Raw genomic sequence first — 57,671 nt, forward strand, 5'->3', positions numbered from 1 at the left:
TGGAAACAGGTAGGCGCACTCCGCCCGTCCGGTCATAACCGCCTTCTTTGCCTCTTCCTCCGTCCCGCACGGATAAAAGAAAAATGAACTGCTCTCTTCCGATTCCAGTCTTTCTTCAAGCGCCTGATTCCATGCATCCGTTCCCGGACAGAGCGCCACCGCGATCCGCCCGGAATCCCGTTTTTCCACCTGATGGAGCACGCCCATTCCCAATGGAAAGATAAGAAGAAACAGGAGGAACACCGGGCGGTAAAGAGCCCGCCGCAGCGTCATTCCAAACATACAGAACCACCACGCCAGCTTCCGCATCCGTCAATCCCTCCTTTTTCCGGCGGCAAGCGCCAGTGCAAAGCATGCCAATGCCGCCGCAGCCAGTTTCCACAGCACCGGAACCGCCCCTGCCTCCCCGCCCGAAGCAATAAAGCGGATTCCATCCATCCAGAGCGCCGTCACCGTCATATTTCCGACTTTCTGAACCAGCTCCGGCAGAAAGACGGACGGGATGATGCCGCCCGCCAGAAAGAGAAATACCACATTGACCGCAAACAACGTCAAAATCGCCGCTGCCGAACTTCTGCACACCTCATAAAACAGCAGAATCCACGCCGAAACTGCCGCGCAGGTCAGCCCCCACGCCGCCAGTTCTTCCCGCCCCGCCAGCGCATATCCCTTCTGCACCGCCCAGCCATAGCCGCCCGCCGTGACTGCCATCAGAAGAAGCGTCATGCACAAGCATTTGCAGAAAAGCGGATACCACCGCCGGATCCCGATTCGCCGAAGCCCCTGTTCCAGCGCCTCCGTCTGGGGAGCCAGAAACGGCGCTGCCGGGATTCCGGTAAGAATCATCAGAAATACAATCCCCGAAATTCCATAAAAGACCGCCGTCGATACATTCCCTGCAGCGCTGACCGTTTTCTTCCGGAAAAGTGCCTCGCGGTTCATCGCATATTTTAAAAAGATACGGTTCAAATCCTGTTCAGACACCGAAATCTGTTCCGGCACTCCCTGGATATTTAAACATTCATTTGCCGCGTAGATCGCCGCCTGCGAAGTGCCAAGCATCGAACTGCCCGACTCTGCCAGTTCCCGGAAAACAGCGCCTTCCAGCCCTCTCTCATCCGGAAACCAGATCGTGGCTGGCTGGTTCGTACCGTCCAAAATGCCGCGCGCCATGCCGGACGGCACCTCGAAAACCGCTTGAAGCTCCCCGCTTTTCATCTTTTGAAACGCTTCATCGTGTTCCAGATACGAAAAGTCGCAGAGACTTTCCACGCTGTCCAGCGAGGCAATCATTTTGGTTATCTTTTCCGAAAGCGCATCGTCCTCCGGAAGCACCACACCCACCTCGATTTTCTTTAAAGATGTTTCCCCATATAAAACCTTAGATGCCGAAAACGCCGCCATGCCGATGAGCAGCACCATCACTGCCAGCCCTGCCAGAAAATACGGCAGCTGGCGGAGCAGGCGCTTTCCGGTCAGCAGCAGATATATCATATATGTTCGCATTTTCCGCCGCCTATGACATGACTTTCAGTAGAATTGCGAACAGGTTGCCTGTTATCTCCGTTGTGACCTGGTTATAATCCTCCTCGGAGGAAGCCAGCACATCAAATGGAACGCCGTCCGGCTGCACGATCTCATCCTCCAGCGGGTTGACATAATAGGAACCGGCAAATTCAACATAAGAACTGCTTCCATTTAACAATGTAGTTTCCAGACGCAGGGAATCCATATCGATATGGACGCTCTCGCCCTTCGAAAGGTCGCTGACCGCGCCATTCGCCGTGAGCGACGCCTGAGACGCACCGTTACTCTGCAGATCCAGCTTTACCTCATAGCTTCCGTCCGCGATCTGATAGTCGCCATCCAGGATAAACTGGTATTTCTCTTCGTCGCCTTGCAGGGTCGCAATTACCTGACCACTCCAGCTCTTTCCAGCCTCGTAAGCGCTTGTTTTATCCAGGGAAACCGTGATAATCTGACCGTCCGAATCCTCAATATTTAACGCCCCATTCACATTCGATAGCATGTTGTAACCGCCGCCAAAGGAAACATCGCCGTAAAAACGGACATTTTCTTCCTCAACCGTTGCATCCGTCTCATAGGAAAATCCAGCCATTTTGCCGTCTTTTCTCACATAGACATCCATCGTCACATCCCCGATGGTATTTTCCATTTCCTCTACCAGATTGTCCAGCACCGCTTCCGCCTGGGTCCAGAGTTCCTTCTGCTGTTCCTCCGGATCCACGCTCTCTCCGTCCCCGTCCGCTGCATAGATGCCGCTTGCGCCGCCTGCCAGTTCCAGATAGCGCACCACATCCTGCTTGAGCGTCTCATCGTTCAGGAAAAATTCTCTCGTCGTCTTTGCAAAGCTGATCAGCGCATCCTTCGGCAGAGTCACATGGTAACCGCGGCAGTTCTCGCTCTGTCCGTCGATCGTAAACTCTTTTTTGTCATTCTTAGTGACGGTCATAGCCGCTTTGAGGTCATCAATCGCCTTGCTTCCCTCTTTGTAGCGGTTCCAGAGTGCTTTCAGATCCAGCATCGGCTCCTCGTCCGAAAGCGCTTCCTTGTACTGTCCCAGATAATTTGCCAGCCCCTCAATATCAATCCCCTGCTCTTCGAGCTTCTGCGCCGCATACGGAGAATTAATGAGCTGTCCTTCCAGATCATTGGCATAGTCAAGGGTAAACATACGGCTGGAAAGTACCGGAATCGCCGCCATGATCTGTGTATCATCCATGTAAAGCTGTGCGTCCGCCAATTCTCCTCCGCCATACTGCAAGGAAAGATTTAGCAGCTGCCGTCCGCTGTCCACATCGCGCTTCACATCCAGACCGATGCCCGCACCGCTCATCTGGTTCAGGGATTCATCGGAAATACCTGTCATACTTAACTCCATCCCCGTCTGCGCGGATCCCTTCTGTAAAAGGTCTTCCAGCTCTTTCGTCCCAAAGATCTCCTCAGACGGATTTAACTGCCCTTCCGCCGTGATGCTCTTGAACGCATCGATCACTGTGTCCTTCGGATCTGCCTGATGGCTGAGCATCACACCGCCGCCGATCACGGCCACCGCTGCGGCTGCTCCGGCTGGAATGAGCCATTTCTTCCTGCTGGAACCATTTCCGCCCGTTCTGCCACCTGCAGCATTTCCACCGATTTCAGCGCCAGCTGTTCCGCCTGCACCGGTTCCATCCGCTGTGTTAGATGCGGCCGTAAGCGCCTGCGCCGCTGCCTCTGCCGGGTTTAGTGGGGTTGAATTGTTTGACATGTTTGTATTGTTTGCATTGTTTGTGTTGTTTGTGTTGTTTCCCTCTTTCACCTTGTACCTCCTCCTGTTTTCTCACTCTTAAAACGTTACTGTTCACGCATACGTGCCCAGTAACCTTAAAACCTCTGTATCAGCTCCCGCGCCGAAAGCCCTGCCTCCGTCGGAACCAGCACACCGTCCTTTAATACATAAAGGGTTGTACACGCCCCTATCTCTCCCATCTCATGGGATGTTAAAAGAACTGTCCCCCCTGCTTTCACATAGCTCCTGATATAAGTCAGGATCTGCTCCTTTGCCTCCAGGTCAAGCGCTGCCCCCGGTTCATCGAGAATCAGGATATCCTCGCGCCCGGAGAGTGCTGCCGCGATGCTCAGCCTCTTTTTCTCTCCGCCTGAAAGCCGTCCCGCCTGCGTTTTCAAGAATCGGTCCACGCCCAGCACACGACCGACGCCACATTCCAGATCCCGCTCCATCTCCCGCCGTTTTCCCCGGAACCAGAGACGGTAATTATCAAATGCCGTCAGCTCCGGGATCAATGGGTTTTCCTGAGGCACATAGGCGATTTTTTCTTCTAATAGACGATGTCTTCCAAGCGCCTCCTGCCCGTCAATCCGAATACTCCCCCGATCCGGCTTGCGGATCCCCGCGAGGATCGAGAGCAGCGTTGTCTTGCCGCATCCATTTCCGCCGACAATCCCGATGCATGCCCCTGGATTTGCCCGAAAAGAGACATTTTTTAGGATCGTCCTTCCGCGGTACCGTTTTTCTATCCCTGTTACCTCTAACATATTTTTCCTCTTTGTAAAGTAAAAAGGAACACCGCAAAGCAGAAGCGAACCGCTTCTCTGCCTTGCAGCATTCCTTACTTTATCTGGTCTGCGCCGCAGTGATGCAGGCACATTGATTTTATGATGGATGATTGCAGCACATCGTGTGCATTTGCAATCTATTTATTATTTATTTTCAGCCAGATCGCCTGGTTTCATGCTCAGGTTGATACGCCCCATCTTATCGACCTCGATTACCTTTACAGTAACTTCATCGCCGATGTTGACAACATCCTCTACCTTCGCTACGCGCTTGTCCGAAAGCTTGGAAATATGAACCATACCATCCTTGTTCGGAGCCAGCTCTACGAATGCACCAAAATTCATGATACGGACAACGGTACCTGTCAGAATCTGACCCGGCTCGATGTCGGTCACGATGCCCTTGATGATGGAAACTGCCTTGTCGATCATTGCCTGATCGGTGCCGCATACAGATACGCTGCCATCGTCCTCGATATCGATCTTAACGCCGGTCTGCTCGATGATCTTGTTGATTACCTTGCCCTGTTTGCCGACTACATCGCCGATCTTCTGCGGATCGATGGAGATCTGAACGATCTTCGGAGCATACTGGCTGACGGTCTTTCTCGGCTCGGAGATAACCGGAGCCATAACTTCATCCAGAATGTAGAGTCTTGCCTCTCTCGTCTTAGCGATTGCCTCCTCGATGATCGGGCGGGTCAGACCGTGGATCTTGATATCCATCTGGATGGAAGTAATACCCTTGTGAGTGCCGCCTACCTTGAAGTCCATATCGCCGAAGAAGTCTTCCAGACCCTGGATATCGGTCAGAACGATGTAATCATCATCGGTGTCGCCTGTTACCAGACCGCAGGAAATACCAGCTACCGGAGCTTTGATCGGTACACCTGCTGCCATCAGGGACAGAGTGGATGCACAGATACTTGCCTGGGAGGTAGAACCATTGGATTCCATCGTCTCAGATACGGTACGGATTGCATACGGGAACTCTTCCGCAGTCGGAAGTACCGGCACAAGCGCACGCTCCGCCAACGCACCATGACCGATCTCACGGCGTCCCGGTCCTCTGGACGGTTTGGTTTCGCCTACGGAGTAGGACGGGAAGTTGTAATGGTGCATATATCTCTTGGATGTCTCGTTCTCATCCAGTCCGTCGATCTTCTGTGCCTCGGACAGCGGAGCCAGTGTACAGATATTTAAAATCTGTGTCTGTCCACGGGTGAACATACCGGAACCGTGTACACGCGGCAGAATGTCGATCTCTGCTGCCAGCGGACGGATCTCGGTAATACCGCGGCCATCCGGACGCTTGTGATCTTTGAGGATCATCTTGCGGACAGTCTTCTTCTGGTACTGATATACAGCCTCACCCAGAACAGCCAGCCACTCCTCGTTATCAGCGAATGCCTCTTCCAGGCGCTCAGTGATTGCGCGGATATTCTCTTCTCTCTTCTGTTTCTCGTCTGTAAATACAGCCTCTTCCATCTCTTCCTGCGGAACCAGCTCACGAATCGCTGCAAACAGCTCTTCCGGAACTGCACAGCTCTCGTAGGAATGTTTCGGCTTGCCGCACTCTGCTACGATGGTGTCGATGAATTTGATGATCTCCTGGTTTACTTCGTGTGCCTTGAAGATCGCATCGATCATGATGTTCTCCGGAACTTCCTTTGCGCCAGCCTCGATCATGATAACCTTCTCGCGGGTGGAAGCAACGGTCAGAGCCATATCAGATACTTTCTTCTGTGCGTTAGTCGGGTTTACGATAAACTCGCCGTCGATCATGCCGATCTGGGTGGTCGCACACGGACCATCAAACGGGATATCGGAAATGCAGGTTGCGATTGCAGAACCTAACATCGCGGTATACTCCGGGCTGCAGTCCTGGTCAACGGATAATACGAGGTTATTTAAGGTAACATCGTTGCGGTAATCCTTCGGGAACAGCGGACGCATCGGACGGTCGATAACACGTGCCGTCAGAACTGCGTTCTCAGATGCCTTTCCCTCTCTCTTGTTAAATCCGCCCGGAATCTTTCCGACCGAATACATCTTCTCCTCAAACTCAACGCTTAACGGGAAGAAATCAATACCGTCACGCGGCTTGTCAGAAGCTGTCGCGGTTGATAATACGGTTGTATCTCCATAATGCATAAATGCAGCACCATTTGCCTGAGCTGCTACACGGCCAACATCCACTGTTAAAGTTCTGCCAGCCAGTTCCATCGAAAAACTCTTGTACATCTCATATCTCCTTTCATCTTGTTTTGCAGAAGAACCTTCACATTCTCATACGCCGCTTTCGGTTCCAAAAGTGCCTTTCTGTGAAAAGTAATACCGAAACTACTGCTCTGCCCGCAAATATGTTTTTCTGCTTTACGGGTACAGCAGCGGTCTCGGACTTTTCTTCTACATAAACAACTAGGGTGGATTGCTCCACCCTATACGTTTTAATCTTAATTACTTTCTGATGCCTAACTTCTCGATCAGTGCACGGTATCCTTCCAGATCGGATTTCTTTAAGTAATCCAGAAGACCACGTCTCTGTCCTACCATCTTCAGAAGTCCGCGGCGGGAATGATGATCCTTCTGATTGGATTTTAAATGCTCTGTAAGCTCAGCGATTCTAGCGGTCAGAATTGCGATCTGAACCTCCGGTGAACCTGTATCGCCTGCTTTTCTTCCGTACTGTTCGATAATAGCTGCTTTCTTTTCCTTTGAAATCATTGTGATTTCCTCCTTAAAATAATTATTCTTACCGTATGCTAAGTTTATGTCGGAGTCGTCAAAAAACTGAGCACCGGCGGACTCATACCTAGTTAGTATAACACAATATGTTTTCGGTGTAAATCATTTTATGCAGGTTTTTTTTCGATTTTATTCCCGTTTCTTCCTATGCTCCTGGTCCCACTGCAATATTTCCACCATTATCCCCCGAAGGACCTCCCGGTCCTGCCTGGGTCGGTGCCGCAGTCTCCGGCGCTTTCGTCTCCGCCTGCGTCGGCGCTGTGGTCGGTGCCGGACCCGGTGCCTGTGTTTCTGCCGGTGCTGGCGCCTGCGTCTCTGGCGGAGCTGCTGTTTCTGCTGGCGCCTGCGTCTCTGCCGGCTTCGTCTCCGCCGGTTTTGCCGTACCGCTCGTCGTACTCTTCTCCGTACCAGGCAGATTGTAGCAGATCACCGGAGTTCCTGCCGAAATATTGTCAAAGATCGTCTTTGCAACACTCGGCGGCAGGTTGATACAGCCGTGGGAACCGCCCGTCTTGTAAATCGTACCGCCAAAACTGCTTCTCCACTTCGCATCATGCATACCGATACCATTATTGAACGGCATCCAGTAATTAACCGGCGTCCGGTAATTTTCACCCTTCAGGACCGCATTTTTCTGCTTATATGCCAGCGGATACGAGCCTGCCGGGGTTCCCCAGCCTTTCGCCAGGTTTCCAGATACGAAATCCGACTCTACCACCAGCTTTCCTTCTTTATAGAAGAAAAGGTGCTGTCCGGTCAGGTTGATCTCCACGTAAGTATCGCCGTAGTCATTTGCCCCATGGCTCGCCGCCTTCTGGGAATACTCCGGCTCACGCGTCGTACTCTCGCCGGAGGCAATGATCGCTGCCAGCGCTTCCGTCTCTGCCGCCTGGTTGATCTTCCAGCCATACGTTCCGCCGCTTACCTGAATCGTGGAACCATACGATGTTTTCAATGTTTTCGCTTTGTTTGAAGTATTGTGTGCTTTCGCCATCTCAGACACGTACTCCGACACCTTGGAGGAATCTACCGAAACACTTCCGTCTGCATTGGCAATCAGCCACGCATGAATCTGATCTCCATTTAAGGTCTCCGTCGAATCGCCAAACTGGTATGTCACGCTCATTTTCGCGTATTTATTCATCTTATTCAGCTGTTCTGCCAGAGATGCATCGTCTTTCAATACCGTCGGCTTCTTATAGACATCTGCTTCCTCCAGCGATAAATGATCCTGCAGATTCTCGATCGCACCCGTTACCGCCTGTGTCAGCTTCTCCGCCTCGACTGCCGTTCCTTCCTGTTCGGGCTCAATCGAATATCCCTGTCCGGACACATACTCAGAAATCTTTGCATTGACCGGTTCTACCGCTTTCTCCGGGTCTAAACACGATAAATTCCGGATCTGACTTTCCAGCGCCGCATCGTCATACGCCACCATCGTTCCGATCGTATATTCTTCCTGTTTCATATGCCACAGCCATGCGAACGGGTTCTGCGCCGCTACCATCTTTTCCAGGCTGCCGTCAAACTCCGCATGCAGCTTGATATCGGTTCCGGCGATGGTTTCTGTCTGATTATTTCTCTCATCGATCGTCAGTGTATAACCATTCACACCTTCCGCAATCAGTTCCTGCACCTCTGCCGCTGTCTTTCCGGACGCGTCCACACCGTTGATCTGCGTATTCGGAAAGAACCGGGTCTTATATTTCTGGGACATTCCCACATAGACGCCTCCGGCTGCCACGAGCAGAATGCCCGCCGTACAGGCAGCGATCCACGCCGCCTTTTTACCGTTTTTTCTATGCTCAGCTTTCAGAGCTGCCTTTTCCGGGGTGGCTTCCGTCCAGGATGCCGTCTTTCCGGAATCCTGTCCCCGCTGCGGCGCCGCATGGGCTGCCTCCCGCCCTGTACCCGCGCTCTGATTTCCACGGGCGCGGCTGCGCTTTCGACTGGCTGTCTCCTCCGGCTCTTTCTCCGGCAGGCGTTCCGGCTCTTCCCACCGGTTCTGATCCTGACGCTCTGGCTGGTGTATGTTTTCCATGTCCAGCTCTGCTTCCCTTAGGATCCGTTCTTCCATATCCCGGTCGAAATAATCATCATCCAAATAGCCCTCATCCGGCTCATCCAGATAATCTTCATCTTCCAGCATAATCTCCCGGCTGTTCATCGCCGTATTTCGTCTCACCGGCTCCCGCCCATCTTCGCGGCTGCCGGAACGTGAATTTTTATTCAAATTCCCGTTTCTATCTGTCATCTTCCTATTCTCCCTTTAAAAATCCAATACGGGTTCCTATTCCCGGAAGGACCTGCCATTCAAGTAATGATTTTATCATTTGGCATATTTTTCTGACAAAAATCCATGCTATCTGTGTTGCTGGTCCTCCATCGTCCTATTGTATATAAGTTTTAAACGGAAGTCAACTTACAAAACTCTGTCATTTTCTGGTATATTCTGTTACGTTTCTGTTCACGGGTAGGCACTTTTGGAACCGAAAGTGCCGTAAGAAAACGTGGTGGCAGCAGGAATTTGCCGTATTTAAATGCGAAGCCACGGCAAATTCCGTTACTGGTCACGTATGCGTGAACAGTAACTATATTCTGTTACAGAACGCGTAATGGGACGTAATTTTCTATGAAACAGAAACAAAGAGCTGCCGCGCCGCATTTTTATGTCAGCCCGACAGCTCTTTTCTATTTTTGTCCTGTCCGTATTCTATTTCTCCAGCTTTCCGAACAGTCCTTTCTTCTTATGTTTCTCGCCCTCCGGTGCAATTCCGTTCATGGCATCGTCAAACTTGCGAAGCGCTTCCTTCTGTGCCTCGGTCATGCGCTCCGGAACCTGTACCACCAGCGTCACGAAATGGTCGCCGCGCACGTTGCGGTTACGCAGGGACGGAACACCTTTTCCTTTCAGACGGACTCTCGTATCTGTCTGGGTTCCCGGTTTGACCTCATACTCTACCTCGCCGTCCACCGTCTTGATGCGGATCGGACCACCGAGTGCTGCTTTCACGAAGGAGATCGGCACGGTTGAGTAGATCGTTGTATCCTGACGCTTGAAGATCGGGTGCTGGGATACCACTACTTCTACCAGCAGATCTCCGCGCGGACCGCCGTTGGTACCCGGTTCGCCATTGCCGCGGTCACGCAGCATCTGACCGTTGTCGATACCTGCCGGGATCGTCACTTTGATCTTCTTTCTCTTCGCTACATAGCCGGTTCCGTAGCAATCCGGGCATTTATCCTTGATGATCTTTCCGGTTCCGTTACAATCCGGACAGGTCTGTACATTCTGAATCTGACCAAAGAACGACTGCTGCGTGTACATGATCTTGCCTTTACCGTTACATTTCGGACAGGTCTGCGGCTGGGTTCCCGGTTTTGCACCCGTTCCATGACATTTCTCACAGGTTTCCTTTAAGTTTAACTCCAGCTCTTTTTCACAGCCGAAGATCGCTTCTTCAAAAGTAATCCGCACACTGGTACGCACATCTGCGCCGCGCATCGGTCCGTTGCTTCTGCCGCCGCGGCTGCGTCCGCCGCCAAAAATATCTCCGAAGATATCTCCGAAAATGTCTCCCATATCGCCGCCGTTGAAATCAAAACCACCGAATCCGCCAGCGCCGCCTGCACCGCCGTCAAAAGCCGCATGACCGAACTGATCATACTGACGTCTCTTCTCCGGATCACTCAGTACGCTGTACGCCTCCGATGCTTCCTTAAATTTATCGGCTGCCGCCTGATCGCCCGGATTTGCATCCGGATGATACTTTTTGGCCAGGGTTCTGTATGCTTTTTTGAGTGTCGCATCGTCCGCATCCTTCGGGACGCCTAAGACCTCATAGTAATCTCTCTTACTCTCTGCCATTTCAGCTCTTCCTTCCCAAAATCCGCCGGTACATTTGACCGCATCCGGCAGAGTTTCTATCGTATCTATTTATCTTCCCACAACGTAACTGTTCAGTACCTTCACAGTCACGCGCAAAAATCCATTAAAAATTGCCTACGGCAATGGGATTTTTGCCTGCTGGCCCATGTTTTCGTACGGTCAGCGCAGTAAATGCGCAGACCTACTGAACAGTTACCCCAAAACCTACAAATGGGGGTCTGCCGCAGATTCCTGCGACAGCCCCTCACTGCGTTTTTCTATTGATACCCCGATGCCCCGGATTGCTCCGCACTACCTGCTCCCGCAATCCTCAAAAGCATTCGTAATCCGCTCATTTTTCTTTGAAAAATGGCTGCCTATTATATTATACCTCTTTAAAGTCGCCGTCAACTACATTATCGTCGTGCGGTGCACTTCCTGCATCAGCTGCACCCTGAGCACCGCCCTGTGCTCCTGCTGCGCCAGCTGCCTGTGCCTGCTCGTAAACCTTGCTGAAGAGTGCCTGTGCACTGTTCATCAGTTTCTCCTTGCCAGCCTTGATTTCATCAATCTGTGCATCGGTCATCTGGTCGATCGGAGCTTTGTTGATAGCTTCTTTCAGTGCATTTAAGTCAGCTTCTACGGCTGCTTTATCGTTTGCATCGATCTTATCGCCTACATCCTGCAGAGCCTTCTCGGTCTGGAATACCATGGAGTCAGCTTCATTTCTTGCATCGATGCCCTCTTTTCTCTTCTTATCCTGTGCCTCGTACTCAGCTGCCTCTTTGACTGCCTTGTCGATATCGGAATCGGACATATTGGAACCAGAGGTAATCGTGATGTGCTGCTCTTTACCTGTACCAAGGTCTTTTGCAGATACATTTACGATACCGTTTGCATCAATATCGAAGGTAACCTCAATCTGCGGAACACCTCTTCTTGCCGGAAGAATGCCATCCAGACGGAAGGTTCCCAGTGTCTTGTTGTCCTTTGCGAACTGTCTCTCGCCCTGTACAACGTGGATATCAACAGCGGTCTGGTTATCAGCTGCGGTAGAGAAGATCTGGCTCTTCTTGGTCGGGATTGTGGTATTTCTCTCAATCAGTCTGGTTGCTACACCACCCATAGTCTCGATGGACAGGGACAGCGGAGTTACATCCAGAAGAAGGATATCACCGGCACCGGCATCGCCAGCCAGCTTACCACCCTGGATAGCTGCACCGATTGCTACGCACTCATCCGGGTTTAAGGATTTGCTCGGCTCTTTACCAGTCAGACGTTTTACTTCTTCCTGTGCTGCCAGCATACGTGTGGAACCACCTACCAGAAGTACTTTGCTTAACTCAGAAGCAGTGATACCAGCATCTTTCAGTGCGTTCTGTACCGGAATTGCGGTTCTCTCGATTAAGTCTCTGGTCAGTTCATCAAATTTAGCTCTGGTCAGGTTCATATCCAGATGCTTCGGTCCCTCGCTGGTTGCAGTGATGAACGGAAGGTTGATATTGGTTGTAGTTGCGGAAGAAAGCTCTTTTTTCGCTTTCTCAGCTGCTTCTTTCAGTCTCTGAAGCGCCATCTTATCAGCGGAAAGGTCTACACCCTCTGCTTTCTTGAACTCGTCGATCATCCACTGGGTAATACGGTTATCGAAATCATCGCCGCCCAGATGTGTATCGCCGTTGGTTGCCAGAACCTCGATAACGCCGTCACCGATCTCGATGATGGAAACATCGAATGTACCGCCACCTAAGTCATATACCATGATCTTCTGCTCTTTCTCATTATCAAGGCCATACGCAAGCGCTGCTGCCGTCGGCTCGTTGATAATTCTCTTTACATCCAGACCAGCGATCTTACCTGCATCCTTGGTTGCCTGACGCTGTGCGTCGTTGAAGTAAGCCGGAACAGTAATAACTGCCTCGTTTACCTTCTCGCCCAAGTAGCTCTCTGCATCTGCTTTCAGCTTCTGCAGAATCATCGCGGAAATCTCCTGCGGCGTATATTTCTTGTCATCAATGGTTACTTTGTAGTCGCTGCCCATGTGTCTCTTGATAGAAGAAATGGTCTTCTCAGCGTTGGTAACTGCCTGACGCTTTGCCGGCTCGCCGACCAGTCTCTCGCCTGTCTTTGTAAATGCCACAACGGACGGTGTGGTACGGATACCTTCTGTATTTGCGATAACAACCGGTTTACCACCTTCCATAACGGCTACACAACTGTTTGTTGTACCTAAGTCAATACCGATAATCTTGCTCATAGTTATTTCCTCCTGAAATTATCTTTTTCTGGCAGTTCTCTTTCTCCCCATGGGAGTTAAATTCTGCCGCCTGTCTGTCTATATTATATCAAATCAACCACCAGCACCGAATTCTGGGTGCCAGCTGTTTACGTGTTACCTATTTTAATTTGCCACTTTTACCATGCTGTGGCGAACCACGCTGTCGCGGTATACATAGCCTTTCTGGAACTCCTCGGCTACCACATTCTCACCCAGGTTTTCATCCTCAATATGCATCACTGCATTGTGGAAGTTCGGATCAAATGGCTGACCAACCGCTTCGATTGGCTTTACACCTGCATCACCCAGTGTTTTTACGAGCTGCTTGTAAACCTTATCCATGCCCTCGGCGAAAGCACTTTTTTCTTCGCCCTCCGGGATGGTCGCCAGACCACGCTCGAAATTGTCCACCACCGGGAGAATCTTCTCGATGATGTCCTTTGCGCCAATCTCATACATCGCTGATTTTTCTTTCTCCGTTCGTTTTCGGAAATTGTCAAATTCAGCCATCGTGCGCTTCAGGCGATCCGTCAGCTCCTCGATCTGCTCATCTTTCTTATCCTTCTTTTTGGAGAAAAATCCTTTTTTCTCTTTTTCTCCCTCCGGCGCTTGTGCGTCTTCCGAAGAAGCTTCCTTTTCCTTCACTGCCTCAGCTTCTGCCTGGGTTTCTGTTTCTTTTACCTGCTCCTCATTTGCTGCCTCGGCTGCTTTGGAATCTATCTCTGTCTTTGCCATGTCTCTCACCTCTTTATTTTGCACATCCGTGCTACTCGGTATCTTTATGATTGAATGTCTGATCGAGCTGGCTCTTTAATGAGCGCAGGGTCGATACAACTTTGTCATAATCCATTCGTTTCGGTCCAACGATTCCTATCGTTCCCCGAAGTCCGTCCCCCAATTCATAATTGGCAGTAACGATACTGCAGTCCTTCATCGACTGCACCTGTGTCTCACTTCCGATGTAGACCTGAATCTCATTTTTCTTATCGCTGTCCGCATCGTCCTCGGTAAGAATCTCTCTCCAGAGGTCTTTCTGCTCCAGTGTCCCGATGAGCTGGCTGGCTTTAGCACCATCGCTCAGTTCCGGATATTTGAAAATGTTCGTCGTACCTTCGGTGTAAATCTGTAAATCTTCCTCGCCGGAACGAATCGCCTCGGCCACCTCGCTTAGTACCACATCCACGATGTGGCTGCGCTCGCCTGCCTGCCCTTTCATCCGGGTAATGACATCCAGATTAATCTGCTCCATCGTCAATCCGTTGAGACCGCTATTTAAAAGAATATTCAGATTCAGGATGTCCTCATCAGTCAGCTCCGCATCGAGTGCCACAATCGAGTTCTTGATAATGTTGCCTTCTAAAACAGTGACAATCAGGAGTTTCCCGGCTTCCACTCTGGAAAGCTGTATAAACTTGATCTTCGTCTGGTGATACTGCGGTCCGCTGATCAGCGTCGCATAATTCGTATTGCTCGCCAAAAGCTTTGCCATCTGCTTTAACAGAAGCTCCACCCGATCCACTCTCTGGATGACCATATCACGCACCTGCGTGACCTCCGTCTCTTTCTCATGAATCAACTGATCCACATAGAAACGATATCCTTTATCTGAAGGAATCCGGCCTGCCGATGTGTGCGGCTGAATGATATATCCCAGTTCTTCCAGATCCGACATCTCATTTCGAATCGTCGCCGAACTGAGTTTCAAATCGGAATACTTGGAGATCGTTCTGGAACCAACCGGCTCTCCGGTCTCCAGATAGTTCTGGATAATCGCTTTCAAAATCTTTTCTTTTCTCTCATCCAGTTCCATCCAATCTCTCCTTCCGTGCATCCGCTTCCGCCGGTCTCTTAAACCCGCTCTGGAAGTTTTTTGTTAGCACTCAATCTATCAGAGTGCTAATATCTACAGTTCATACTATATTACTTACGCAAGTATTTGTCAATGATTTTTTTCGGTTTTTAAAAAAAATTTTTTCTTCTTTTTTCGAATAAAATTTTTCATTCTGCATACCCTGTTTTTAGGCACGCTGATTTTCACACTTTCTATAGGTAGAAACTCACTCACCCGCTTTCCTGTTTGCGTCCGAACAAGCTTTCGACTTGTCGAACCTCCGACCGCTCCCAGAGCCCTATTTCAGGCTCTCCGGCTTGACATTTAACATTTTTGTAATATAATAGTAACAAATTATAACATTTGTAAACGCATTGCAATATTTGTGAGATACACAATCGTTGCGATGAGACAAATGAATCTAAATTGAAATGAGAGGTTTTTATTTGATGAATATGATGAACACCATGCGGCGCGGACTTGCCACAACGGCAATGAGCCTGGTCTGTCTCATGGCAGGCACCATGAATACACTGGCAGCCACAGATGCCGGAACTGAGCTTGTCTCCCAAATAGATGCGGCAGCCGGTGAAGAAACAAACGGCATTTCCACCGAAGCAGCCCAGACACCATCTGGTCCGGCTTCCGATCCGGAGCTGATTAGAAAGCAGACAAACGCTGCTGCGGAAGAAGCGGCTGACACGAACGCTTCCGAGGCAGAAGTCGCTGCATTTTCAAATGAGTCTGCACAAGTGGAGGCAGAGAACGCTGGCGAAGCTGCAATGACCGAAAATACTGACACAAATGCTGCTGCCGAGGCACAGGAAGCAGAGGCACCTGCTGAAATCTACGCCGGACGTTTTACGACAACTGCTTACTGCAGCTGCCGCAGATGCTGCCGTGGTGGAAAGAACCGCACTAAATCCGGCACCATTCCGCAGGCAGGACATACCATTTCCGCCGACTTGCGCGTATTCCCACTCGGAACTAAACTCCGCATCAACGGCGTTGTCTATACCGTTGAGGACAGCGGCAGCGGCATCCGCGGAAACAAACTGGACATCTTCTTCAATTCCCACAGTCAGGCACTGCAGTATGGAAAGAGAAGCGCCGATGTCTATATTGTCCGATAATTACATTGATTTTAAGCAAAAAAGGGTCTTGCAGATAGAAAATCTTTCACCTGCAAGACCCTTTTTTTTATAATTCTTATTTTACTTAATCCGTCAGCGCCTTATGATATTTCGTTTTCCGGTAAATTTTCCAAATAATGATACCCGGAATGCTCACGGTACATACGACGGTACTCACGCCTCCGATCACTCCATATATTCCAAATAAGATGGCTGCGATGATGTTCATACTTAATTCCTCCTGACTCATTCATTTTTCAATGCAAGCTCACTATGCTTTGTTCCCCATTTTATTCTTTTTATCCAAAATGAAAAGAGTTTCGGCGCATCCTTAGCAAGACTTTAATCATCCTTTCGCTTTCTTACGTTATTCATAATAATTTCGAAATATAAGTTAAAAGCGTGAAAATATTGATTTTAAAGGGTTTTTTCAATTTTTTAAAACTTTTTCAATTTTTTTCAAAAAAACGCTTGCATTTTTTTTGAAGGCGTGATAGTATATAGGAGTCGCTGATGAGCACCGCTTCAAAAGCGAGAAAATCATATCGAGGCGTGGCTCAGTTTGGTAGAGCGCTGCGTTCGGGACGCAGAGGTCGCGTGTTCGAATGCCGTCGCCTCGATTGAATAAAATTAAATATGGCCTGTTGGTCAAGCGGTCAAGACGACGCCCTCTCACGGCGTAAACCCGGGTTCGATTCCCGGACAGGTCACTGGAAAGAGATTCGAGATTCGAGTCTCTTTTTTATTTTCTTCATTCTTGACCTTTCACCAAATCATGTAAACTATAACTGAATTTTGCCGATGCTCCGCATTCCAGATCGGCAAAATACACTTTTCTACAGTATCGAACAGGATTTTCAGTCCAGAAAATTCCTGCCTGCAAATAGTAACTCTCCTTTTTTCTTCTTCATATACTGCAATATAGCCAATATGAAAAGAGGTATCTTTTTATGGAAACATACAACTACGATGCAGCAGCAGTGCCTGAGGGGGATGCTGACACGACTCCGGCGGCGGCACCGGAGACGGATGCGGCAGCAGCTGGAACCAGTGATACGGCACAGTCTGGATTTAGTTCTCAGCCTCCTGTTATCTTAACATATCCGGACAGCTCATCCAATGATCTTCAGGTATCTCCGGGCTTCGGACCATACGGGGATGTGATGCCCACCCTGCCGTCCAATAATCATGGCAGCCCGAACACCGGTGGCTGCATAAACTGCGGCGGTTCCAACTGGAAGCCATCTCCAAATGGCGCGCTCTGGACCTGGGGCATTCTCTCGCCGTTCTTTTCCACCTCATCGGAGATCGCGCACCTGCGTTTCTACAATGCCGCCTCCATCCGCGAACCCATCGATATATACCTGAACGGACGTCTGGTCGTATCCGATCTGGATTACATGAATTATACGCGCTACATGCACATCATCCCCGGCATCTACCAGCTGACCGTCTACCGCCGGACCAATCCGGGATTCGCCATCGTCAACACAAATATCCGGCTTCGCAGCGGTTACAGCTACACACTGGCGGTTCTGGGTACTTTTAATGATTTTTCGGTACAGATGCTCAACGCCTGATCGCTTTTATTTGAGAAAAGCTTCTTCACGCGAGTGCAAATCCCGCGAAGCGTTTTTTTGTTTCATAGGACGTAATTTCCTATGAAAAAAGAGACCGCCACGTTCACGCGTGCGGTCTCTCTTCCGTGTCCTCTGCAATTATAAATTTATGATGAGAATATAACTGTCCGAATCTTAAACAGCCATCTATTTTTCCGGCTCATCTGTCCGGTTTGCTTTCTCGAGCTTTGCCAGATGCGCGGCTGCAAATTCTTTGATTGCCTCAAAACTCTGCGGGCTGATCACATGTTCAATGCGGCAGGCATCTTCCACTGCCACCTCTCTTGGCACATCCAACGCTACCAAAAGCTTTGTCAGTAATGTATGACGCTCATAAATCATCTCCGCGATCTTCCGTCCCGACGGCTCCAGAGTGATATATCCCTCATGATCCATCGAAATATAACCGTTTTCACGAAGATTCTTCATCGCAACGCTGACGCTTGGTTTTGAATACCCCAGCTCATTGACTACATCGATCGAACGGATCATCGGCTTGCGATAGCTTAACATAAGAATCGTTTCCAGATAATCCTCTGCTGACTGCTGTATTTTCAAAGTGATTCCCTCCAAACTTCTAACACATAACCGGCCTGGCTTCGTGCCTTCCCGTCTCCCGCAGAATAGTCTTCCCAAACTGCCGACCAGTTACCATAATACTATATACTAGAATACCATATTTGGAAGAATATTTCAAACCATATCGAAATCAATCTATCGTTTCCAGAAACCGACGGAGTTACTGTTCACGCATACGTGCCCAGTAACGGAATTTGCCGTGGCTTCGCCTTTAAATACGTCAGCAAGCTGCACAGTGTTCCTGCAAAATTTCTTCCAACGCGGTTTTGCTGCTGGTGTGGCAGCGGACAACTTCTGTCCGGCTTCCCTTTGCACCATCAACCGCCGTCCGAATCATTTTATGGGAAACGGTGCTTGTAAAGAGTACAAGCAGATCCGGCGCTCCGATCTGTTTGCCGAAATCCGCCGTCATCTGTGTAAATACCTTTGCCTTACAGTTAAATGATTTGCAGATTTTCACGTACTGGCTGACCATGCGGTCATGACCACCTACAATTACAACACTCATATTTTATCCTCCGAAAGTTAGCTCTGTCTAACTGCTGATGAAGTTAGTATACACTAACTCATCTTATTTGTCCAGAGGAAAATTGAAATTCATAGAAAATTCATAGAAATAAACGTACCGTGCAAGACTATTTTTCACCAACCAACCTTATCTTACACGGTACGCATTTTCCCATTATCCATTTTTATCCAATACTAATTTTTATCGTATTTTACGCTTTTAACACCTCCTCTGTTACTCCCGTTTTTCCTATTCCAGCTTTATACACCTCCAATCCCGATATCGCTATATCAAATGTCCAATCCGTTTCGCACAGAAATTCCATTTTCTGATACACATCCCAACGACTCATCGACGTATGTTCTTCTAACTGATATTTTCTCCCCAGCTGCCGGTATGCATGAAGCCCCAGTCTATGATATGGCAGAAATTCCAATTCCTGACAATTTTTAAGTTCCTGGCATAACTGCGCCGTTTTCCGAATATTTTCCACATCATCATTGACTCCTTCTACCAGCGGCACACGGACATGAATCGAATGCGGCGCGCAGATCGCATCGGATTTGCGGATATTTTCCAGAATACAGGCATTGTCCTGCCCCGTCCATTTCTTATGCTTTTCCGGATCCATGGTTTTCACATCCACATAAAACATCTGCAGATGCGGCACGATCCGTTTGACATTTTCAAACGAAGTAAACATATCTAACTCTGCCGCCGCATTGATACAGGCATCATCACAGGCCTCCAGCAGTGCTTCCGCAAAATCCGTCTGACAGAACAGATCACCTCCTGAAAGTGTCACGCCACCACCAGAATAGAAGAAAAACATCTCATCCTTCTGGATCTCGCGCATTACCTCTTTTACGGTCATCTCCTTGCCATAGATCTGCTGTGCCCGGTAATTGCAGGCATCCACACACTGAAAGCACTGTTTACAGCGGCTGTAATCCCTCACGATCTCTCCCGTTTTTTCGCTCCGGCGAAGTGCCTGTTCCGGACAGACCTGGATGCAGGCACCGCATCCGGTGCAGCGCTCTTTCATATAGTAGACTTCCCGCTGCCCCGACTGTGACTCCGGTGTCGAACACCAGGCACAGCGCAGGGGACAGCCCTTAAAAAATACAACCGTCCGCATTCCCTTCCCATCGGAGAGGGATAACCGCTCAATCCGAAGAATATTTGCTTTTAATTCCATACGCTGTTCCTCCTGTCAAGTACACCTTGCCTGCTGCCCGCCACCGCGCATGATGCACATCCCCGGTAGCTGATTTGCCGTATTTTTTATGAAACACGGCAGATTTCACTCTTTTTCCTAGCAGATATTGGAATGTGAAGTTCTGGAAATGATATCGTCCTGTACTTCTTTTCCAAGCTCTGTAAAATATGCTGTATAACCAGCTACACGTACCAGCAGTCCGTTGTAATCCTCCGGATGCTTCTGTGCTTCTTTTAAGGTCTCCGTATCGATGACATTGAACTGTGTGTGGAATACGCCCAGGGAGCAGAGACTCCGCAGGTAGTTCATCAGTTCTTTTGTCGAGTTCGGGCTGTCGCGGAATACCGTATCCATCTTTACATTCAGCAGGGTTCCCTGATTGAAACGGCCATGCGGAATGTGGGAAATGGATTTCAATACAGCGCCCATGCCCTCGGTATCGGTTCCCTGGTTCGGAGATACGCCGTCTGCTAACGGTTTCCAAGCCAGACGTCCGGACGGAAGTGCACCGACCTCCAGACCAAACGGAGTATTTCCAGATACCGGAAGAATACCTGGCGTCATCTTGCCGAATTTGCTGTGGAACGACTCAATATAGTCCGCGATAAAACAGAACATATCACCGGTCAGCTCGTTTACTTCGTCGTCATCATTGCCGTACTTCGGAGCTTCATCACACATCTTCTTGACATCCTCATAACCCACAAAGTTTGCATCCAGTGCATCCAGAAGACGCTGCATCGTTACTTTTTTCTCATCAAATACAAGTTTCTTTACTGCAATCAGGCTGTTGATCAGGTCTGCTACGCCGATCGCATCAATACCATTTCCAAGGTTATATTTCGCACCGCCCCATGCGTAATCTTTCGCATTCTCTACGCACTCATAGAAGGAAAGGGAAAGTGCCGGAACGACCCTCTGGAAGCCAATGTCATCGCATACATGGCTGGAAGCCACGGTTCCGCGAAGTTCATAGCGGATCTGCTCTTTGACTGCCTCTTCAAACTCTTCGTAGGTATTAAAGGCAGTCGGATCGCCGGTCGCCTCAGATGCCTGAATGCCATATTTACGGCTCTTGCCGTTTAACAGGGCAAATTCAACCGCAGAACCTAAGTTGAAGTCTGCATATGCGGTGTAGCATCTCTGTTTTCCTTCCAGGTTCGTCTCTACACAGCCGCATGGATTCCAGTTATATGCTTCTTTTAACGGGATTCCCTTGTTCAGGAGCATCTCGATACCAACTTCATCGTTGTGAAATGCCGGGAAACCGGTTCCAAGCTTGATAACCTCTGCAATCTTCTTTAAGAAGCTGCTCGGATTCTTCGCCATATTGTAGCGGACAGACAGGGATGGCTGATATAACTGTACTTCTGCGGTTGCCTGCAAAATCAGGTACGACACGTCATTGACTGCGTCCATGCCGCGCTCATCCACACCGCCGCAGCATACGTTCTGGAACATTGGGTAACCGGCGGAAAACTGTGCGGTTACCTGATCCTGGAACAGGCACTGCTCAGAGAATTTAACCCATAAGCAGTCCAAAAGTTCCTGCGCCTCTTCCTCTGTCAAACGGCCTGCCTCGATATCTGCCTTATAAAATGGGTAAAGATACTGATCCATACGTCCCGGGTTGTAGCTTGCTGCATTCTGCTCCATGAAAATACAGGTCTGGTAAATATACATCGACTGAATCGCCTCGCGGAAGGTACGCGCCGGTTTTTCCGGAACCTGATCGCAGGTCCCTGCAATCTGTAACAGTTCTTTTCTGCGCTTCTCATCCGGCTCTGCCTCTGCCAGCTTTCTCGCCTCTGCCGCATAGCGGTGTCCCAATGCGGAGATACCGTCAGCTGCCAGCTCCATCGCTTTCAGGTATTCAATCTTCTCATAGTCACCCGGACGGGTAATATCAAGTGTATCAAGCACTTTATGGATATGCGCCTTGATTCCCTCCATGCCTTCTTTAATGACTCTGGAATAACCCGCAGTCGTCTCGCCCCAGCCACGAACCGATTTACGGTTGATGTAAAGAGCGCCGCAGTCACGTAAGGTTGCCGCAAAATCTGGGCATTGTACCAGCCACTGCTCATACGTGGAACGTCCCTTCCAGTACGGGCGGATGATCTCCTCAAATGCCTTCCGATCCTCGGGGCGCAGATAGAATGGGTCATATGGACGGGTACTGATGGTATCCAGCTCCTCATCCAGAACCGACCAGCAGGTATCGACACTTAAAATACCACCGCGCTGCTTGCTTCCGGCATTGCCGACAATCAGCTCATCCCCCCAGATTTTTACAGTTTTCTCCAGGCACTGTTTCTTAAATGCATATGCTTTCCGGATGCACAGCGGCTGTCCCTCTGATTCCTGGAAGCCCTTTGTCAGGATAATTGCATTTTCCAGATCCATCTCTGGCTTGGTCTTTAATACTCTCTGTTTTAATCGGTCAATCCGATCCATGTATGGTTTTCTTTCGATTGCTGCCATCTGATTTCCTCCTATTTTTTACTCACATTCCCATTCTGTGGGATTTATTTTTTTAGCACCTGCTATAAATCTCTTTTCGTTTAAAAGTATAGCAATTCTTATGTGGAAATGGTACAATATCAATAACTAAAAATACCAAAATCTTAACATATTGAATTTTTATAGAAAGAAGGGATCCTTTGAAATCTACTTCCCAGTTACAGGAAATCAACCACTATCAGGATCAAGATTTTCCGGTCAATGTCTACTATTCTGATATTCATTCCATGCAGCCGCCGGGACGCTGGCTGCGCGACTTCCACTGGCATGATGAGCTGCAGTTTACCCTCGTACTAAGCGGAACATTGACAATGCAGGTAGATAATCTTTCTCTGCCCGGACAGGCTGGAGATCTGATTTTCGTCAACACCTCCCTGATTCATGCCGTCACACAGATGTCGGAAGACGGCTCCTATGCGAGCCTCAATTTTCCTTACCGCCTTCTTGCCTTTTTTCCTGGAAGCCGCATGGATCAGGACTACGTCCTGCCCTATACCGCCGGCGGGAAATTCTCCGCTTTCTCTATTCACCCGGAATCCGAATGGCAGAAAGAGTTGATCGGACTGCACAAAAAAATAACCGATTTATTTCTTTCCAATCAGGTTAAAGGCAATGAATATTCTATCTGCATTAAGATTGCCTCGATGTGGAATCTGCTGATTTCCAATTTTCACAGCAGTGGGAATTCTACCTCTATTAACCTCCTGCGCCAGCAGCGCCTGCAATCCATTCTCCTGTTCATCTATGCACATTACGCAGATGATTTACAGCTCTCAGACCTGGCTGCATCAGCCAATATCAGCGTCGGAGAATGCTGCCGGATTTTTCAAAATATTCTTCACACAACTCCCTATGGATATTTAACTAATTACCGCATCCAGACCAGTGTTTCCCTCCTTCACCGCGATCTGCCCATCTCACAGATTGCCGGACTGGTCGGATACAACCAGGTCAGCAATTACATCGCCACATTCAAACGGATCATTGGCTGCACACCGGCACAGTACCGGAAACAACACTTATCAAAACCAGCTATCCCAAGCAGTTAATGGAAAACCGGTCGGCTTCTCTTTATCAGGGAAACCGACCGGCTGCTAAGGTGGTATAAAAATATAAAGGGGGGCTTTTTCAGGATGATGCAACGATTATTTTAATTTTCCAATTTCATCAAATCGTTTATAAGCATCGACAACTGCATTGATCACGCTGCTGCGGAATCCACGGTCTTCCAGTGTCTTCACACCGATCATCGCCGGACCAGCCGGAGAACACACATCATCTTTTAAATTCTCAAGATGCTTTTCGCTCTGTAAAAACAGCTGCACGGTTCCAAGGATTCCTTCCAGTGCATATCTTCTCGCCTGATAACGTAAAAGACCATTGTAAACGCCGCCGTCTGCCAGAGAATTAGCAAACATTGCGATAAACGCCGGGGATGTAGATGTTAATACCGTGCCTGCCACAAACTGGGAGGCCGGAAGGCTGTCAAATCCACCGGCTTCACGTAGAATATACCGGAATTCGTCCTCCTGTTCCTTCGTGTAGCTGTCGCCCTGTTCGATCAGGATAAAACCTTTTCCAATCAAGCAGGCTGTATTCGGGAGAATACGGATAACCGGAACATTCTTTCCTTCTAACTCTAATTCTTTCATATAGGTTGAAACCTCAACACCCGCTACAATCGAAACGATAATTTTTTCCTGCCCTTCTTCTGCACATGCCGCAAAGACCGGTTTCACCTCTTCCAGAACACTCTTTAAAAACTGCGGTTTTACACAGAACACAACATAATGAGCTGCCTTGATCGCTTCTCCATTGGTCTCAACAAAGTTGCATCCCAGCTCGTCCGCTAATTTCTGTCCTTTTTCTGTAACCACATCTGTAATCACAACTTCCGATGGATCAATTCCCTTGCAGGCTGCCGTTGCAAGAGCTGTACCCATAGTTCCACTTCCAATAAAAGCAATTTTTTTCATAGCTGGTCTCCTTTCAACTTAAAGTCCGAGTTAGTAATATACTTCAAATATATCTTATGTGGCTTATATTTCCCTTCGCCTTTCAGCGAAGGGAAGTTCCCGCTCTCAGCGGATAAATTTTTCTTTAAATGCCTGAACATGCGCTTTCTGAACCGATATCAATTTATTTACATCTCTCTCCTGAAGACAACGATAAATTTCCTCATGATGTCCAATATCCATATCATCAATCGAAGATAAATTAATCCGGTTTAAAAACAGAAGACGAATACTCAAATCCTGGTAATTATTCATCTCCCGCTCAAGAAACGGATTCCTAGTCATAGAAGAAATAATTCTATGAAATGCTCGATCCAAAAGAACTCTTTCTTCCGCATCTGTCTCCTCTCTCAGGACTTCCAGGCTGTCTTTCAGCCGCTTTAAATCTTCTTCCGTCCGATTCATAGCAGCAAGCTCTGATTCAAGTGGAGACAGAGCAAATCTCATCTGATAAATCGATTCCACTTCATATAAGGAAATCTCATTTACCATAATACATTGTCTCGGGACAATTTTCACAAAGTTTTCCCATGCCAGTCGATTCAGTGCCTCACGGATGGGAGTTCGTCCCATCCCCAGCTCTTCCATCAATTCAGCCTCTACTAATGTCTGTCCGGGGCGAAGTCTGGCTGTAATAATCATCATCTTAATCTTCTCGTATGCCACATCACTAACTCGCATTGTTTCCCTCATCTTTCTTGTAGAACAAATCTGTGATTTGCATCCAACTTCTTTTAGTCTACAGGAATGCTTATTTTTATAATAGCGCAAATAAGGATCAAATTCAATTAGACTTTTGTATATACCCCGTTTCTGATATAGTTACTGTTCACGCATACATGCCCAGTAACCTGATATGCCCTATTTTTTTTATAATTTTTCGACGCATCGCTTGTAATTTTCTTCCGCGTTGCCGCCCTTATGCCAGATATCCGCGATCGCTTCCGCGATTGGAAGCGGATCCGATTCATTGTACATAACATTTCGTCCCAGCAAGATTCCGCGGATATTGCTGCTGATTCCGATCTCTTTCGTGTACTCTTCTACAACCTCAATCGCCTCACTCTTTACCTCGTCTGGAACTACCAGCACCGGACAGGTGGTCGCCGCCGTCGGAACTGCATATTCATGATTCAGCGGAACTTCAATCCATTTGCCGGATGCACGGCAGCCAAGAGCGCCTACCACGCCGACTACCTTACACAGACTCTCTGAATCCGTCTTCGTCGTAAACCCCGTTTCCGTCGTTTCTACATACAGCGCCTCGATAAAAATTGGAAGACCAGCTGACTCTGCTGCATTGACAGCTTCTGCACAGTACCGAACCGTATATTTGCTTCGCTCATCCATCGGATTCAGACGGATCATAAACTTTACACCGTCCATCCGAAGTTTCACTAGGCGATCGACTGTATAACAGGACGGCATATCGTCCATCTCCCATACCGTATTTTTCAAACCGCCCCGGTTCACAGTGCCAACCAGCATCTTCCCATCCAGAAACGCCTTTTCTCCACGTTCCCGCTGCAACTTATTGAGGATAAATAAATCTTCAATAATATCCGGTGTCGCCTCGATTCCATCAATCTGATCACTCTGCAGCATCCGCACCAGGCGGGATAAATACTCCCGCCTATTACTTAAACCAATCGGATTTCCTTTGTACTCATTGATCATTCTGGCATTGTGATCCGCTGCCGCAAATACCAGCTTATCATGCGGAAATCCCGGTTTTTTTCGCGCCGCCGCTTCCTGCTCAACAACCTCCGGAGAAAAGGCTTTTATCTTGTTTAATTCTTCAAAAATCTTGTCATTCAAAAAACTTTGATAATCAAATCCCATATACACCTTTGCCTTTCTCTGTCACTGAACACATTTTATTTTCCAAAATTAACGATTGCGTCAATTTTATCTCTTCCGCCTACTTTATCGCCCCACTGATCATATACGCTCTGGGCTGCCTCGATAAATGGTTCGCGATCCGGCTCTGTGATTTCGATGCCCTCTCCCTTTAACAGTTCCAAGCACTCATCCTCAGATGCTGTATAAAGTTCTCTCTCTTTATCGATCATTTCTTTGGTGCACTCATCGATAATCTGTTTGTGCTCGTCCGAAAGAGAATCATAGAAATTCTTAGCAACTACGCAGATACCTAAGTCGTTGGTCCATCCAACCATTGCCCAGTGCGGCGCTGCCTCATAAAACTTCTTGGAATAATAGTTTGTATTGGCCGCTTCTGCACCGTCAATGATGTTCTGCTGCAGCGCTGTGTATAATTCGCCGTATGCCATCGGCAACGGGCTTGCGCCGAATGCGGTAAAGGAATCCAGCTGTACCTGATTTTCCATGGTACGGATCTTGAGGTTCTTTAAATCTTCGATGCTGTTGATCGTCTTCTGCGTTGTCATGATATGTCTGGTTCCCAAATCCAGGAAGCCCATCAGATGGAAGCCTTTCTCCTCACAGTCACCGCTATAGGACATTCCAATCTCGTCAGAGTCCAGAACGGAATACATATGTTCCTTATCTCTCCAGAGGAACGGAAGGCAGAATATATTAACAGATGGAACAAAGCTGGAGAACGGCGCTACCGACGTCATCGCCATCTCTACGGTGCCAAGCTGCATACCCTCAATGACATCTCGCTCGTTGCCAAGCTGGTTATCCGGATATATTTCTACTTTAATTTCGCCATTGGAGCGCTCTTCCACAATCTCTTTAAAATATTCCGCTGCTTTTACCGGAGGTTCGGTTGCTGCCTGTGATAAAGAAACCTTTACGGTCACCGCACCACCGGATGAACCGCCTGTATTAGCCGCTGCCTTTGCGGACTCTCCTGTGGAAGCGCTGCCGCCTCCTCCACATCCTGCCAGAGAGCCAGCTGCCACCAGCATCGCCATCGTCATGCTTACAAACCGTTTCACATTTTTCTTCATATCAATAAATCCTCCTTTCATTTCATCTTCTTATCCCATTAACTGCGGCAGCCATAAATAGGTCTGCGGGAGATATGTAACAATAATCAGTACAACTAACATTGCAAGAATCGTAGGAACTACAAACGGGAATACCTCTCTTACACTCTTTCCGGTCAGTCCACAGGCAACGAATAAAGTTGCTCCATAAGGCGGTGTTACGTATCCAATCGCCAGGTTGATGCAAACAATAACACCAAAGTGAATCGGGTCGATTCCATAAGCGGTTGCTACCGGGAATAAGATCGGCATTAAAACGATAATTGCAGAGAAACTTTCCATAAACATTCCAACTAAGAACAGCGCAATATTTAAGAAAATAAGGAATGCAGTCTTACTTGTGATGAATGTATTCATAACCTGGATTAAGAGCTGCGGCAGCTGTTTTGCTGTGATAAACCATGCAAAGATATAAGCGCAGCCTGTGATAATCATGATACCAGCCGCTGTCTGCGCGGACTTAACAAAAATACCAGGTAAATCTTTCAATGTAATTTCTTTGTAAATAAACATACCTACCAGGAAGCCATAGACAACCGCCACAGCCGCTGCTTCAGTTGCAGAAAAGATACCGCTGATGATACCACCGATAATGATAATCGGAAGTCCTAAACCAGGAAGTGCAGAAAACATCGTTCTCCGTACTTCTTTCGGATCAAACTTGGTTGTCTGGATATATGCATCTCCGCCCCTGGAAGCGTGAATATAGGAGTAGACCATCAGTGCCACACCAATCATAACTCCAGGAATAGCGCCTCCGAGGAATAACTGACCAACAGATGCACCTGTGGAATATCCAATCAGAACCATTAAGATACTTGGCGGAATAATCGGTCCGATACTTCCTGCTGCTGAGAGAAGAACCGTTACGAAACTCATGTTATAGCCTTTTTCTTTAAATGCAGGCGTCATGATCGAACCGATTGCTGCTGTTCCAGCCGTTGCTGAACCGGAAATTGCCGCGAAAATCATGGATGCCAGTACGGCTACCATCGCCAGACTTCCTTTTACAAAGCCAATCGACGCACTTGCAAAATCTACAATTCGTTTGGACATACCGCCCTGATCCATCAGATTTCCTGCCAGCATGAACATCGGAATCGCCATGATTGGCCAGCTGTCAAGACCCGCAAACATTCTCTGCGGTACCAGAACCAGTGGGAAATTTCCCTCAAGCATAATCGAAAGTGTCGTTCCCATTCCGAGTGCAACAAAAATAGGGGCTCCGATTAGAAACAGACACAAAATACAGATAAATAAAAATCCTAACATATCGCAGCCTCCTTTACTAATCTATAAATTCTCTCGGTTCTTCCGGTGCATTCTTGTTTTTTAAGCGTTCGATAAAGGTAAGGAGCTGTTCCATAATCATCAAAGCTCCACCGGTTGGGAATGCCGCGTAAATCAAAGCCATCGGAATCTGCATCGCCGGAGACGTCTGAGCCGTCGTAGACTGTACTACTTTGAACCCGAAATATGTCATAATACATAAGAAAACAATCGTTAAAAGATCTACAATCGCGGTCAAAATGCGTTTCGGCTTTTGCGGAAGTGCAGATGTCAGAACATCTACCTGAAGGTGAGAACGATTTCTCATCGCAATCGCCGATGCCATCAATACCAGCCATATCATCAGATATCTCGCTAATTCTTCGGTCCATCTAAGAGGACTCTGTATTACAAAACGGAAAAAAACCTGAATAATAACCGTAATTGTCATCGCAAGAAAAAGAACAACTACTACCGCATCATTTACATTTCGAATTATCTGGAGAAGTGGGTTCCCCTTTTCTTTCATAACGTATCCCCCTTTCCTGGATAGTTTTTACAAAGGCGGCAGCCTGTGAAACTGCCGCCGGTTTTTCATTAGATCTTTCTCTCCAAGCCGCGTTTCTCATAGTAAGAATCCGGGATATCTTTCGGATCTTTGTACATAACCATCACGCACTTACCGTCACTGCCGATAGTCGGCACATCCATAATGAATAATGGCCATCCAAACCATTTGTACCAACCAAACTCCCACATGGTTGTACAGTTCAGGCAGTAGCACTGGAATCCTTCCTTATTATAAGCTCTTGGATCCGGTTTATCTAAAGTCTGTACCTTGTCTGGACATTCGGTTACCAGCCAGCCGCCGCTGTTACAACGCGGAAGTGTAAAGGTAATCTTCTCCTCATCCTCTTCCCAAATCTGATCGCCGTTATCATGAAGAGCAGACCATAATACTGCACGGTTCTCCAGGAAATCTTCCATTGGGAAATCTTTATATGTAGCCTGACCCGCTTTATATTTCTCCATCCAGTCCTGCAGGCATGGCGGATAGCACCATAATGCATAGTCTTCCATACATTCAAAGATCGCCTCATCCGGTGCCCATTTCTTGAAATTGCGTAATGTCTGATTTACCCAGCGGACTGCGAAATGGTGAAATCCTGTCTTTTTCTCTACATTTAATTTGTGCAGCTCCAGCGCTTTTTCCATATCACCGGCTTTGATCGCTGCCTCTAATTTATCAATATTGCGAACCGCATAATCATTGCGAACCTTTTCCAACGTCTCTGTATACATCTTCTTTTCCATAATCTATACCTCCTTATTACCAAGCTGTCTTCTTTCCGTATTTTTCATCTTCCTGGATCGGGAAATGCACTTCTTTACCAAGGTCGCTCGACTGATAAATCGCACGGATAAATTCAAGTGTTCTTCTTCCCTCTACGCCGTCTACCATCGGCTCACGATCTTCTTTGATCGCATGGATGAAATCAGTAAGCTGTCTTCTGTGATTTTCGGTTGCCACATAGCCAGCACCCGTTGCTGTATCACCAGAGTCAACTTTTACCTTGGTCAGGTAATCATCCTCGTTCATGCCTTCTACTTTCCATTCTACGATCTCTTCTTCCACAATCTTGATCGTACCTTTTTCACCATGGATTTCGATGTGACGCGGATAACCCGGACGGACTGCACTACTACTTACCAGGCTTCCCAACGCCCCATTCTTAAATTTGAATATTGCGTTGGCTACGTCATCTACTTCAATATCCGGATGCAGGGTTGTCATATAATTACCAGTCAGTCTCTCTACATCGCCGACTAAATAAAGCATTAAGTCAATAAAATGAACGGTCTGGCTAATCAGGGAACCGCCGCCCTCACCTTTCCATGTACCTCTCCATGCACCGGAAGCATAGTATTCATCGCTTCGGAAGCATTTTCCAGAACAATCAACCGAAAGAAGTTTACCAAGCTTGCCTTCATCCAGCGCTTTCTTGATCAGCTGAGCCTGATCCATGAAACGGTACATAAAGATAACACCAAATTTAACGCCCGCTTCTTTACATGCTGCAATCATCCTGTCAGCTGCATTACAATCGACAGAAATTGGTTTCTCACACATTACGTGTTTGCCAGCCTTCGCACAGTCCACAACCATCTGCTCATGCAGGAATGGAGGTGTTACTACACAGACAGCATCGATATCATCTCGTTTCAGCATCTCTTTATAATCCGTGTAATAAGACGGAATATTGTACTCTTTGCTGAATTCCTTTGCCACATCCTCTTTCACGTCACAGAATGCAACAACCTCTGCTTCCGGGATATCCCGAAGTGCTCCTGCATTTAACGGACCTGCCATACCGCCGCCGATAATACCAAATCTGATTTTGTCGCCCATACTCTTTTTCCTTCCTTTCTTTTTTAATCTTTTATTAGTACATGCACTTTGTTTTCTTTAATATATCTCAGATATCTTACTGATATATTAGCACTTTATTTTTTCATTTTCAAGTCGTTTTCTGATTTTATTTGACGAACTTTAAATCGTATTGATCTTTTATCATGTTTTATTTCATTGTATTGTACATTTCCAGTCCATTTTCCCCCATATTTCCCTTATTGCATAAACAATCGGTCAATTTTATTCTCATTCAAATATTCTTCCGCCATTGATTCCACATAAATCTTGAACAGATTTCATAGAACAATTCTTTTCTACAAAACAAAGAAGAGCCATTTAATGTCTCTGCATCAAATGACTCTTCTCATTTTCAATTCTTTACTGCCCAATCTCCGCCGCCGGACCCACTGCCGGTTCCTGCGCCGGACCGTGTCCTGGTCCGATGTCGCTGCCCGGTCCTGCCGGCACGATCGTCGTGCTAGATTCTGCCGGATCTTCAACTGTCTCGGCAGGTGTTTCCGGCACCACCGCCGGGGCTGAATACCGTTTTCCTGCCGTACCCGTCTTGTGGATCCGCTGCATCCGCTCTTTGATGGATTCGCTCTTGATCTGCTCGATCTTGGCGCTGGCGTCTTCTTTTAACTCCTTGCTGCTGCGGCCGGAATCGCCGCTCTTTGCAGACTCCAGAAGCTTCGCCGCCTCATCCGAGAGCAAATGATCCCTTCTGAAATTCGCCGCGGTATATCCGCTGGTTGTGATTTCAAATGCATCCGGATGACCTGCCAGATAGGTTCCTTCTCCGCGTCCATTGTCCGTCTCCGGGGTATCAAAGGACGCCGCCGGAAGCCCCTCTACCATCTTTTCCATCGCATTTTTCCAGATCTTCGCCGGATACGTGCCGCCGTACAGGCTGGAAAGTGTCTTCTGCTGGTCGTAGCCAACCCAGACCGTCATCGTATAATATGGCGTCATGCCGCAGAACCAGCCGTCACGGCTGCCGTTGGTCGTACCGGTCTTTCCGGCCGCCTCTATATTGCCGCTCCAACCCATCGACGCCGCCGTACCTTTTGTGACAACTCCCTTTAAAATATCGGTCATCAGCACGGCGCTGCTCTCCTGATAAACCTGAACCGATTCATAATCTTCAAAAATATCTTCGCCCTGGTTATTGATCATCTTGATAATACAGGTCGGTTCGCGGTACTGTCCCCGGTCTGACAGCGCCGCATAAGCGCCCGCCATCTCCTCGGTCGTCATACCGGTGGTAAAGCCGCCCAGGGAGGTCGCCGGATAATAGTCCGCCGCTTGCACACTCGCGAAGCGCATCTGGGTTAAATATGCCATACCGACATCCGGTGTGATATCATCATAGATATACCATGCCACACCATTTTTACTTCGCTCGACCGCATTTCGAAGCTCCAGCCTCTCGCCGGAAAGGGACTTCACATCCACGCCCTTCTGCTTCGCCGCGTCAATATCGATATTCGGAATCCTTGTTTCCGATGTGTAACCATTTTCCAGTGCCGGTGTATACACAATCAACGGTTTGATAGAACTTCCCGGCTGTCTCGGGCTCTGGAACGCACGGTTTAATGTGTAGGTATCCGTCTCCTGACTGCGTCCACCCACAATCGCCACGACGCGGTTCGTCTTGTTGTCAATAACGGTGGACGCGCCTTGCAGCTTGTAAACGCCGTTTTCGGATGTATTGCCATCAAAGGACAGAACTCCATCTAATGCATCCTGCAGGATCGTCTGCTTGTCCGGATCCAACGAGGTATAAAGGTTATAGCCGCCCGTATAGAGCGCATCGCGCTCCTGGTTGTACACCTCGTTGTAATTGGCATTGTACTCTTTGTAAGCCTCGTCGCTGCGGAATCCATACTGGAATTCAAAACCGTCACGGCGCATCAGATAGCGAATCGCACAGTCGATCGCATACGTCGTCTCATAGTTGTGCAGCGGCACTCTCTGACGGTTGACCGTGATCTCCTCCGCCTTTGCCTCTTTGCACGCTTTCTCCGTAATAAATCCCATACTCAGCATATCTTCCAGAATCTTATCGCGGCGTGTCAGCGCATTTTCCGGATGACGGTACGGGTTGTAATACGTCGGCGAGTTCGGAATCGCACACAAATATGCCGTCTGGCTCAAGGACAGTTCATCCGCATCCTTGCCAAAATAACCTCTTGCAGCCGCCTGAAGCCCGTAGTACGTGTTCGCGAAGCTGATATCATTGATATAGAACTCCATAATCTGCTCTTTGGTGTATTTCTTCGTCAAATCTAAGGAAATCAGCATCTCCTTGATCTTCCGCTCCATCGACACCTCGCGGGTCAGAAAACGGTTTCTCGCTAACTGCTGGGTGATCGTACTCGCGCCGTGCTTTTCTGCTCCCTCAGTCAAAAAGTAATTGACTGCGACACGGAAAATACCTTTTATATCAATGCCTGGATTTTCCCAGAACGTCCGATCCTCGATCGCCACAAATGCGTTAACTGCATTCTGCGGTATCTGGTCATACTTCAAATAACTGGAATCCTCGTCTCCCGTCAGCTTCGCCAGCACATTACCGTTGGAATCATAAATATAACTTGCCTCCTGCAAACGGAACGTATCCGGCGTACTGTTTTCCACCACTCCCTCTATCTGGCTTTTATAGTCCTCATAGAGTGGAATCAGCTTATATGCGCCAAATCCGGCACCGCCAATCACCAGCAGTACCAGACACACCAGAAGCGTCTTGAACATGGTTCCAAAGATCCTTGCCATCGCATGGAACACGATCTGTCCACCGCTCCGGCTGTTATTTTTGCCCGCTTTCTTTTGCTTGCCGACATCGATTTTCCCGCTTTTCTTTGCGGTGCCCCGCCTGCCCGAAGATCGTGCGGATGAAGCTGCCGGCTTCTTTCGAACGCCGGAGGCGTCCTCTCTCGTCTGTTTCTCCCTCATCTCTTCCCTCATCTTCCTATGTATCTATGGTTGCTTCCATTCTATTTTCATGCGGCACCTTAGACTTCAAAAATACCTGTCTGCGGACAGCAACTTTTTATACTTTTCTGACAAAATCAGCTTGGACTCCCTTTTATTATAAGTTTTTTTGTCCAAAAGAACAAGCCTGTTTTCGAAATCTGCTCAATCTCCTGCCGCGTGTTACTGTTCGCGCATACGTGCCCAGTAACGGAATTTGCCGTGGCTTCGCATTTAAATACGGCAAATTCCTGCTGCCACCACGTTTTCTTACGGCACTTTCGGTTCCAAAAGTGCCTACCCGGAAACAGTAACGGGATTTTGCCAATGCATTCAGCTTCAAAAACACTTGTCTGTAAACTGCATTTTCGCTGTATCAACGCCGTTTCCGAAAAAAAAATGCTAGAAGTTCATGCACTAACAGCGGCGTGGCGGATAACAGGAGAAGCGCCAGCCACTCTGCCGGGTGCAGCCGCACCGTGTGAAGGAGTTTCATCAAAAAAGGAATCTCCGTCACCGCAACCTGCATCAGAATCCCCACAAGGAATGCCGCAAGCATCAGCGGATTTTTCCCAAGACTGCGCGAAAATGCCGAGCCCGTGAGCGAGCGCATGCCGACCGCGTGAAAGAGCTCCGACAGTCCCAGAACAGTAAATGCATACGTCTGCGCCCGTGAAAGCTCCTGTCTACTGAAAAATGCCCCCAGCGTGACCGCTGCAATCAGACACCCGTAAAATGCCATGCAAAACCACCCGCCTCCGGCAAACAGCGACTCGTCCGTCCGGCGCGGCGGCTGACGCATCAGGTTCTCCCGGTCGTTTCCATCCATGCCGAGTGCCAGCGCCGGAAGCGAGTCCGTAATCAGATTAATCCAAAGGATGTGCCCGGCTCCCAGCGGCGCCGGTATTCCGATAGCAACGGCGGCAAACATGGTTAAAATCTCCCCCAGATTGGAGGAAAGCAGAAACAGTATAGATTTTCGTATGTTTTCATAGATGCCGCGCCCTTCCTCAATTGCCCTCTCGATCGTCGCAAAATTATCATCCGTCAAAATCATATCCGCCGCCTGCCGCGCCACATCGGTGCCGCCTTTTCCCATCGCGATCCCGATATCGGCTGATTTAAGCGCCGGCGCATCATTTACGCCGTCCCCGGTCATCGCCGTCACGCACCCGGCGCGTTTTAAAGCCCGCACAATCCGGACTTTATGTTCCGGCGACACCCGTGCAAAGACTGATACAGAACCGATTCTTTTCTCCAGCTCTCCCTCATCCAGCGTTTCCAGCTGCGCCCCCGTCATGCATTCTTCCCGCCGTTTGGCAATCCCCAGCTGCCTGGCGATCGCAAGCGCCGTGTCTGCATGATCTCCAGTGATCATAACCGTCCGCACAGATGCCCTGCGAAATGCCTCAACTGCCCCGGCTGCTGCCTCCCTCGGCGGATCCATCATGCCTGCCAGACCCAGAAATATCAGGTTCTGCTCCAGCTGTCCCACCTGTTTCTCCCGCTTTCCATCCGGCATTTTTCCTGTTTGAAGCTCCCTATACGCCCCCGCGAGTACTCGCAGGGCACGCGCGGACATACGCGTGATCTCCGCCTCAATCTCTGTCCGCCTCTCCCTGGTCAGCGGCACAATTTTGTCCTCTTCCATCTCATAACGACACCTTTTAAGAATCACATCCGGCGCCCCTTTTACACAAGAAATCCAGTTTTCTCCCTGCTCATGCACCGTCGTCATTCTCTTCCGATCCGAATCAAAGGGAATCTCCCCTTTCCGCGGATATCTCCGACGCAGATGCTCCGGAGAAACACCACAGTTTTCACAAAATCCGTACAGCGCCCGCTCGGTGGCATCCCCCACCGTCTCCCCGGCATCGCTGCACAGCGCAAATACCTCCAGAAGCCGTTTTCCCACTTCTCCTTCCTTAGAGCGCGCCAATTCCTGTTCCGTATACTCCTGTCGATTTACATAACATGTCGTCACCGTCATCTCATTTTTCGTCAGCGTTCCCGTTTTATCTGAGCAGACCACGCTGACTGCCCCCAGTGTTTCCACGGACGGAAGACGGCGCACGATCGTGCCAGCCCGCGCCATTTTCGTCACTCCCAGCGCCAGCACAATCGTCACCGTCGTCGGAAGCCCCTCCGGCACGGCAGCTACCGCCAGGGAAATCGCGGTGAGCAGCATTTCCATCACGTCGCGCTTCTGCCAGACGGCGAGGGTAAATAATAAAACGCACAGCCCGATCGTAAGAATACTCAATAGTTTTCCCAGATCCGACAGCCTTTTTTGCAACGGTGTCTCCTCCTCCGGCGCCTCGCGGATCAGAGAGGCAATCCTCCCTACCTCCGTATTCATGCCGGTGGCGATGACAATTCCCTTTCCCCGCCCTGCCGTCACGTAAGAAGTCATAAATGTCTCATTTTTACGCTCTGCCACCGGAAGCGCACCGGCGGCTAAAAAATGGCTGTTTTTCTCAACCGCCCGCGATTCGCCGGTCAGCGCTGATTCTTCTGCCCGCATTTCAGCTGTCTCGGTAAGACGCAGGTCGGCTGGAACCTGCCGCCCGGCATCGAGCACGACCAGATCCCCCGGCACCAGCTCCCGCGCGGCAATCTCCCGCTCTTTTCCTTCCCGGATCACAACCGCCTCCAGCTGCGTCATCCGTTTTAAGGATTCGAGCGCTTTCTCCGCCTTCCCCTCCTGAATCACGCCCACCGTGGCATTTAATACGACAACCGCCAGAATTACCCCCGCATCGCCGTACTCGCCCAAAAGCAGGGAGATCCCGGCTGCCGCAAACAACACAAAAATCAGAGAGTCGCAAAGCTGTGCCCCGATGCGCACAATCAGACTCCGCGGTGGTGCTTCCCGCAGCTCATTTTCCCCATAATGGCGCTGCCGCACCTCCACTTCCGCTGCCGATAAGCCTGTCCGCAAATCGACCGAAAACTCCCTGCACACCTCTTCCACCGTCCGGTTCTCATACATGCGCATTTCCCCCTTTTTCTGTCCCTGTTCTGTACTTTTCACAGACTGCATTTATTCATATGCGGAAAATAGGGGGGATTAGAACTGAATGGTTGGAATAAAGAAATGGAAAGCATAGTCCTGTTTGATGCTCAAATGGCATCGGAACTCTTATTGTTTCGATGCCATTCTATAAATTCTATGATTTAATTTTATCGTTCTGTTTCGGTCACATACCTTACACCTGTGGTTCCGGCTCCTGCGTCTGCGCGGCCGGTTTGCGCTCCATCGGCATATAACCTTCTTTCTTCCGCTGTATCGGCTGTACAGTCACCGTTGCTGCCGTATCCCGGAACGCCGGGAGGCTACCTGTCTCCATGTAAGCACGGAACGGAAGTTCGCCCTGCACTGGGTCTTTCACGACCTCATTTTTCTCCACTTCTGGCCGTTCTCCTCTGCGCGGTGGACGGCGCTCAAACCGCTCCCGCCTTCCAGAAGCCGGGCGGTCTTCCCGTTTCTCATTTTCCGGCACCGCGCGGTTTCCGCTACGTCTGTCCGCTGCTCTCTCGGCTCCCGAAACACGCGCTGCCTTCTCTCTCTCTGAGCAAGCTTTCTCTCTGCCCTGCGTGCGCTCGGTATTCCCCTCTGCAGCACGATCCGCTGTACGGTTCCGATAGCTTCTCTCCGATCGTTCCGGTCTGTCACTGCCAGACGGACGTTCTTGTGCGCTGCGCTCCTGTTCCGGCTTTTCGGCTTTTTCCGGTGTTTCCAGACGTGTTCCCCTATTCGGACCACTTACGCCTCTTGGCGCCTGTGTCCGCTCCGAAAGAGGTCGAACCTGCATCTTATTTTTCTTTTCCTTCTCCCGGAAGCTTTTAAGTACGATCGCCGCCGAATACTGGTACGCATAGATACAGCTTTTCATCAGTTCCTGCTCTTCCTCCGTCTTGCAGGAACTCAAGAGCATCTCTTCCTCTTCTTTTTCCAGATATGCCTCTCCGTTCGTATCGCGTTCCTTTACCGGCTTGTAGATCCGGTATTTCTTGTAATACGGCGGACATGGAAACTGCTTATTCTTAACCGGTTCCGGTACAATCCGCAGTTTGTAGGTATCGGACATGCGCGCCAGAACATTATGTATTTTCTCACAATTCTCTCTCGTATTTGTCTCCCGCGCCGGGATACAAAGTAAATAATCCATCTATTTTCCCTCACATCTATCAAACGATCCTTTTCAAAATCGTTTTCTTCTCAAATTTTCTACATTTACGCCAATCTTTATTGTATCATGTCAGAGAAAAACGGGCAAGTGAAAAAGAATGTGCCTCACGACAATTTCCTGTTACACAAAAAAGGCTGCCACACGAATGCCAAACGAACGTTTTCCGTCCGGAGCCTTCTGTTTGTGACAGCCTGTCTTCCTTTATCTAACGCAGCCATATTTACCTGCGTGTTACTGTTCACGCATACGTGTCCAGTAACACCTGCGTTCCTCAGTCTCTTACACCATCCAGTCTTTCAGCACGCCGTGATCGCGCAGCAGCTTTCCAACCACCGTCTTGTCAATCTTCCGGAGAATCGGCTTTTTGAGTGCTTCAAGCGGCATCGGCAGCTTCATTTCCAGCGGCGATCTGCCGTCCATCAGCTTGACCGTGCTGTCCAGAAGCTCGCGGATATCGTAGACACTTCCCCATACCTCCGGTACGCCGCGGTCTACGCCGCACAAGCCGTACACCGCTTCCATCGCGGTGCGGACGGAATACTCGGTCGTGAAAATAGTATCGCGCGGGGTCTCCGCAAACTGCCCCAGAAATGCCGCATTGACACATCCATCCGGGATAACGTCCGGGCGGTCTCCGGCACGCCGCGGCATAAAGAATGCTGTAATATACGGCATCATCGTCGGCGTACAGTTCGCATGGTTTTCAGCCAGTTCCTCGATCTGATCCTCCGGGATTCCGAGATGGTACAGCCATTCTTCGGTGATCTCCTTGCCCGTGCAGGCGCGCATCGGCTTCTTCACATAATCGCCTGGTACATCCGTAAATAAACTGTATACCCAGACGCAGATCTCGTCCTTATTCTGCGCTTTGAACTGTCCCTGACGGTTGATCGTCCAGCTGAGCAGCCAGCTTGAATCACGGCAGCTCACGATACCGCCTGTTACGACGCGTCCACTTCTCGGATCCCTGCGGCAAATCTTGCGGATCTGGGAAATGATTGTCTCATCCGAAGTCGTGACCGTCGCAGACTCCCAGTTCGTCTTCTGGATATCCGAGCAGAATTTCTCCGGATGTCCAAATGCCGGATCCTGCGCAGCAATCTGACGCCACAGACTCCAGCAGCCGCTGGTACGCACTTCCGCACCTTCTACCGGTGCCTGATTCTGGTCGCCGTAGATCGTTCCCTCAGTACAGCTTCCGTTCGTAATAAAGACAAAATCATCCTCAGTCAACGCGATTTCCTTCTTCTCGCCGCCCTTCACGTACTCGATCGCCTTCGCAACCTTTTTCTCACCCTGGATGTCAAACCGCACATTCGTAACCTCGGTGCCAAACTGGATCCGGACGCCTGCCGCCTCCAGATATTTCTGCATCGGCAGAATCAGCGACTCATACTGGTTGTAACGCGTAAATTTGAGTGCCGAGAAATCCGGAAGTCCGCCGATGTGGTGGATAAAACGCTGAAAATAGCGTTTCATCTCTAATGCACTGTGCCAATTTTCAAACGCAAACATTGTTCTCCAGTACAGCCAGAAATCCGAATCAAACACCTCATTATCAAACACATCCTCAATGGATTTGTCATACAGATCCTCATCCTTCGTGAAGAACAGCTTCATGATCTCCATGCTGCCTTTCTGGCTCAAGCGGAATTTGCCGTCCGTGTGTGCGTCCTCGCCTCGGTTGACCGTCGCACGACAGAGCGAGTAGTTCGGATCATGTTTATTCAGCCAGTAATATTCATCGAGAACTGATGCCCCCGGCACCTCCAGGGACGGGATGCTGCGGAACAGATCCCACAGGCACTCAAAATGATCCTCCATCTCGCGGCCGCCGCGCATCACATATCCACGGGTCGGATCCTGAATACCGTCACATGCACCGCCTGCTACCTCCATCGCCTCCAGAATATGGATATTTTCTCCCGGCATCTGTGCGTCTCTCACAAGAAAACACGCCGCCGCCAGAGAAGCCAATCCACTTCCGACGATATAAGCCGATTTGCCCTCGATTCCCGCCGGTTTCTCCGGGCGCGCAAATGCCTCATAATTTCCCTTCGAATAATAAATTCCCTTGCTGTTTTTCTCCTGGCTGCCGCGTTCCGTATTCCGGTAATCCGAAGCCGACTTAACCACTTTTCCTGCCTTTTTCCGCTTCGACGCCGCTGCCGCCAGCCCCGCTCCAACTGCCAGTGCCGATACCGCACCCGCTTTCCATGCTTTCTTATTCATGTCCTGATCGCCCCTGCCTTTCTTCAACTTTCAAACCATTTCTTTTTTACGTTACCCCGATATCTAGTTTTTGATACTATCTAATAATGATTTGATAGTAAAACTTTTTTGAAGAAAAGTCAAGAGCATCGCTTCTCTCTCATCATCTTCTGTCACTTCCCGTTTGCCTTTGGTCAGGACAAGTGGAAGGTGCTGATCCTGCGTGACCTGCTGCCGGGAACGAAGCGGTTCAGGGAGCTGAAAAAGTCCGTAGGCAATGTGTCTCAGAAGGTTTTGACCGCCCAGCTCCGGGCGATGGAGGAAAACGGGCTTCTCCACCGTGAGGTCTACGCCGAATTAGCAAATATTTTTGCTGGGCGGCAGCTCTACTTTCTGCCAAAAATGGCATCGAATGGCACTGGCATACTGAATTGGAGTTTATTTATATTGAATCCGGAACTGTTACTTTGTGGATTGGAGAAGACCAATTTCATTTAACCGAAGGAAATGGCATATTCATTAATACAAAGGTACTCCATCGCCTTTATTCTCCCTCAAAAGCCCTCATTCCCAATTTTGTATTTATGCCTTCTTTTATTGCCCCTTGCGACAGCCTGATTTATCAGAAATATATTCTGCCGATCATTTCTTACCCATTGCCATTTCTCATATTTCATATTAACCCCAACGGAATACCGGAAACAGAAAAGCCGTTGATTGGGACGGCGCTGCATTTCCGGCTGCCATCCGCGGGATTCTGGTCCCTGCCTTGCCGAAACTCATGCATCCGACACACAGCTTGGAGATATGAATATCCTCTGCACCAAAAATGTCGATTTCCATATTTATATTTGAGATTCTGATAAGCATTACAGCGGCTTTTAAAAAATCTGTATTGATTTTTCTGCGTGAGATGTTATAATCGGTATATACCGAAAATAAAAGGAGGAACGCGTCCATGCCAAGACCGCCACGGTGCCGTCGGATTTGTGGCGCACCACAAGTTGATACCTTCTGCCCCAATGGGTGCGAGAATACCGAGCCGATCCTGCTGACGCTGGACGAATACGAGGTCATTCGGCTGGTTGACTTGGAGCAGAAAACCCACGAGCAATGTGCCGTACAAATGGATATTTCCCGCTCTACTGTGCAGGAAATTTACGAAAGCGCACGGCGTAAGATCGCAGCGTGTCTTGTCCACGGGAAACCGCTGCACATCACCGGGGGAAACTACCGCATCTGCGGAGGACAGGAGGCAGCCCACTGCGGCCGTTGGTGCCGGATGCAGAGAGCCAACACAGAAAAATCCAACAAAAAATGCAAAGGAGATTCCATTATGAAAATTGCAGTTACCTATGAAAACGGTCAAATTTTTCAGCATTTCGGCCATACCGAACAGTTCAAGCTTTATGAAGCTGAAGACGGCAAAATCACTCATGCGGAAGTTGTTGATACCAACGGCAGCGGTCACGGCGCACTGGCAGGCTTCCTGATGCAGAACGGCGTGGACACTTTGATTTGCGGGGGCATCGGCGGCGGTGCCCAGGCAGCACTCGCCGAAGCGGGGATCAAGCTCTACGGCGGTGTCAGCGGGGACGCTGATGCAGCGGTGAGCGCATTGCTCAGCGGAAATCTGGGCTATGACCCCAATGTTCATTGTGATCACCATGACCATGAGCACGGCGAGAAAGGTCACACCTGCGGTAACCACGGCTGCGGCAAGCATAGCTGCCATTGATATGGAACGAACACTGACACAGCTTCCGTTCTGGTCATCCTTGACCGAACACGAAATGGAAACGCTTTTCTGATGTGATGTAGGCGATGCAGCAGATCATGTTCAAGGGATTGGATCGGCGGCTGGCAGAGTTTCTCCTTGCCGAAGCGGAACGTACTGACTCCGACACGATACACATGACCCATGAGCAGATCGCCCAGCACATCAGCTCGGCGCGGGAGGCAGTGGCGCGAATGCTCAAAAGCTTCTCGGAGGACGGGCTCGTGGAACTAAGACGAGGTGCGATCACGCTGCGGGATAAGAACAGACTAAATCGTTTGAAATAGATGTGACTTTGTCACAGAATGAAATCATAATTCTAATATAATGAAAGCAGAAAACCGAAAGGAGAATCATCATGGAGCAGAAGTTTTACATTTGCAAGCATTGCGGCAACATCATTGCCAAAGTTAAGGACGCAGGTGTCCCTGTCATCTGCTGCGGCGAGCCGATGAGCGAGATCGTTCCCGGCACCACCGACGCCGCCGTGGAGAAGCATGTTCCTGTCTGGACAGTGGAAAACGACGTCGTCCATGTCAAGGTCGGCTCCGTGGAGCATCCCATGCTGCCAGAGCACTACATCGAGTGGGTATCTCTCCAGACCAAGCAGGGCAATCAGCGCAAGGAACTGCATCCCGGCGAAAAGCCGGAGGTCTGCTTCGCTCTCTGCGAGGGCGATGAAGTCGAAGCGGTCTACGCCTATTGTAACCTCCATAGTCTGTGGAAAGCGTGATTCATCTTTCAAAAATCTGTTGCCATTTCTCACCCCCTATCGCGGCAAGTGTGTATTCGTCCTACTTGTCACGCTGGCGAATGCGGCAGGCGCTTTGCTGATCCCTACCATCACCGCCGACATGATCAACATTGCCGTGGAGGGCAGACACATGGATTGCGATCCTCGGCGGTGGGATGCTTATAAAAGGCAGCCTGACTCCCGGCACGTTCCAGGCCTTTTTCCAGTACATGAACATGTCCAGCGAACCGATCACAGAGCTTTCCTATATGACAAACTCTCTGCAATCGGCGCTGGCCTCCATGGAGCGGGTATATGAGCTGCTGGATGAGCCGGAGATGGAAGCAGAGCCGGAAGCACCGAAGCGAATCGGCCATGCGCTGGGAGCGGTGGAGTTTTCCCACGTTCGCTTTGGCCAATTATTGGTGAATCGACATTTTGTTTCCTTTATCCACTCGTTTTTATGATGTTCCAAGCACTTGATTCAAGGCAGAAAGTCATGTCGCATCACTTAATACTACAGCCCCTTCTTTATTTCTTCAATTGTCATCTCATATACTTCCGTTACTTTTTCCATTGCTTCCGGTATCCCCGGCTGCTCTCCGGTCCTATCTCTCAAAAGTTCTGTCAACTCATGACTAACCTCATACAGACGGTCAAAAGAAAGATTCTGACACACCCCTTTCAGTGTGTGTGCACCGCGAAAAGCATCTTCATAATTTTTATTTTCCAATGCCTGTTTTAACTGTATATAACTCTGATCTTCAAGGAACTTTAATGCAAATCTCCGAATCAGTGCTTCGCTGTGAAGGCGTCCCAAGACAGCTTCATAGTTTCCTCCAATAGCTTCGTAACACTCTTGCATTGTCATATTTTAGTCCTCCTGTCAATTGTATTCCACTAATTCATGAACCTCTGCGAATCAATTATATACATACCTTAAAATCGTTTTTATAACTTCATCAATCACAATCGGCTTTGACAAATGTGCGTTCATTCCTGCATCCAGTGATGCCTGAACATCTTCTGCAAATGAATTAGCTGTCATTGCTATAATAGGAATGTTTTTTCCATCCGGTCTGTCATTCATTGCCCTGATTGCTTTTGCTGCTTCATAACCATTCATTTCAGGCATCATGATATCCATCAGGATTACATCAAATGTGCCTTCCGGATGATTTCTGAAAATCTCAACAGCATTCTTTCCATCCACAACTCTTTCTACATTCATCCCGAACTCTTCCAACTGCACGGCAGCAATCTCTGCATTCAGTTCATTATCCTCTGCAAGAAGGACATTCACACCTGTAAGATTCACCTTTTCAGAAATACCTGTGTCTGACTTATTACATTCCTTATCTGTAATTTCCAAAGGAATATCCACAGTAAATGTGGTTCCCTCATGCTTTTTACTCTGCACGGAAATGGTTCCACCCATCATATCTACATACTTCTTTACGATAGCCATCCCCAGTCCAACTCCATGGTACTGCGTTCTCACATCGGAATCTTCCTGTGCAAATTCCTCAAAAACTTCTTTTGTAAATTCCTCACTCATGCCAATACCAGTATCCGAAATGCGGTAACGCATATTTATATATCCATCCCCGCCCTTTTCCAGACACCGGGCTTCAAATGTAATCGTCCCTCCATCCGGAGTGTATTTTACGGCATTGCTCAGAATATTGACCAGCACATCACGCAGGCGTGCAGGATCCGCAAGTACATTTGGAATCTTTGCTTCTTCACGCTGAATCTTAAAGTTGATATCCCTGTTCGTAAGAAAGCCTTTTGTAATATCCAATGCAGAATCTGTAATGTTTTTCACATCCGCCGGTACCGGATTGTATTTCACTTTTCCACTTTCGATGCGGGTCAGATCTAATAAATCATTGAGCAGCGACAGTAAATGCTCTGAGCTTTCGTCAATCTTTTCCAGACAATTTTTCACCTCGTCTGACGGATTGTTTTTCATTGCAATACCGGTAAATCCTATGATTGCATTCATCGGTGTCCTCATATCATGGGACATATGTGACAGAAATGCTGTTTTTGCCTTGGTTGCAGCCTGTGCCTGCTCTGCCAATTCCGCCATTTCCTCAGCTTTCTCCTGAGCCGTCTTCTGAGCTTTTTTTCTTGCACTGAGACGCACCATTATCACAGCCATAGTAGTCAGCAGCCCTCCAAAAATAAGAAGAGCCAAAACAGTAACAACAGGATGCAGACGGATCCAGTCAACAAATGTCAGCTCTGTTGCTTTGTATGTGGTATACTGTGCTGCAAGATCTTCAACAAGATTTTGGGGCATGGCATACATTGCTTTCGTCAGAATACCAGCCAGCGCATGGTTCTCAGTTGATGAAATTACCATGCGGTAGGTGAATGTAGGCTGCTCCAGCAGAGTATATGTCATGGTGCCCGTAGTGTCACTGTTCACAAACGCCTGTGCCATGTAATAATAGACGAAGGCAGCATCTGCTTTACCCTCACGGACAGCTTCCATCATTTCCTGTCGGGTACTGCACATCAGTTTTTCTGCACCGGGTGCCATTGCATCTTCAATTGAATTTGATGCTGTCTGGTCAACAGTAGTAACAACATTAATTTTTCCATCAAAGTCACGCCGTGTCACCCTTGCCAGCTGCATCGTAATGAAAGGTGCAGTAATCCCCCATTTTTTCGTTTCAGCATAGTTATCTGTTTCCAGGCGTGCATCGATGCTCATATCTGTGGTTTCCGTATTTTTCTGATAAGCAATATACTCATCTCTGGTATCAGGTGTAAGAAACTCATAGGAAATCCCGGCATAGTCTGCAATTTTCCGGAAGTAATCCGGGATAATACCCTTCATCTCACCATTTTCATTATAAGAATATGGATAACGGGTCGGATCACACAGAACATGAAGCGGGTTGTCCTTGGTATACTGTGAAATAATACTTTTTTCTTTCTCCGTATATTCCAGATTCTTAGTTTCGATGCTTTCATAATTTTTATTATAAAGTGTCGTTTTCCAGTCACCCTCAACTGCATTCATCTGGTCGATTGCATAATTGATCTCATTCAGCAATTCTGTATTACCTTTTTTAACAATGACATAGAAATCGCTGCTGCCAAATTTATCCACGATTCGCTCATTGTTTGTTTTTCTCAGAGAACTGGTAACAATCGCATCAACTTTTTCGCTCTGAAGGGCTTCCTTCATTTCTGCGGTCGTATCAAAATAAGATGGAACATATGTAAATCCTTTGTTGTCTGCAAAATCCGCAAACTCTTCATTCCGGGTGTTTCCGTTCAAAAGCGCCACACGCATACCGTTGTAAGTGCTGTAATTGCCGTCCACAATCGTGCTGTTGTCACTGAGGACGGTCAGCATCCCATAATTGGTTCCGATGGGACGTGAAAAATCAAACTTTTCTTCTCTGTCCGGTGTTTTGCGGGCAGATGTTACCATGTCGATCTCGCCATCTTCAAGCATCTGCTGCATATCATCCCAGCTCTTATCATATCCGACATATTCGTAATCTACATCCCAATAACGGGCCATCAGCCGAAGAAAATCATAGCCATACCCACTGCGGTTGCCTTCTTCATCCATCACATGATAACCATCCATGGCAAAGAAACCGACTTTGACAGTTTCATGCTGCGAACTGTCCTCGGCTGCATATGCAGTCTGGGGAGAAAATATCATACACACGCATACAAAAGTCAGTAACACTGCCACATATTTCTTAGCTCTCGAAATCATATTAAATCTCCTGGTCAACCTCCTGGTTTAATAAAATTGCACTGTCGCATCAAATCCATTTGTCACTGTTCAGTGACCTGCGGTTCGGTACCCCCCCCCCACCAGATTTTATGCTTCTGATCGTCTTTTCCAGCACCTTCATCTCAACCGGTTTTGAAATATGTGCATTCATACCGGCTGCCAAAGAATTCTGAATGTCCTCCGAGAATGCATTGGCAGACATTGCAATGATTGGAATCTTCTTTGCCGCTTCATGGGAGCTTCTGCGGATTGCCTTCGTTGCATCATAACCATTCATAACAGGCATCTGCACATCCATCAGAATCATGTCATAATCACCTGGAGCAGACTGTTCAAATGCTTCCAAAATCTCTTCGCCATTTTCACAAATGGTACATTCCGCACCTTCAATTTTTAACAGTTCTATCAGGATCTCCGCGTTCAACTCATTATCCTCTGCACACAGGAATTTCATTCCCTGCAGAATATTTCCATCCTGCTCATCTGTTTCTTCTTGTGCCGCCAGAGCAACCGTTCTATCCTCTGCAATTTTCAGATCCAAGAGAACCTCAAAACAGCTTCCCTGTCCTGGTTCACTCTCCACATCAATGGTACCTCCCATTGCCTCAACCAGATTCTTAGTAATCGCCATTCCAAGTCCGGTTCCCTGTATTTTATTTGTAAGGGAACTTTCCGCACGGGTAAACGCATCAAAAATTGTATCCTTGAAATCTGCCGACATTCCCATACCATTATCGCTAACTAAGAAACGGTACTTTGCATAGACAGATGACTTTGTCTCACATTCTTCTACAAAGAACTGAATTTCCCCACCTTCCTGGGTATACTTCACTGCATTGGAAAGCAGGTTGCTGAAAATCTGCATCAGGTGAACCTGATCCGCATTCACCCACTCATGCTGAATATTTTCTTTTATGATTGTAAGGGTCTGCTGCTTTTCATATATTTGAGTATGAAATATAGTGTCAAGTTCCTGTACAAGATCCAGAATAGAAAAGTCAGAATACTTGAAGACTGTTTTTCCTGCCTCAATCTTGCTCATATCCAGAACATCATTGATAATTCCTAACAGGTGCTGTGATGAAATGTCTATTTTTTCTGCATACTCTATAACTTTTGCTTTATTACCTGCATCATGTCTGATCAAAGATGTGATACCAATGATTGCATTCATAGGTGTACGAATATCATGTGACATATTAGACAGGAAATCCGTTTTCGCCTTATTTGCATTTTCAGCTGTCTGCAAAGCCTCTGTTGCAACGTTCTTTGCCTTTTTCAGTTTTTGATTGACTACTTCCATTTCCTTCATTGTTTGTAAATGAAGTTCATTATTTCTTTTTTCATATTCTGCTTTTTGATCTGCAAGACTAAGTCTGGAAATACTGTAGAATAATCCGGCAAAAAGTAAAAATATATAACCTGCCATGAGTATTGTTGTAAACAACACCGTTTTCTGGTAATCCCTCAGCACATTGTCAACAACTCCCCTTTCCACAATACATACCAAAATGGTGTTGTTGCTTTCTATCGGGCAATACCCCAGATAATAGGGGTTCTGTTTTCCCAAAAGTGCAACTCCGGATTCTCTGTTATCAAACTTCTTTTTGAACAAATCAGCCTCTTCTTCTGTAATAGCCTGTTCTCCTTTTAAATGTTTTAACAGAGAATAATTACGCAGGTATTTATCACCACTCTGGTTCGTATATGTAATATTTCCGTCATTATCCAGCATGAACAAATATGCTTTCCCGTCATAACCTTTCAGTTTTAACATGGAATCCAGTTTCGAATGATCAAACACAGCTCCAATTGCCGTATAAGTTTCCCCATTGATGGTATATTCCTGACATGGAATCGCAACCAGATAACCGTCTTTTTTCTTCTGAGCATAATCAAGACGCACCAGTTTTCCAATATTGTATCCGTTCTTTAAATCCAGCAGAAGTTTACTTGGCATATCAATCCGCATTTTTGTTCCACCTGCTGATATTGCCTGACCATTTTCCTGAAGGAATATAAGTGTACTTTTCAATTCTTTTTCCCATGCTTCAAAGAAACTTTTGTTCACATCCGTTTCAAGAGACAGCTCCCTCTCATGAAGTAAAAATTCCTCAACCAACTGCAGCTGGCTGTAGTACCCACTCACTTGAAGATCATAGGTCTGCTGCATCTGTTCAACAACAGCTCCCATACTGCTTTTTCCATTTTCACTGATATACTTGCTAGACTTACTTATAAGATACTTTATACAAACTACGCTTAAAAGAATAATAAGTAGTATAAGCAACAGCCTTGTTATTTTTTTTCTTTTATTTACCGTTTGTTCTATCTCCACTTTTACTGTTCAACCTCTATATAATCTTCCGGTGCTGACGGCTGCTGTCCTTTTGACATTGCTTCGATCCATGCACTTGATAATGTTGTATCTTTAAGCTGCTCAATCTCACATTTCGGATTTATTTTTTTCAAAACAGACATTGTGGTGTCTGTAAGAAGAATCGAGTATTCCTTTTCTTTGTCTATTTTCTTATCATTAACTGTCAAGTCCTTTAATGAAAATCCACTTTCCTCTTGATTGACGATCATTTTCATACCGGATGCAATTGGTAATTCGTATTTATTGGTTACATAAAAATTCTCATCCGCATCGGTGAAATAATTTTCCACGAGTTCACAAACCTGTTTACCACTAATTTTTGTAAAATATAATGCTGTATCTGAACTCTTTGCTGTCATCATGCCAACCCGGCTATTGGTGCATTCTCCTTTATATATAGAAGAAGTGAAATAATAATATGGTGCCAGAGCCAGCTGTGCATCATTTTCTTCTCTGATCGTAGTTAAAATGGAAGATGCTGCATCACGGCCATTTCTATCGTTCAGTGAAATGGAATATTCATTTTCAAAATTCACCGTTGCTTTTTCTTCTGGAGCTTTACGATTCATTACACTGCGCAAAGTATCATAAGCCTGCGTTTCATCCATTTCCCCTGACAGTAATCCGTGAACAGCCTCAAGACTTGCATCAAATGATTTTTGAGCGGAATATCGGATATAAACAGCATTATTTTTAATTTCCTCTTCCAGTCCAGGTACATCCTGCATCATGGTTGGAACGTCTGTATTCAATGAAATAACACCGCTTCCATCCGCAATCAGCTTTTGCCCCTCTTCTGAAATCATACAATCCAGCACATCCAGTGCAGTATCCAGTTTCTCCCGGTCTTTTTCCAGGTTTTTGTTAAATGCAATGTTTAATGACGGAGTCATATACACATAGGATTCATCCGATGTCTGTGAAAAGTAAGGAATACGGATCAGCTCCGCATCCATCTGTTTCTGCAGCTGCTGCATAACCGTCGGATGTCCATGAAACATTGCTGATTTTCCCTCGACAAACATCTGGGTTCCTGTATTGATGTCAATATTGATATCTTCTTTGCCAAAATGCGAGTCCTTAAGAAACTGACTGGTTTCTGAAAAAATACGTTTCCATAATGTATCATCAAACTTTACTTCATCCGCTGCAGTCTCTGCACCGTTTCGCCATTCAATACCATCCAGGCTTGTAAACTCACCGATTGCCGCTGCCTGGATGATTTCATTATTAGACCAGTCTTCACCAAGATCCATGGAATACGGTTTTATGCCATTATCATAAAACTGCTGACAGGCCTGTACATATTCCTCATAATTTTCTGGAATCTTTATGCCATACTGATCAAACAGTGTTTTGTTGGCAATGATCGTCTGTGGAATACCACAGATTGGCAGCCACTGGATTTCATCCTCCTCATTCTTATAATATTGCACCGCATAGGAATAATACTTAGAAACAACATCATAAGAAGCAAAATCCATAAGATAAGGCTGTAAGTCCTGTGCATCTGTTCCAGAAAATCGACGTACTGTTATGATATCCGGTAATTCATCATGTTCTTTAAAATAACTGTATAAATCGGTATCATTGTTACCAATAATAAATTCGATATCCTGATCAGGAAACTGTTCATGGATATAGGGTGCAATATTTTTCATCAAACGATTTTCCCACAGATAAACGGTAAGATGATCATCATTTTTAGATACTTCTTTCTTTGACTGTCCACATCCAGACAAGACAGCAGCTGCTACAAGTACACCTGACACCACCGCTATCAGACAACGTTTTGCCTTTTTCATACTTTCATTTTCCTCATTCTTTCCTATATAAAGTCATTATTGTTACGTCTATGAAATAACACCACAAAAAGCACTGTCAGACAGACAGTGCACCTCATTTTATGCAACTGGCTGCCATTTTACAGGCCCTGTAGTTTTGCGTCCCAGACTTTCATCTGGTTTGCCGATTTCCTTATTATAGCTTTTAAACTTATGCAAAAAACTGGTTTTATTATACTATAGCGCTCTACTGTACACAAGAAAAACATTACCGTTTTAACGCCTGAAAACAAAAAAAGAACAGTCGATATATATACTCGAACTGTTCTTCTACTTCCGAAGTCCACGAAGCATTGACATTACTGTTTCCTGCTCATTTGCATTCAGATCGTTCCATATCCCTAGAACTTCTTTCTGTTTTTCTGTCAGATTCTCTGAATTACCTTCCTGAAAAAACTGCGATAATGTCACGCCCAAAGCTGCACATATTTTTTCAAGTGTGATCAGCGACGGCAGGTTTTCCTGCGCCATGATCCTTCCCAGTGACGACTGGGAAATTCCCGACAGCTGCGATAATCTGTATTTACTGATATCACGCTTTTCACATAAAGATGTTATTTTATCCGCAATATACTTCTCTACCTGCAAGTAACTATACCTCATTTCCGCTATTACATGTTCTTATTGTACCTGTAATAATGAAAAAATATTAGTAATCAACTTTGCAAGTATTTATCCCCATCATGGGAAGTATACGGATAAAAAAATATAAAGATACTTTCGTTTCCGCAAAAGTCATTTTCGCTTATATCATTTTTATAATAACACAGACAGTTATGTTTGTCACATAAAAGTTTGAAACCCCAAACAAAAAAATAAACCTTCTCGTACCGCAAAGCCGCATATCCACGGATAAATCCCCATCCCAGAGGGATCACCCTTCTGATGAATATAAAGGCTATTCGCAGATGGCTACGCAATCTGACATGGATGCCTTTTCACAGAAAGTTCACAGCTCATATAATGACACTATATTGACGTGACACGAGTATGTGAGTATACTGTAAGCCATGTGGAGGTTGTGCGTATGTCAGCAACAAATCTGAACATCCGAACGGATAAGGAAACAATTAAAGGATAAATCTGAAAAGCGAATCAGCTGATGGAAAAATGCACGCTCTGCAGATGCGGTATTTACATCAGCCCCTTCCACATATTTCTATGAAATAAAAAGTGGAGTCAAATTGAATGAAAACACAAGCAGACAAGAAGTCAGTCAAAGACATCCAAGAGTTAAAGCAGAGATTTACCAAGTTTTCCATAGGTTTATTTGCAATTTTGACGCTTTCAATCACATTGTTGGCATCAGCATATACATATATTCTGCAAAAATCGTATACAGATATCGCCCTTGAAACGGAACTCAAACGTGATATGGAAAATGCAGATGCAATTCATAAATTGGTAAATAAAAAAATCGGAAGAGAAGAATTTGCCACGCTCCGCCATCAATCTGATGAAAATACAGAAATGTATCACGAGGTTTCCTCGTTTCTAAATGAAATTCGAACGCTGAATTCAACCAGATATTTATACACCGCCACCCGAAATGAAGAAAACAGGCTGATCTATGTGGTGGACGGTCTGGATCCCAACGCAGGAGATGTCAGACATCCGGGAGACTATATTGAGGATGAAATGATTCCGTATATTAACAAGGCTCTTTCAGGAGAAACGGTGTATTCGCAGAACATTGTTGATACGACATGGGGTCCTATTTTCACAGCCTGTTATCCTATAACGGGCGATTCGGATGAAATAGTTGGTGCTTTATGCATTGAAATGGATATGCAGTCTGTGAATGGGCTGGTAGAGCGAACAAGAAGAGCATCCGTTTATGTTGGAGCTATGGCAGGATGTGTGCTGTTTTTGCTTTGTGCTGTCTGCTTTATCGGCTACAAAAGAAAAAGAGAAGATGAAATTGAACAGACGCTTTTGTTGCGCGAGGCTGCGGAAAAAGCAGAGACCGCAAACAGAGCAAAATCATCCTTCTTACTTAACATGTCACATGATATTCGATCACCTATGAATGCTATTATCGGATTTACGGACATTGCACTGAACCAGACAAATGTATCTGAAATTCACGATAGTCTGCAAAAGGTAAAAATAAGTTCAGAGCATCTGCTGTTGTTATTGAATAATGTACTGGATCTTAGCCGTATCGAGAACGGAAAGGTAAGCTTCTCACCTGAGCCGGAGAATTTGCCTGTCCTAATAGATAATGTGATTGCTATCGTGGATGGACTCCTACTGAATCGGGATTTAACATTTGAGATACATCGCAACATCCCCAAAGAACTTTATGTTCTGACGGATGCAACAAAAATTCGTGAGATATTGACGAATCTTCTGAGCAATTCGGTCAAGTTTACAAAAGATGGCGGAACGATTACTTTTGAAATTAGTATCAAACCGGGCATAGACGAACGGCATATTGTAGGCAGTTATGCAGTAAAAGACAATGGCATTGGTATGAGTGAAGAATTTCAGAAAAGGCTGTTTGAACCCTTTTCACAGGAGGATAACGGCGCACGAACACATTATGCCGGAACGGGGCTTGGAATGGCAATTTCCAAGCAATATGTAGAACTGATGGGCGGTACAATTACGGTTCACAGCAAGAAAGGGTGTGGTTCGTCTTTTACAGTAGAAATTCCTATGGAACTTGCAGACCCAAAACAGATACCTGAGCTGAATCTGATACAGGATGTCAGCCTTAATGGAGTAAAGGTTCTTCTCGCAGAAGATAATGAGCTGAATGCGGAATTGGCAATCACGCTGCTCGAAGAAGCAGGTATGCATGTAACTCGTGCAGTAGACGGACAGGACGCAGTTGCTTGTTTTGCCAACAATCCAGCAGACACATATGATGTGATTCTAATGGATGTCCTGATGCCTAAAATGAATGGGCATCAGGCGGCAAGGGCAATTCGTGCAATGAGCAAGGAGCGCCCAGACGCTGCGAAAATTCCAATCATCGCACAATCTGCAAATGCTTTCAAGGAAGATGTACAGGCATCCTTGGATTCTGGAATGAACGGACACATTTCAAAGCCATTCAATATAGATGCAGTGACCACTGCAATAAAACAAAATATAAAGAGATAGAAGATTGAGCAACAATCCGCTAACTATCAGAGCATCGTTCAAGGTTTATTTGGACGGTGCTTTTTCTATACCCATTTTGCAGAGAGGTGGTGCGCTATTTCATAAAGCAGCAGCCCGCACACCTGGAAGCTTTCGACGAAGCCCTGGTAAAGCGCTGGCTTGAGCGGATCATTGTCTGGGAGGACCACTTCACTGTGGAGCTTAAGTCCGGACTGAACTCTGATAAGGGAAAATACAAGGGCACAGAATCTTTTGACGTATACTCGCAAACCAAGCTGTCACTCATTGTCCGAGTGACAGCCTGGTTACTTGCTATCCCTGATACCTTATTCTTTCAACCAACGTTTCCTTTTTCAGATTACTGCTTAAAACGCAGGAAAGCACAATCTGCAAAAGGCTGACCAGCAAAATCATAGCAAGAATTGGTGTAATTGGAACATGATAGACATTCATTCCAAATATCCCATTATGCTTTGCATAGGCAAAGAGCACGTAGCCAAGTGGCAGACCAACGACAAGTGCTACACATATGGTGCCAACCGTAAAAATCAGTCCCTGTAACTGCAGACATAAATTTAATTGTTTATTTGTCATACCCACAGCCTGTAATACACCATATTCCTGCTTTTTTATCGTAATATTCATGATCATGGTGTTTGCCATATTCATAAAACCGATGAATCCTACAACCGCCATAAACAGATAACAGCCAAGCTTCATCGTGCGAGCTGAGAATTCTGCAGATTGTAACTGCGCATGATAAGTACCCATTTTTATATGCGAAGTATTAGAAATCAATGTATTCAGATTTTGCTCCACAGATGCCACATCTTTTTTGTCACAGTCCACCCACAGATAGCCATAGGCTGTTCCTCTCGGATTCATGGAACGGTATACACCTTCTGGAATGACAAGATAAGTGTCCGCGCTTACAAAGGATCCTGCAATCTTTCCCTGATAGGTATAGGTTTCACTTCCATTCTCAAAGTCAAATGCAATGGATTCACCCGGAGCATATCCATCTTGTTCCATCCACGTTGACCAGCCAAAGAAAATATCACCATTCTTTACCGCCTGATCATAGTCCATAGAGCCAATATCCCCGTCCTGGCGCATAAAATCAAAATCATTTTTGCTCACAATATCAGCCGGAAATCTTGTTCCGTTCAGATTTACAGAGACTATCTCTCTCGTCATGACATCTGTCACTCCCGGAATGCTTTTGATTTCTTCGATCAGCGAATCATTCAATGGATTATCCGTCAGAATCGTATCCAGATTATTCTCCGGATATCTTTCATCATACTCAGCAGAATAGTCAAGCTGCAGTTCAAATTGTCCATGATTAACGGAAAGACGTGCTTCATGCTCCGTGTCAATATTTCCCACATAATTAGAAATAATCACAAACAATGCGCAGGAAAGCCCCAGTGTGAGGATGGTACCAATGGTTCTTTTTTGGTTACCCATTACATTTGCCATTGCCATAGAAAACACGGTGACATTTTTTCTGCCATTTCGTTTTCCTTTTTTGTGTGTTTCTGCATTTTCTAAATACCGTGTTGCTTCGATAGGTGAAATCCGTGAAACAATTTTCATTGGTTTACGCAGTGCCAAAGCAACGGTAAGAAATGATACGAAAATACATAGAAGCATAACAGGCAGGGAAAACAGTGACACCTGCTGATTTTGGACTCCCATAGAGTCAGTTCCGGTTGATACAAGATTCCCCTGTTCTACCAGCCAGTTAAAACCGCATTTTGCAATCAGAAAGCCCAGAAGCAATCCAACCGGTATTGAAAAAATTGTCAAAAAAATGCCCTCTCTGAAGATCAGTTGTTTCATCTGCTTTTTTGTTGCTCCCAGAGCCTTGATTTTTCCATACTCCTGTATCTTGTTGGCAATACCGACCTGAAAAATATTATAAATGACCACAACAGAGAAAAGTACAATTGCAAGAATCAAACCCCCGCATACCGCAATCGTTTCATAACTCGGCTGCAAGACCCATTGCAAATAGAGATCATTGACTATAACGTTTTTTTCTTCGATCCCACAAGCTGCTGCAATCTGCTTTATAACCGAATCAATATTATTCATAGATACATTTGCAGAATCATTTAAAGTAAAATAAATATTATACTGTCTGTCATTCTCTGCGACGTGCTCATCATAAAACTCCTGTGACCCGAAAGCAACATAAGATGCCTCGATGGTATACTCATCCCGATCATATAGGATTCCGCTGACAACAAATTCTTCCGACTTATATTCTGACTGCATCCCTGCGCGGTAATCCAATGTCACCGTATCCCCGACTTTTACATCACCATACCCCATTGCACGGAAAAATGCTCTTCCTGCGGCAATTTCCTGCATTTTTTCCGGATACTTTCCTTCCTTTAACTCATATTCTTTATTATAGGGAAGCATTTTTTTTACAGTCTCATCCATGCAGACAAACCCGCCTTTTTCATTGCCTTTTATGATACCTTCGGTGCACATAGTGCCTGTAGCATCTATTTCCGCACGGCGGTTTACTTCTTTTAACTGCGATCCGTCTGCGGAAACAAACAGACCATAATTGCTTCCATATGAGCCTGCCGCCTGACTTTTCTGTAAATGAATTACCCCATTTCCCACAGTACTGATGATAACAAGCAGCATCGTAGTCAGACATATGGACATCATGATCAGTATACTTCTTGTCTTGTTCTTTTTGCCATTGCTATGTGCAATCCTGCTTATTGTCTTCATCTGAAATCCACCACCTGTCCATCCTCAATCACCAGAATGCGATCAGCGACCTGTGCGATTTCGTCATCATGGGTAATCATTACAATCGTCTGACCATATTTTTTTGCTGTCATTTTAAGCAGTGCAATCACCTCATCGCTGGTCTTAGAATCAAGATTGCCTGTCGGCTCATCTGCAAATATAATTTCCGGACGATTCACCAGTGCTCTTGCAATTGCTACTCTCTGCTGCTGTCCTCCGGATAACTGATTTGGCAGATTATAAATCCGGTTTTCAATCCCCAAAGTTGCAATAATATCATTTACATACGCTTCATCCACTTTTCTTCCATCCAGCCCCAGTGGCAGTACAATATTTTCCCATACATTAACAGACGAAACCAGATTAAATGCCTGAAAAACAAATCCGATTTTTCTTCTGCGGAAAACAGCAAGAGCATCTTCTTTCATCCTGTATAAATCTTTCCCTGCTAAAGTAACACTGCCTTTTGTCGGGGTATCAAGCCCTCCAAGCATATGAAGTAATGTACTTTTACCGGAACCTGACTTTCCAACAATTGCGACAAATTCTCCCCGCTCAATCTGAATGTCCACCTGATTGACCGCTTTGACCTGATTCTCACCTGCGCCATAAAACTTACAAAGCTGCTTGGTTTCTAATATCACACTCATGTGTTGCCTCCTTTTCATCTTACATCCAAATTGTATCAGGACAATCTTTCATTTCACTTTCAAAAAACGAGCAGAAGTCTTACAGAATTGTAAGATATCTGCTCACTTAAAATTTAACCAACATATGGTAATTGAATCACAAACGTGCTTCCTTTTTTCTTTTTGCCGGAGGTTACCGTGATCGTACCTCCGTG

Annotated in this window: 46 protein-coding genes, 2 tRNA genes and 1 riboswitch (2 of these 49 cut by a window edge); of the genes, 12 read left to right on the forward strand and 36 right to left on the reverse strand. The window is 47.1% G+C overall.

Going from position 1 to position 57,671, the window contains the following annotated elements:
• From DXB70_RS11255 to hrcA, 11 genes are all read right to left on the reverse strand, one after another.
• Positions 1-309, reverse strand: partial view of a hypothetical protein gene (locus tag DXB70_RS11255; protein ID WP_118673339.1) — the start only. The gene continues 801 nt to the left of window position 1, outside the view; only the first 309 of its 1,110 coding nucleotides appear in the window; its start codon is at positions 307-309; its stop codon lies beyond the left edge, outside the window.
• Between the two features lie 3 nt (positions 310-312).
• The gene (locus tag DXB70_RS11260) at positions 313-1,506 is read right to left on the reverse strand and encodes an ABC transporter permease (RefSeq protein ID WP_118673340.1); all 1,194 of its coding nucleotides are present in this window, start codon (positions 1,504-1,506) and stop codon (positions 313-315) included.
• A gap of 10 nt (positions 1,507-1,516) precedes the next feature.
• Entirely contained in the window at positions 1,517-3,322 is a 1,806-nt protein-coding gene (locus DXB70_RS11265) for a zinc ribbon domain-containing protein (RefSeq protein ID WP_118673341.1), read from the reverse strand.
• Positions 3,323-3,387: 65 nt separating this feature from the next.
• Positions 3,388-4,059 carry an ABC transporter ATP-binding protein gene (locus DXB70_RS11270; RefSeq protein ID WP_118673342.1) on the reverse strand — a complete coding sequence of 224 codons (672 nt, stop codon included), beginning with the start codon at positions 4,057-4,059 and terminating at the stop codon, positions 3,388-3,390.
• Between the two features lie 165 nt (positions 4,060-4,224).
• The gene (locus DXB70_RS11275) at positions 4,225-6,324 is read right to left on the reverse strand and encodes a polyribonucleotide nucleotidyltransferase (protein ID WP_107001095.1); all 2,100 of its coding nucleotides are present in this window, start codon (positions 6,322-6,324) and stop codon (positions 4,225-4,227) included.
• Positions 6,325-6,540: 216 nt separating this feature from the next.
• On the reverse strand, positions 6,541-6,807 hold the full coding sequence (gene rpsO, locus DXB70_RS11280; RefSeq protein WP_022358577.1) for a 30S ribosomal protein S15: 267 nt from the start codon (positions 6,805-6,807) through the stop codon (positions 6,541-6,543).
• A gap of 166 nt (positions 6,808-6,973) precedes the next feature.
• The gene (locus DXB70_RS11285; RefSeq protein WP_118673343.1) at positions 6,974-9,082 is read right to left on the reverse strand and encodes a L,D-transpeptidase family protein; all 2,109 of its coding nucleotides are present in this window, start codon (positions 9,080-9,082) and stop codon (positions 6,974-6,976) included.
• Positions 9,083-9,541: 459 nt separating this feature from the next.
• Entirely contained in the window at positions 9,542-10,696 is a 1,155-nt protein-coding gene (gene dnaJ, locus DXB70_RS11290; protein WP_107001096.1) for a molecular chaperone DnaJ, read from the reverse strand.
• A gap of 385 nt (positions 10,697-11,081) precedes the next feature.
• Positions 11,082-12,950 carry a molecular chaperone DnaK gene (gene dnaK / locus DXB70_RS11295; protein ID WP_022359496.1) on the reverse strand — a complete coding sequence of 623 codons (1,869 nt, stop codon included), beginning with the start codon at positions 12,948-12,950 and terminating at the stop codon, positions 11,082-11,084.
• Between the two features lie 144 nt (positions 12,951-13,094).
• Positions 13,095-13,706: a nucleotide exchange factor GrpE gene (gene grpE, locus DXB70_RS11300; protein ID WP_118471934.1), complete on the reverse strand. Its 612-nt coding sequence runs from the start codon at positions 13,704-13,706 to the stop codon at positions 13,095-13,097.
• Positions 13,707-13,737: 31 nt separating this feature from the next.
• On the reverse strand, positions 13,738-14,781 hold the full coding sequence (gene hrcA / locus DXB70_RS11305; RefSeq protein WP_107001098.1) for a heat-inducible transcriptional repressor HrcA: 1,044 nt from the start codon (positions 14,779-14,781) through the stop codon (positions 13,738-13,740).
• Between the two features lie 470 nt (positions 14,782-15,251).
• On the opposite strand from hrcA, the gene DXB70_RS11310 reads away from it, so the two are divergent.
• Positions 15,252-15,935, forward strand: coding sequence for a 3D domain-containing protein (locus tag DXB70_RS11310; RefSeq protein ID WP_181357222.1), 684 nt, complete (start codon positions 15,252-15,254; stop codon positions 15,933-15,935).
• Between the two features lie 85 nt (positions 15,936-16,020).
• Here the strand turns inward: DXB70_RS11310 and DXB70_RS14180 are convergent, their stop codons facing one another.
• A complete protein-coding gene (locus DXB70_RS14180; RefSeq protein ID WP_022358601.1) occupies positions 16,021-16,164 on the reverse strand; it encodes a hypothetical protein in 144 nt (47 codons plus the stop codon).
• Positions 16,165-16,481: 317 nt separating this feature from the next.
• Between DXB70_RS14180 and DXB70_RS11315 the strand changes: the two genes are divergently transcribed.
• The 3 genes from DXB70_RS11315 to DXB70_RS11325 all read left to right on the forward strand — a co-directional run bounded on the left by DXB70_RS11315 (position 16,482) and on the right by DXB70_RS11325 (position 17,515).
• A tRNA-Pro gene (locus DXB70_RS11315) sits at positions 16,482-16,555 on the forward strand.
• Between the two features lie 18 nt (positions 16,556-16,573).
• Positions 16,574-16,645, forward strand: a tRNA-Glu gene (locus tag DXB70_RS11320).
• Positions 16,646-16,885: 240 nt separating this feature from the next.
• Complete coding sequence (locus tag DXB70_RS11325; RefSeq protein ID WP_107001100.1) at positions 16,886-17,515, forward strand: DUF4397 domain-containing protein; 630 nt, start codon at positions 16,886-16,888, stop codon at positions 17,513-17,515.
• 186 nt (positions 17,516-17,701) lie between these two features.
• On the opposite strand, the gene DXB70_RS11330 is transcribed toward DXB70_RS11325, so the two are convergent.
• The 4 genes from DXB70_RS11330 to DXB70_RS11345 form a co-directional block, all read right to left on the reverse strand.
• A complete protein-coding gene (locus DXB70_RS11330) occupies positions 17,702-18,112 on the reverse strand; it encodes a metal-dependent transcriptional regulator (protein ID WP_107001101.1) in 411 nt (136 codons plus the stop codon).
• A 241-nt stretch (positions 18,113-18,353) separates the two neighbouring features.
• The gene (locus DXB70_RS11335) at positions 18,354-18,641 is read right to left on the reverse strand and encodes a DUF2325 domain-containing protein (protein ID WP_022358490.1); all 288 of its coding nucleotides are present in this window, start codon (positions 18,639-18,641) and stop codon (positions 18,354-18,356) included.
• Positions 18,642-18,852: 211 nt separating this feature from the next.
• Entirely contained in the window at positions 18,853-19,839 is a 987-nt protein-coding gene (locus DXB70_RS11340) for a glycyl-radical enzyme activating protein (protein WP_107001102.1), read from the reverse strand.
• A gap of 117 nt (positions 19,840-19,956) precedes the next feature.
• Complete coding sequence (locus DXB70_RS11345; protein ID WP_107001103.1) at positions 19,957-22,344, reverse strand: formate C-acetyltransferase/glycerol dehydratase family glycyl radical enzyme; 2,388 nt, start codon at positions 22,342-22,344, stop codon at positions 19,957-19,959.
• Between the two features lie 179 nt (positions 22,345-22,523).
• Here DXB70_RS11345 and DXB70_RS11350 point away from each other — a divergent pair, with 179 nt between their 5' ends.
• Entirely contained in the window at positions 22,524-23,432 is a 909-nt protein-coding gene (locus DXB70_RS11350) for an AraC family transcriptional regulator (protein WP_118673344.1), read from the forward strand.
• A gap of 96 nt (positions 23,433-23,528) precedes the next feature.
• On the opposite strand, the gene proC is transcribed toward DXB70_RS11350, so the two are convergent.
• From proC to DXB70_RS11410, 12 genes are all read right to left on the reverse strand, one after another.
• Positions 23,529-24,359, reverse strand: a complete 831-nt coding sequence (gene proC, locus DXB70_RS11355; RefSeq protein WP_107001105.1) for a pyrroline-5-carboxylate reductase — start codon at positions 24,357-24,359, stop codon at positions 23,529-23,531.
• A 105-nt stretch (positions 24,360-24,464) separates the two neighbouring features.
• Positions 24,465-25,079, reverse strand: a complete 615-nt coding sequence (locus tag DXB70_RS11360) for a GntR family transcriptional regulator (RefSeq protein ID WP_182427336.1) — start codon at positions 25,077-25,079, stop codon at positions 24,465-24,467.
• Between the two features lie 189 nt (positions 25,080-25,268).
• Positions 25,269-26,240, reverse strand: coding sequence for a hypothetical protein (locus DXB70_RS11365; RefSeq protein WP_118673345.1), 972 nt, complete (start codon positions 26,238-26,240; stop codon positions 25,269-25,271).
• A gap of 35 nt (positions 26,241-26,275) precedes the next feature.
• Complete coding sequence (locus DXB70_RS11370; RefSeq protein ID WP_181357224.1) at positions 26,276-27,334, reverse strand: TRAP transporter substrate-binding protein; 1,059 nt, start codon at positions 27,332-27,334, stop codon at positions 26,276-26,278.
• 30 nt (positions 27,335-27,364) lie between these two features.
• Positions 27,365-28,645 (reverse strand): TRAP transporter large permease, encoded by a 1,281-nt coding sequence (locus tag DXB70_RS11375; protein ID WP_118673346.1) that lies wholly within the window; start codon positions 28,643-28,645, stop codon positions 27,365-27,367.
• A 16-nt stretch (positions 28,646-28,661) separates the two neighbouring features.
• Positions 28,662-29,171, reverse strand: a complete 510-nt coding sequence (locus DXB70_RS11380) for a TRAP transporter small permease (RefSeq protein WP_118467181.1) — start codon at positions 29,169-29,171, stop codon at positions 28,662-28,664.
• A gap of 68 nt (positions 29,172-29,239) precedes the next feature.
• Positions 29,240-29,956: a hypothetical protein gene (locus DXB70_RS11385; RefSeq protein ID WP_118522761.1), complete on the reverse strand. Its 717-nt coding sequence runs from the start codon at positions 29,954-29,956 to the stop codon at positions 29,240-29,242.
• A gap of 16 nt (positions 29,957-29,972) precedes the next feature.
• Positions 29,973-31,052 carry a Gfo/Idh/MocA family oxidoreductase gene (locus tag DXB70_RS11390; RefSeq protein ID WP_107001112.1) on the reverse strand — a complete coding sequence of 360 codons (1,080 nt, stop codon included), beginning with the start codon at positions 31,050-31,052 and terminating at the stop codon, positions 29,973-29,975.
• A 381-nt stretch (positions 31,053-31,433) separates the two neighbouring features.
• Positions 31,434-34,010 carry a transglycosylase domain-containing protein gene (locus DXB70_RS11395; RefSeq protein WP_243099955.1) on the reverse strand — a complete coding sequence of 859 codons (2,577 nt, stop codon included), beginning with the start codon at positions 34,008-34,010 and terminating at the stop codon, positions 31,434-31,436.
• A 394-nt stretch (positions 34,011-34,404) separates the two neighbouring features.
• Positions 34,405-37,020 (reverse strand): cation-translocating P-type ATPase, encoded by a 2,616-nt coding sequence (locus DXB70_RS11400; RefSeq protein ID WP_118673348.1) that lies wholly within the window; start codon positions 37,018-37,020, stop codon positions 34,405-34,407.
• 217 nt (positions 37,021-37,237) lie between these two features.
• Positions 37,238-38,200, reverse strand: a complete 963-nt coding sequence (locus DXB70_RS14400; protein ID WP_243099956.1) for a hypothetical protein — start codon at positions 38,198-38,200, stop codon at positions 37,238-37,240.
• Positions 38,201-38,500: 300 nt separating this feature from the next.
• Entirely contained in the window at positions 38,501-40,453 is a 1,953-nt protein-coding gene (locus DXB70_RS11410; protein WP_118673349.1) for an oleate hydratase, read from the reverse strand.
• 141 nt (positions 40,454-40,594) lie between these two features.
• Between DXB70_RS11410 and DXB70_RS14405 the strand changes: the two genes are divergently transcribed.
• From DXB70_RS14405 to DXB70_RS11440, 6 genes are all read left to right on the forward strand, one after another.
• The gene (locus DXB70_RS14405) at positions 40,595-40,930 is read left to right on the forward strand and encodes a helix-turn-helix domain-containing protein (RefSeq protein WP_243027720.1); all 336 of its coding nucleotides are present in this window, start codon (positions 40,595-40,597) and stop codon (positions 40,928-40,930) included.
• Positions 40,864-41,295 carry a cupin domain-containing protein gene (locus DXB70_RS11420; protein ID WP_243099957.1) on the forward strand — a complete coding sequence of 144 codons (432 nt, stop codon included), beginning with the start codon at positions 40,864-40,866 and terminating at the stop codon, positions 41,293-41,295. The genes DXB70_RS14405 and DXB70_RS11420 overlap by 67 nt, the downstream gene beginning before the upstream one ends.
• Before the next feature lie 95 nt (positions 41,296-41,390).
• Positions 41,391-42,170 (forward strand): DUF134 domain-containing protein, encoded by a 780-nt coding sequence (locus DXB70_RS11425; protein WP_118673351.1) that lies wholly within the window; start codon positions 41,391-41,393, stop codon positions 42,168-42,170.
• A gap of 86 nt (positions 42,171-42,256) precedes the next feature.
• Positions 42,257-42,496 (forward strand): helix-turn-helix domain-containing protein, encoded by a 240-nt coding sequence (locus DXB70_RS11430; protein ID WP_243099958.1) that lies wholly within the window; start codon positions 42,257-42,259, stop codon positions 42,494-42,496.
• Between the two features lie 71 nt (positions 42,497-42,567).
• Entirely contained in the window at positions 42,568-42,942 is a 375-nt protein-coding gene (locus DXB70_RS11435; protein WP_118673352.1) for a desulfoferrodoxin family protein, read from the forward strand.
• 176 nt (positions 42,943-43,118) lie between these two features.
• Positions 43,119-43,409 (forward strand): ABC transporter ATP-binding protein, encoded by a 291-nt coding sequence (locus DXB70_RS11440; RefSeq protein WP_107001122.1) that lies wholly within the window; start codon positions 43,119-43,121, stop codon positions 43,407-43,409.
• A gap of 50 nt (positions 43,410-43,459) precedes the next feature.
• On the opposite strand, the gene DXB70_RS11445 is transcribed toward DXB70_RS11440, so the two are convergent.
• From DXB70_RS11445 to DXB70_RS11465, 5 genes are all read right to left on the reverse strand, one after another.
• Positions 43,460-43,813: an Hpt domain-containing protein gene (locus DXB70_RS11445; protein ID WP_107001123.1), complete on the reverse strand. Its 354-nt coding sequence runs from the start codon at positions 43,811-43,813 to the stop codon at positions 43,460-43,462.
• A gap of 51 nt (positions 43,814-43,864) precedes the next feature.
• Positions 43,865-46,693 carry a transporter substrate-binding domain-containing protein gene (locus DXB70_RS11450; protein WP_118673353.1) on the reverse strand — a complete coding sequence of 943 codons (2,829 nt, stop codon included), beginning with the start codon at positions 46,691-46,693 and terminating at the stop codon, positions 43,865-43,867.
• A 49-nt stretch (positions 46,694-46,742) separates the two neighbouring features.
• Positions 46,743-49,052, reverse strand: coding sequence for an ATP-binding protein (locus DXB70_RS11455; protein ID WP_347559617.1), 2,310 nt, complete (start codon positions 49,050-49,052; stop codon positions 46,743-46,745).
• Between the two features lie 2 nt (positions 49,053-49,054).
• The gene (locus DXB70_RS11460) at positions 49,055-50,899 is read right to left on the reverse strand and encodes an ABC transporter substrate-binding protein (RefSeq protein ID WP_118673354.1); all 1,845 of its coding nucleotides are present in this window, start codon (positions 50,897-50,899) and stop codon (positions 49,055-49,057) included.
• A 99-nt stretch (positions 50,900-50,998) separates the two neighbouring features.
• Positions 50,999-51,074: riboswitch (cyclic di-GMP riboswitch) on the reverse strand.
• Between the two features lie 134 nt (positions 51,075-51,208).
• Positions 51,209-51,541: a helix-turn-helix transcriptional regulator gene (locus DXB70_RS11465; RefSeq protein ID WP_181986209.1), complete on the reverse strand. Its 333-nt coding sequence runs from the start codon at positions 51,539-51,541 to the stop codon at positions 51,209-51,211.
• Between the two features lie 585 nt (positions 51,542-52,126).
• Here DXB70_RS11465 and DXB70_RS11470 point away from each other — a divergent pair.
• Entirely contained in the window at positions 52,127-54,049 is a 1,923-nt protein-coding gene (locus tag DXB70_RS11470; protein WP_118673355.1) for an ATP-binding protein, read from the forward strand.
• 312 nt (positions 54,050-54,361) lie between these two features.
• Here the strand turns inward: DXB70_RS11470 and DXB70_RS11480 are convergent, their stop codons facing one another.
• From DXB70_RS11480 to DXB70_RS11490, 3 genes are all read right to left on the reverse strand, one after another.
• Entirely contained in the window at positions 54,362-56,806 is a 2,445-nt protein-coding gene (locus DXB70_RS11480) for an ABC transporter permease (protein ID WP_118673357.1), read from the reverse strand.
• A complete protein-coding gene (locus DXB70_RS11485) occupies positions 56,803-57,477 on the reverse strand; it encodes an ABC transporter ATP-binding protein (RefSeq protein WP_005340169.1) in 675 nt (224 codons plus the stop codon). The genes DXB70_RS11480 and DXB70_RS11485 overlap by 4 nt, the downstream gene beginning before the upstream one ends.
• Before the next feature lie 113 nt (positions 57,478-57,590).
• A protein-coding gene (locus DXB70_RS11490) for a HAMP domain-containing sensor histidine kinase (protein WP_118673358.1) crosses the window boundary here: on the reverse strand, positions 57,591-57,671 show its 3' end. Its footprint extends 1,185 nt past the window's final position; 81 of the gene's 1,266 nt are visible here — the last part of the coding sequence; its start codon lies off the right edge, out of view; the stop codon is at positions 57,591-57,593.

It is taken from the genome of Clostridium sp. OM05-5BH (assembly GCF_003481505.1).
Lineage (GTDB): Bacteria > Bacillota > Clostridia > Lachnospirales > Lachnospiraceae > Otoolea > Otoolea fessa.

Bases quoted from the DNA above. Each gene is read 5' to 3' on its own strand.
- DXB70_RS11260 (WP_118673340.1), bottom strand. From the start codon at position 1,506: ATGCGAACATATATGATATATCTGCTGCTGACCGGAAAGCGCCTGCTC.
- DXB70_RS11270 (WP_118673342.1), bottom strand. From the start codon at position 4,059: ATGTTAGAGGTAACAGGGATAGAAAAACGGTACCGCGGAAGGACGATC.
- DXB70_RS11275 (WP_107001095.1), bottom strand. From the start codon at position 6,324: ATGTACAAGAGTTTTTCGATGGAACTGGCTGGCAGAACTTTAACAGTG.
- rpsO (WP_022358577.1), bottom strand. From the start codon at position 6,807: ATGATTTCAAAGGAAAAGAAAGCAGCTATTATCGAACAGTACGGAAGA.
- DXB70_RS11285 (WP_118673343.1), bottom strand. From the start codon at position 9,082: ATGACAGATAGAAACGGGAATTTGAATAAAAATTCACGTTCCGGCAGC.
- dnaJ (WP_107001096.1), bottom strand. From the start codon at position 10,696: ATGGCAGAGAGTAAGAGAGATTACTATGAGGTCTTAGGCGTCCCGAAG.
- dnaK (WP_022359496.1), bottom strand. From the start codon at position 12,950: ATGAGCAAGATTATCGGTATTGACTTAGGTACAACAAACAGTTGTGTA.
- grpE (WP_118471934.1), bottom strand. From the start codon at position 13,706: ATGGCAAAGACAGAGATAGATTCCAAAGCAGCCGAGGCAGCAAATGAG.
- hrcA (WP_107001098.1), bottom strand. From the start codon at position 14,781: ATGGAACTGGATGAGAGAAAAGAAAAGATTTTGAAAGCGATTATCCAG.
- DXB70_RS11310 (WP_181357222.1), top strand. From the start codon at position 15,252: ATGAATATGATGAACACCATGCGGCGCGGACTTGCCACAACGGCAATG.
- DXB70_RS14180 (WP_022358601.1), bottom strand. From the start codon at position 16,164: ATGAACATCATCGCAGCCATCTTATTTGGAATATATGGAGTGATCGGA.
- DXB70_RS11325 (WP_107001100.1), top strand. From the start codon at position 16,886: ATGGAAACATACAACTACGATGCAGCAGCAGTGCCTGAGGGGGATGCT.
- DXB70_RS11335 (WP_022358490.1), bottom strand. From the start codon at position 18,641: ATGAGTGTTGTAATTGTAGGTGGTCATGACCGCATGGTCAGCCAGTAC.
- DXB70_RS11340 (WP_107001102.1), bottom strand. From the start codon at position 19,839: ATGGAATTAAAAGCAAATATTCTTCGGATTGAGCGGTTATCCCTCTCC.
- DXB70_RS11345 (WP_107001103.1), bottom strand. From the start codon at position 22,344: ATGGCAGCAATCGAAAGAAAACCATACATGGATCGGATTGACCGATTA.
- proC (WP_107001105.1), bottom strand. From the start codon at position 24,359: ATGAAAAAAATTGCTTTTATTGGAAGTGGAACTATGGGTACAGCTCTT.
- DXB70_RS11360 (WP_182427336.1), bottom strand. From the start codon at position 25,079: ATGCGAGTTAGTGATGTGGCATACGAGAAGATTAAGATGATGATTATT.
- DXB70_RS11365 (WP_118673345.1), bottom strand. From the start codon at position 26,240: ATGGGATTTGATTATCAAAGTTTTTTGAATGACAAGATTTTTGAAGAA.
- DXB70_RS11370 (WP_181357224.1), bottom strand. From the start codon at position 27,334: ATGAAGAAAAATGTGAAACGGTTTGTAAGCATGACGATGGCGATGCTG.
- DXB70_RS11375 (WP_118673346.1), bottom strand. From the start codon at position 28,645: ATGTTAGGATTTTTATTTATCTGTATTTTGTGTCTGTTTCTAATCGGA.
- DXB70_RS11380 (WP_118467181.1), bottom strand. From the start codon at position 29,171: ATGAAAGAAAAGGGGAACCCACTTCTCCAGATAATTCGAAATGTAAAT.
- DXB70_RS11385 (WP_118522761.1), bottom strand. From the start codon at position 29,956: ATGGAAAAGAAGATGTATACAGAGACGTTGGAAAAGGTTCGCAATGAT.
- DXB70_RS11390 (WP_107001112.1), bottom strand. From the start codon at position 31,052: ATGGGCGACAAAATCAGATTTGGTATTATCGGCGGCGGTATGGCAGGT.
- DXB70_RS11395 (WP_243099955.1), bottom strand. From the start codon at position 34,010: ATGAGGGAGAAACAGACGAGAGAGGACGCCTCCGGCGTTCGAAAGAAG.
- DXB70_RS11400 (WP_118673348.1), bottom strand. From the start codon at position 37,020: ATGTATGAGAACCGGACGGTGGAAGAGGTGTGCAGGGAGTTTTCGGTC.
- DXB70_RS14400 (WP_243099956.1), bottom strand. From the start codon at position 38,200: ATGGATTATTTACTTTGTATCCCGGCGCGGGAGACAAATACGAGAGAG.
- DXB70_RS11410 (WP_118673349.1), bottom strand. From the start codon at position 40,453: ATGAATAAGAAAGCATGGAAAGCGGGTGCGGTATCGGCACTGGCAGTT.
- DXB70_RS11425 (WP_118673351.1), top strand. From the start codon at position 41,391: ATGCCAAGACCGCCACGGTGCCGTCGGATTTGTGGCGCACCACAAGTT.
- DXB70_RS11430 (WP_243099958.1), top strand. From the start codon at position 42,257: ATGCAGCAGATCATGTTCAAGGGATTGGATCGGCGGCTGGCAGAGTTT.
- DXB70_RS11435 (WP_118673352.1), top strand. From the start codon at position 42,568: ATGGAGCAGAAGTTTTACATTTGCAAGCATTGCGGCAACATCATTGCC.
- DXB70_RS11440 (WP_107001122.1), top strand. From the start codon at position 43,119: ATGCTTATAAAAGGCAGCCTGACTCCCGGCACGTTCCAGGCCTTTTTC.
- DXB70_RS11445 (WP_107001123.1), bottom strand. From the start codon at position 43,813: ATGACAATGCAAGAGTGTTACGAAGCTATTGGAGGAAACTATGAAGCT.
- DXB70_RS11450 (WP_118673353.1), bottom strand. From the start codon at position 46,693: ATGATTTCGAGAGCTAAGAAATATGTGGCAGTGTTACTGACTTTTGTA.
- DXB70_RS11460 (WP_118673354.1), bottom strand. From the start codon at position 50,899: ATGAAAAAGGCAAAACGTTGTCTGATAGCGGTGGTGTCAGGTGTACTT.
- DXB70_RS11465 (WP_181986209.1), bottom strand. From the start codon at position 51,541: ATGAGGTATAGTTACTTGCAGGTAGAGAAGTATATTGCGGATAAAATA.
- DXB70_RS11470 (WP_118673355.1), top strand. From the start codon at position 52,127: ATGAAAACACAAGCAGACAAGAAGTCAGTCAAAGACATCCAAGAGTTA.
- DXB70_RS11480 (WP_118673357.1), bottom strand. From the start codon at position 56,806: ATGAAGACAATAAGCAGGATTGCACATAGCAATGGCAAAAAGAACAAG.
- DXB70_RS11485 (WP_005340169.1), bottom strand. From the start codon at position 57,477: ATGAGTGTGATATTAGAAACCAAGCAGCTTTGTAAGTTTTATGGCGCA.